Source organism: Cyclobacterium xiamenense, assembly GCF_900109255.1.
In the GTDB taxonomy this organism is placed as follows: Bacteria; Bacteroidota; Bacteroidia; order Cytophagales; family Cyclobacteriaceae; genus Cyclobacterium; species Cyclobacterium xiamenense.
In genome coordinates this window covers 57672-115342 of record NZ_FNZH01000009.1, presented here as the reverse complement: position 1 = coordinate 115342, position 57671 = coordinate 57672, and the positions used below count along the sequence as shown (strand labels likewise).

The following is a 57671-nucleotide window of genomic DNA, read 5'->3' as shown; positions in this document are numbered from 1 at the left end:
AAATCACCCAAAAGGGATTTAGCGGTGCCCGTTGAGATTCCAGCGATTGATTTGCAGGAAATTCACTGATCGGGTTGCCCGTCTTGGGTGTTATCGTCGTACCTGTACTCTTCGTCCATCATTCGCTGCCGGGGCCATTGAGGGGCCAGTTCTTTTTCTTCCAGACTCACCAATTCCCCATTTTCAAATGTCGCAAGTATATAAAAGCGATCGTCGTTGGTGAGACGGTATACTTTTTTGTTCTCGTTCAACTGACTTATGACCGCTTCTTTATTTTGCCGAAGAAATTTGCTTTCCGACATGCCCAATTGGTAGGGAATGCGTGGCTGAAATACGGCGCAAGCGCCCAACAGAAAAACTACACTCAGGGTAGCCAATGTTTTTATCATCATATCAAAACAGATTTTAGTGAGAATAGGTAGTTATCCTCGGGGACAACCAATAACTCGGCAATAATTCGGCCAAAAAATTAAGATTTGATAGCGAAGCAATTAGCTGCTTGCTGGTAAAATAGTTTTGTTTGAGATGAAAATTTACCTACCTTTGTACTGAGCGGCACGACCAGCTCCCGCTAAATCCCCCAGGTCCGGAAGGAAGCAAGGGTAGGTGGTTGTAGCGGTGCGATGCCGCTTATTTTTTTCCTTTTTATTTTACGCTCCCCATCTTTTTGATACTTTTGACGTAAATTTATCGGCATATACACTCAAACTTACTATTCGCACATGAAATTCTTTATCGATACCGCAAACCTAACCGAAATAAAAGAAGCCTACGACCTGGGTGTTTTGGACGGTGTGACCACCAACCCTTCTCTGATGGCCAAAGAAGGCATAAGAGGGGACGAGAACGTTCGAAACCACTACAAAGCTATTTGCGACATCGTGGATGACAAGGTAAGTGCGGAAGTGATTGCTACCGATTTTGAAGGGATTGTGAAGGAAGGTAAGGAGCTGGCTAAAATAGATGACAAGATCGTCGTAAAAGTTCCCATGATTAAAGACGGCATCAAGGCCATTAAGTATTTTTCCAGCGAAGGTATCCGTACCAATTGCACGCTCGTATTCTCGGCCGGTCAGGCCATTTTGGCAGCGAAAGCGGGTGCCAGCTACCTGTCTCCGTTTATTGGCCGCTTGGATGACATCGCCTTTGACGGGCTGGATCTCATCGGGCAAATCGTACACATTTACCAAAACTACGGGTTTGAAACCGAGGTATTGGCGGCCTCTATCCGGCATACCATGCACCTGATCAAATGTGCGGAACTGGGAGCCGATGTGGTCACCTGTCCACTTAAGGTGATCACGGGCCTGTTAAATCACCCGCTTACCGATAAGGGATTGGCTCAGTTTCTGGCAGATCATGCCAAAGCAAATTCCTGATCGGCTGGTTTTTCGCCAATCGTTCTCCGCAAATGAACGGCACCTGACACGAACCAAAACATACCGGCTATGTACATCATCAAAGTAAAAGGGAAAGCAAAAATCCCGGATTACATACAGATCCGGGACGAAAACTTTGTTTTGGTAGCCTATTTCCGGGCAGACCGCCCGCTAAAGAACATTGAAAAATTCGGACTGCAAGGAAAGGAAGCGGAACTGGAACAATTAATTCGGGAATTGCCATTTGGCAAACTCAAAAAACTCAGTATTTAATATGGTCTTTTCGAACGAGCCGGTGGTGTCGGTGCAGCAGGCCTGTATCTTTCAGGGTATCAACACCATATTGAAGGACGTGACTTTTACGATCGAAAAGGACGAATTTGTATTTCTAATCGGAAGAACGGGAAGCGGAAAAAGTTCGCTGCTAAAAACCCTGTATGCGGACCTCCCCCTTATCATGGGCCAGGCAAGGGTGGCCGGTTATTCGATCGACAAGCTGAAAAAAAAGGAAATCCCGTATTTGCGCCGCAAATTGGGAATTGTGTTCCAGGATTTTCAACTTTTTCCGGATCGAACGGTGGCCGAAAACCTGTATTTTGTCCTCCGAGCTACCGGCTGGAAGGATAAAATCAAGATGAAAAACCGGATGATCGAAGTGCTGATGGGCGTGGGTCTGGGCGGCGCAGCATCCAAGATGCCGCACCAACTTTCCGGTGGAGAACAACAGCGGGTTGTCGTTGCACGGGCTTTGCTAAACGAACCCTCCATCCTTCTGGCGGACGAACCCACCGGTAACCTGGACCCGGAGGTGGCGGATGGCATCTTCCATTTGTTCCAGGAAATCAATAAAAAGGGCACCGCCATCTTGATGGCTACCCACAATTACGAGCTGCTCAAGAAGCATCCCTACCGCATACTAAAATGCGAAAACGCCAGGGTGTTGGATAGCAAAACTACCACCATCTCCCTGGGTAACACCGGTATCTAATCGGTCCTGTCTATCGTTGCTCACTCTTGTTCCAGATTTCTACTACCGCACCGGAGTCAGTACCGGGAACAGCCTGCCTTGGCGCTGTAATTGCTTCTTCCTACCGACACCATACCTTTGCGCGCTTCTATTATTGATAGAAGCTACGGTTTTTTGGAAACTCGTTGCCAAAATCCTGACAAGCCTTGGCCCCAAAAGCCCATGCTTTGGGTCCCCCGGAACAATCCGCTGCCGTCCGGTGTTTGCTACGTGTTGAGTCTGTCCAATCATCCGCTACCATGGAAATCGAACATTTTTTTCAATGCCCGTTTTGCTTCTCCGAAATCTCCATGCTGCTCGACCCCAGCGTAACCGAACAGGAATACATTGAGGATTGCGAAGTCTGCTGCAACCCCATTCAGATCAGTTATGGAATGGAAAATGGAGATCTTAGCTGGTTTAATGCAACTGGTGTGGATCAGTGAAATTTTATAATTTTTTGCCTTGAATATCCTTTTCAAAAGCCTATTTTAGAAGGCGAATAAAGGTACAGCTATGGTAAAAAAACTACTGCTTGGTATTATTTTCTGGGGAACGACGCTATCGCTGCACGCACAAAACCAGATTAGGGAAGAGATAAAAACTGCCGGACAAATTTATGCCTATGCCCAGTTGCACGGAGACCACGAGATTCTTTTGGATTTTACCTACCCCGCACTGATCGAAAAAGCCGGAGGTAGGGATGCCATGAAAAAGCTGTTGAAACAAATACAGGAAACCAAGCAAGCACGCGGTCAGCGCTTGGCTTCCCTTGAGTTTGGGGAGGAAATCGAGGCCGTGCAAGTAGCGGATGAGGTTCATGCGATTGTACCCGTCACCCTGGTTACCAAAGTTCCGGGAGGGACCCTGATTTCGGACAGCAACCTAATTGCCGTAGGTACGGAAGACCGTGCCAACTGGTACTTTATCGAAACCACCTCTCTGGAGGAGAAAAACATACAGAAAGTACTCCCAACCTGGGATTTCAGGCTGGCGCTTCCGTTTAAAAAGCCCCCGGTATTCAAAGAAGACAAGCGTTAAGACCGGCGGGTAGTATTATTCGCCGGATTAACCGCCCTTTTTTCTTGCCGCGGCAAGCGCATCCCATTCTTCTGCTTTCACTTGGCCAAAGCCGTTAAATTGACCGGCTCCTTGCAGCCATTCCCCCCCGTCAATGGTGATCACTTCTCCATTGATATAAGCGGAATACGGAGAAATCAGGTAGGCAGCCAGATTGGCCAGTTCCTGGTGCTCCCCTACCCTACCCAAAGGAATGCGCCGAACGGGGTCAAACTTCTCCGCCAGATGCCCCGGCAAAAGCCGCTCCCAGGCGCCTTCCGTCGGGAAAGGACCCGGTGCAATGGCATTGGAGCGGATTCCGTGTGGCGCCCATTCCACTGCCAGTGAACGGGTCAGGGCAAGAACGCCCGCCTTCGCGGCTGCACTGGGTACCACGTAGGCGGAACCGGTAAAGGCGTAGGTCGTCACAATGTTTAAAAAAACGCCAGGTTTGCCATCCTGTATCCAATCCTTCCCTGCGATCAGGGTCATGTTTGAGGTCCCTTTAAGGACGATGTCCAAAATGGTGTGAAAGGCATTTGGTGAGAGCCGGTTGGTAGGACTGATAAAATTCGCCGCCGCATTGTTTATCACCCCATCAATTTTCCCAAAATGCGCCTTCGCTTCCTGATACATCTCGGAAAGCGCCGCATAGTCGCGTATGTCACAGGCAAGCGGCACTACCTGTCCCCCGGTCACCGCCTCCAGTTCCGAGGCCGTGGCTTTCAAGGTTTCGATTTTCCGGCTACAAATTACCAGCTTGGCACCAAGCTCCAAAAAATAACGGGCCATTGCTGCCCCCAATCCGGTACCGCCACCGGTCACCAGTAGCACTTGCCCTTCCAGGGCTCCGGCTACCAGCATTCCTTTCTGATAGTGCATCTTATGTCCTTTAACTGTTACATAGCTCAAAATACATAATTTTCCATGCTTTGGGACGCGGGGATGGAAATTAATTAAACTTTCAGTAATTTCACCTCGGGGGAAGATCCGGATAACTCGGAGGATTCATGAAAAGAATAATCACATACGTTTCGTTACTCGTGCTGTTTGCCTGTCAACCGGATGTCAACAGGGACCTGCAGATCAATCAATCGTTTGAGGGCGAAGAAGCCTATTGGGCATCCAAGAGCCTGGATGAACACCTGTACCTGGTTTTTCAGCCATGGGCATTATTCGACGAGGAGTCCTTTTCGGATTCACTGCCCGGATGTCCGGAAATTTCCCGGGATACGGCTGCTTTCACCGTGACACTGAATTACGATCGGCCCGGTTGCACGGAGGTGCCGGTCGGCAGAAAAGGATCCATCACGCTGGAATACGGCAGGGAGTCGCCCACCGAAGGGGATACGCTTCGGCTGACATTTACCGATTACGAACGGGAAGGAACAGCTGTAGTGGGCCAGCGGGTTTTTCGATTTACCGAGCTGCTGTCCGGAGAGATTACGGTAGCTGAACTAACAGATTCTTTGCGCTTGCTTCATCCAGAGGGTTCTTCCACCCGGTTGAAACCCGCTTACCTACACCGGGCAACAATGGAATCAAATAAATTGATCGAACTCAGTAGCCAGGGACAGATGCAAGGCAGGAATTGGAGCGGTAATGCATTTGAGGTACTCGTGGACCCACAGAAACTACAATCCAGTGCCTGTCTGTCAGAATCGCTGCCCCGGCCCGCCTCTGGTACCGAAACCTGGACCATACACCGTACTGGCGGCAATCCGGTAACCCACGAATTGGTATACACTACCTCGGACGCTTGTGAATCAAAAACGACGATACGCCTGGATGAAGGGGTGGATATGGAAAAAACACCCTGATTTACAAACTCAAATAGCCCGAAATGCCTGAAAAAAGGCGTCTTTTTTGGAATATTTTTCTTCGCACAGGCAGTTTACCAGAGAGGTAGATGCCGGCATTGGCTTGGAATGCTCTCCAATGGAATACCTCACCTAATTCCCAAACACCTGCATCTGGCTACCTTAGGAACAGCGAATGTGGCAAGCCGGAGAAAAAGGGACAATATGACTTTGTGGAAATACTGAAAACCCGTTTTTTTAAATGAAAATCAGATGTTTCCGAATTTATTACCATTCTACGCTGCAACTATTTGATTCTCGGTCAAGTAGCGCTATGATGTCAATAGCCCGGTCCCGAGACGCCGAACTGGGTCCTTCCCACATGAACCAGGGCATCGCCTGCATTGACTACCGGTTGGTTGTTTATTCCAATCACGTGGCCGGAGGAAGGACTCTTGACAGGTACCTTCACCTGTCCATAAGGGTCAGATATTTTTGCCAATACCTGACCCTTTTTCACTTCATCTCCCGCAGAAACGGACGCATTGAAAATCCCGGATATTTTGGCTCTTACCCAGCTACTGTCTTGGATTTTAAGACTTCTCACCGGAGGATAGGTGCCGTCTATCATGCCCAGGTAACTCAATAAACGGCCGGTACCCATGATACCTTCCTGGATCACCTGCTCATCGAGGCGCATGGACTCCCCCCCTTCGAAAACAAGTATGTGCTTTTTATGCTTATACGCCTCCTTTCGAAAAGACCGATCAATATGCGGTGAGTTTACCGTAAAGTTGGCGCCGAATACTTCGGCAAGCTCTAATCCTTTTTTGTCTTTGAAATCCACGCGCACCTGGGGGAAATTGGAGAGCATGCGTCCCCCGGTGTGAAAATCGATGCCAAAATCGATTTGAGGGATTATTTCATGGGTCAAAATATACGCAATTTGCGAGGCAAGTGAGCCTTTACTGCTGCCTGGAAAGCTCCTGTTTAAGTCCCTACCGTCTGGAAATGTGCGGGAGTTACTCAAAAACCCGTACACATTTACGAGGGGAATAAAAATCAGGGTACCGCGTTTCGGCTCGAAAATCGCCTCTTCCAGCATCCGCTTTACCGTAACAATGCCATTAATCTCGTCTCCATGGACACCGCCGCTTATCAGCACCGTGGGGCCCGTGTTGCTGGAACTCCGAATAAATACCGGCAAATCAATCAAAGTATGCGTAGGAAGCCGGGCGATAGCTATTTCGATATTTAACGTTTGCCCCGGCCGAATCCGGATGCCATTGATCACCATTTCTTTCATATCACACCTTTTTTACCACATGCTTTACCCGCTCCAGAGAAATCCCGGCCCCGTGGAAAATACCAGAATCTTTTTCTATTTGATCAAATAATTCGTAATTCGTACATAAAATAAACAATGAAGATACGAGAAAATTTTTCTTTACGCGCCTACAATACCTTTGGGATAGACATAAAAGCGCGCCTCTTTTTCGAAGCCCATAATTCGGAAGATGTTTTGGAAGCAATCTCGCAGGCAGATTCGTTGGGAAAGCACCTGTTTGTATTGGGTGGGGGAAGTAACGTTCTTTTGGTAGGAGACATTGATGCATTGGTGCTGAAGATTGCCATTCAGGGAATCGAGAAAACGGAGGAAGATGAGGACACTGTTTTACTCAAGGCAGGAGCCGGGGTGATTTGGCAGGATCTCGTGCATTTCTCTTTAAATATGGGGCTGAGTGGTTTGGAAAATTTATCCCTTATCCCCGGTACGGTGGGTGCTGCACCCATGCAGAATATCGGTGCCTATGGCGTTGAGCTACAATCCACTTTTGACCATTTGGAAGCCATAGAAATTGCCACGAAAAACCGTAAAATAATAACCAAAGCTACCTGTGCTTTTGGGTACCGGGACAGCATTTTCAAAAACAAATGGAAAGGTCGGTACATCATCACCCGGGTAGCTTTTCGCTTGTCAAAAAAGCACCAGCCGATTACCAGCTATGGCGATATCGAACGTACACTAAAAGAAATGGGATCACTTCCCGCAACCCCTGAAAATATCAGCAGGGCGGTCATAAAAATCCGGCAACAGAAGCTACCGGACCCAAAAAAAATTGGAAATGCAGGGAGCTTCTTTAAAAACCCCAGCATTCCTCTTGGTGAATTTTCGTTACTGAAGGAACGCTTTCCAACCATCCCAGGCTTTCGATTAGGAGAACTGGTCAAAGTACCCGCAGCCTGGCTGATCGAGCAAGCCGGCTGGAAGGGAAAACGATTCGGGGCGATCGGCGTCCACGAAAAACAACCTTTGGTCTTGGTGAACTATGGAGGTGGAGAAGGATCGGAAATTGTGGCGCTAAGCGAAAAAATTCAGGCAGATATCCGGGAAAAATTTGGCATCACGCTCGAAAGAGAGGTCAACCTAATCGGTCCCGATGAATGGGCCAAAACCTAGGTTTTCCGCGGGGTACCCACGGGCTGCCACATTTAGATCAGTTGGTCCGGGATACGAAGTGTTTTCTTGTACTGCTCCGCTTGTACGCCAAATTTTTCAAGAAATTGAATCCCCTCATCAATGCCAATGCCCTTATAGGCAGCATAGGAATACAAGTAAACCACCTTTTGAATTCCCATGGAATAGATAATCCTGGCGCAGGGCAAACAGGGCGCTAATGTTACATAAAGGGTAGATCCCTCCACAGATGCTTTGTTTTTAACCGCGTACAGGATGGCATTCTGTTCGGCATGCAGGGCGAGGGAGCAACTGCCTTTGCTATCCCGACTGCATCCCTCCTCGGGAAACTCCTCGTCGCAGTTATGGGTACCGGACGGGGGGCCATTGTATCCAATCGAAATAATCCGGGTATCTTTGGTCAATACTGCCCCCACGTGCTTTTTGATGCAATGGGACCGTTGGGCAAGGCTCACTGCCAATTCCATAAAAATATCATCAAAATCTGGTTTGTTCATACGCATTCTTTTTTATGGCTGCGGACCGATTGCGCCCCCCGTCTTGCGTGGAATAAAACCGGCCCCTTTTTCGTTTACGAAAAGCTGGCATAAAATTAGTTATTTATCTATTTATAAATCAGGGATTCTGCAGGATAAAGAAAAAAAGGGTAAATAAAAGTTTAATGTGAAATTATTTAATTACTTTTGTCCCTGGTATTTTGCTTTTCAAAAACAGGTTTATGTATTTTAATGATTAAGATAGTTCTTATAGACGATGATCCCATCAGCATTTTCGTGACCGAAAAACTGATTCAGAGAAACCTCATGCAGCCTTGCAAGGTATTTTCTTTCGATAATGCGATGGATGCGTTGCGGGACATCTATCATATTGGCCCGCACTATCTTTTCCTGGATCTGAATATGCCAGAAATGACCGGATGGGACTTTTTGGAGGTGTTCAAACCTGCGCAATCCGAACCAGAAATTTACATTTTAAGCAGTTCAATAGACGAACGGGACATCATCAAAGCCAATCAATACCAGCAGGTAAAGAAATACCTTTCCAAACCCTTGATCAAGCAGTACATTAACCTCATTTTCGGTAAATACAGAAAAAATCTGTCCTGAAAATTCATGGATTTATTCGTGTCTTTAAGCACCTATATGCCCGCCGGGATAACGCCTATCGGACGGGAATCCATGCCTACTGTCGGCAGGTCGCCCGTTTGATAATCGTCCCTCCCCGTGCTGCTTGCGTCATGCCTGTCTGCTTCGGGCAGGCTCGATTTCCCATTAAATTCTTTTTTTTAAAAACTACTTTTGCCAAATTGAGTTTACATAGTAAAACCAAATGTACATGGCAACAGCAAATCCTAAATTAATTCTGGCCCTTAGAAAGACAATCTCGAAGCTAAAGAAAGGTGCTCCCTATCAGTGGGGCCACATGGGAGCCTGCAATTGCGGGAACCTGGCACAGGAAATTACCCGGATCAGCAAATCGGACATTCACCGGTTTGCCATGCAACGCAGTGGGGACTGGAGCGAGCAATTGAACGATTATTGCCCAAGCAGTGGCTTGCCCATGGATCTGATGATTTCGGAGTTGCTGGGAATCGGGCTGAGCAGGGAGGACCTTATCCATCTGGAACGATTATCCGACCCCGAAATTCTTGCGCTGATACCGATGGACCAGCGCATGCATCTGGTAAAAAATAAGAAAGAAGACCTGCTGCTTTACCTGGAAACCTGGGTTCGTCAACTTGAAAACGAATGGGCTGAAAACCAACGAACTACCCTTCCCTCAGGTGGTAAAAAAATAATTCCCACAGAGGTGTTGAGTTAGTTATAATAATTTCATTAATTAGCGCAAAAAAACAGCCTTTCTTAACACTTGACGCTTATGAATGAAGATTTTGAAGACGAGTTCGACGAAGAAGACGAATTCAGCAGTGAATTTGACGATCAGATTTACGACGAAGACGAAGATCATGGTCTGGAAGATGATGTTTTTATGGATTTTGAAGACGATGGGTTTGACGACACGGGAGACGACTTTTCGGACCGATTTCCCTTTGATGAGGACGAAGAGGAGGAGGAAGATGATTTTATCTAGTTTGGGTTGACGATCGATTAAGTTACCAGTCGCTTTTCAATCCTCCACACCTGATTAGATTCCTTTTTGTTTTTATGCTTTGTTATCCTCGTTTTCGATGCTAACTTGCAACCACAAAAGCTTTCATAACCATTAGCGTATGTTATTAGAAATATTTAATTCCCCCATTGCTTCAGGAGCACAAACCTTTTGGCTGATCGTTGCGATTTTAGTGGGCTTGGGAGCAGGACTCTCCGCCATTGATTTTAGAAGCACGGTCTTTAAAAAGGAAAACAAAGAAGATTAAAAAAAGGCCGGTTTCGCAAAACCGGCCTTTTTTTATGTATTTTTTTCGATGTAGGCTAGTGGATTTTTCCCATCAGGCTCCGTATAGGTTTGGAGACGAGCATCAGCACAATACCCGCACCCGCTACTGTGTACACGATCAACAGGTACTGCTGGGGCATGTTGGCCAATGCCTCTTCCGTCCCTCCACTCGTACTTCCGGCAATCCGTCCGGCCACCAGATTCCCCATGGCAATGGACAAAAACCACATCCCCATCATTTGCCCGGCAAACCTTTTGGGAGCCAGTTTGGTCGTAAGACTCAGACCCACCGGACTCAGGCTGAGTTCACCAAAGGTGTGGAACAGGTAGGTAATGACCAGCCAGGAAGGAGCAGCCAGATTTCCGGATGCTGCTATTTTTGCTGCAAAGTACATCACCAAAAATCCAATTCCCAGAAATAACAGTCCAATGGCGAATTTCAGGGGAGAAGAGGGCTCCAGGTTTTTCCTGGCCAGGGCCACCCACATGGCCCCAAAAAATGGTGCAAATAGAATGATAAAGATACTGTTTACCGATTGAAAATAACCGGCTGGAATCTCCCAACCCATGGCCATCCTATCCGTAAATCGCTCTGCAAATAGATTCAACGAAGACCCGGCTTGTTCAAACCCGGACCAGAATACCGCTGAAAAGACGAAGAGAATCATGATCACCAGTACTTTCTTTTTCTGTGCCGTATCCAGTCCGCCAAAGAGCAATACGTATCCAAAAAACAGCAAGGCTACAATTGCTATCATTGTATTAGAAACCCCAGCAATGGCTACAGGATCCACTGGGATGACCTGCAAGAAAAACAACAGGACCAGCACCACCACCAATCCCAGTACCAGCCAAACGCGTTTCTGCAGGCGCCCCAGGGCGTCTCGCTGGGCAGGCGATTCCGCAACCACGGCCTCCCCCACTCCATTTAGGTACTTTCCGGTCCATTTGTATTGGACCAATCCCATCAGCATCCCAAAACCGGCAAGCCCGAACCCCAGGTGCCAGTCGTAAACGGCCAGGGTACTGCAGGCAATGGGCGCCAGAAATGCCCCCAGGTTGATCCCCATATAGAATATTGAAAATCCGGCATCTCTTTTGGGACTATTTTCTGGATACAGCTGACCTACAATGGAGCTGATGTTTGGCTTCAGCAGACCCGTTCCGAAGACGATCAATACCAGGCCCAGAAAAAAGGAGGGTAGATCCCAGGCAGCTAGCTGTCCGGGAGCAGCAGGATTTTCTGCCAGTAGCGAAAAAACGCCGGGCAGTGCCATCGTAAAATGACCAATCGTAATAATAATTCCCCCGTACCAAACGGATTTCTTCAGGCCAATCAACCGATCCGCTACCCAGCCGCCGGGGAGTGCCAGCAGGTATACGGCCATGGAATACAACCCATAAATGGCCCCGGATGTCTGATCATTAAACCCCAGTCCTCCGGAAGCGATCGGAGCAGTCATAAACAGAATCAGCAAGGCGCGCATGCCATAGTAGCTAAACCGCTCCCACATTTCCGTAAAAAAGAGGGTCATCAGTCCTTTGGGATGTCCAAACAACTGGGGGCCTTCGAATTCCAGAATATCTTCCGGAGCGTTGTGTTTCCCTACAAACTGGTCTTCTTTTCTCAAGTTACATTAGTTTAGATGGAATTTTCAAAAAAGCAAGGGGCACGAATTACAAGTATAGCATGATACTAGCATAAAATCAGTATTATTGCAAAAAAAACAAACGATACGTTCATGAAAACCGGAGAAATTCAAACCGAGAAGGGCACCCTGAAAATTACCTTTTACGAAGAAGACGCCCCAAAGACGGTGGCAAATTTTGTCGAACTCGCCCAAAAAGGCTTTTACGATGGGCTCACCTTTCACCGGGTCATACCCGATTTTATGATTCAGGGAGGATGCCCCAACGGCACTGGAACAGGAGGACCTGGGTACCATATCGATTGCGAGTTGGATGGGGAGCTTCAGTATCATGACCGGGGGGTATTGTCCATGGCGCATGCGGGCAGAAATACCGGTGGCTCCCAGTTTTTTATCTGCCATAACCGAAAAAACACCCAACACCTGGATCGAAACCATACTTGTTTTGGTAAAGTTACCGAGGGATTGGACGTCATTGATCAGATCCGGGGAGGAGATACGATCACCAAGATTGTAATTCACGACTGAACCAGCCTCTCACAGTACGTTAAAATAGCGCCCCGGCCACAGTTGCCGTCATCAGACAAGCAATGGTAGCGGCCAATAGTGCACGCATGCCCAGTCTGGAGAGGTTTCCCTGCTGTCCGGGCGCTATACTTCCGATTCCACCAACCTGAATGGCGATGGAGCTGAAATTGGAAAACCCACACAGCGCATAGGTGGCAATAACAATAGACTTTGGTGACAGCGTCCCCGCAGTTTTCATCTCGGCTAACCCCAGGTAGGCTACAAACTCGTTAATTACCGTTTTTTGCCCCAAAAGAGAGCCAACGGCAAGGGTATCTTTCCATTCCACGCCGATGATCCAGGCAAATAATCGAAAAATCTGCCCCAGCAAATACTCCAGCGAAAGTCCCTCAAACGTACCGTTGGTAGAAGCCGCCACCAGGGCATTCAGGCCGGAATATTCCCCGATAATCCCGGAAAGAAAATAATTCAAAGCGGCGATGACGGCAATAAATACCAACAGCATGGCGCCCACATTCAATGCGAGTTTAAGTCCCTCCGAGGCACCTCGGGACATCGCATCGATCAAGTTTACATCCGTCACCTGCCCGCTGATGTGTAAGCGGTCATTGATACCATCTTTGGTGTCCTCGGGTAGTATGATCTTGGAAATAACAATCGCCGCCGGCGCGTTCATGATACTGGCTCCCAATAAATACGTGGCAAATCGGGTCTTTTCTACCGGATCATCTCCCCCCAGAAAAGCCACGTATCCGGCAAGCACGCCTCCCGCAATGGTGGCCATGCCACCGGTCATCAGGCACATGAGCTCCGATCGGGACATGGTGGGAATAAACGGCCGCACCAGCAAAGGCGCTTCGGTCTGGCCCAGAAAAATGTTTCCCGCAGCAGAGAGGCTCTCCGGTCCAGACAGGCGCATGGTGCGTGCCATTACCCAGGCAATGCCAAACACCACTTTTTGGAGAATACCCAGGTAATACAGCCCGGCAGAAACCGTGGAAAAGAAAATAATCGTGGGTAATACCTGAAAGGCGAAAATAAATCCAAACGAGTCACTGGCCAACTCCCCAAATAGAAACGTGGCCCCTTGCTCCGAAAAACTAAGAAATGTAACAAATCCCGCACTGACCTTCGTGAAAACGGCCGCTACAACGGAAACTTTGGTGATCAAAATACCGAAAACAGCCTGCAACCCAATGCCAATACCTACCAATCGCCAATCGATTTTTTTCGAATTCGCGGAAAAAAGGCTGGCAATAAAGACCAGGGCCACAATTCCCAAAGCACCTCTTACATAATCCATTTTAGGCAAATTTTAGCAGTATAACTAGCCCATGTTGGACCCGGTCTTCTTCGGTGACTTAGCGCTGCTTGTTTCGGGAAAACAAACTAGCCAACAGCATCCTATCCCCTGCACTTAATTTCTCCGGTTGATCTCATCCCGCAAACGCGCCGCTTTTTCGTAATCCTCGTTCGTTATGGCTTTCTCTAATAATTGATTCAATTTGTCCAGACTAAAATCCTTGAGGGAAGCTTCTTCCCGGGATTTGCTCTTTTCTTTGGGGCCACCCTTTCCGGTAGCACTACCGGAAGCCGCTTCTTGTTCTCTTTTTTCGTCTTCCTCCGTAAACTCGATCGCTGCTTCCGCCATTACCGTGCTGGCACAGTATATTGGCGCATCAAACCTGACCGCAATGGCAATGGCATCCGAGGGACGCGCATCAATTTCTACTTTTTTGAACGAACTCTGGCACATGATTTTTGCATAAAAAACCCCCTCCCTCATGTCGGAGATCAATATGTGATCCACGGAAAATTGAAAATTGGATGCAAAGGATTTGAATAAATCATGGGTCATCGGCCGGTTGGGAATGATTTTTTCGATTTCTATCGCGATGGCCTGGGCCTCAAACATGCCGATCACGATCGGCAACTTCCGCCTTCCCTCAGATTCTCCCAAAACCAGTGTAAATGACCCTGATTGGGTGCTATTGGATGATAAACCCAAAATTTCTAACTCAACAGTATTATCCACGGTCAATTAGTTTAGTGCCTTAATCGCTTCTGTCAATTTTGGGACGATTTCAAATGCATCCCCAACTATGCCATAATCCGCAGTCTTAAAGAAGGGAGCCTCCGGATCTTTGTTGATAACAACAATATTTCGCGAAGCATTTACCCCGGCCAGGTGCTGTATCGCTCCGGAGATGGCCACTGCCACATACAGGGAAGGGGCTACTTTCACCCCGGTCTGCCCCACGTGCTCGTGGTGCGGCCTCCACCCAGAGTCGGACACTGGCTTCGAACACCCCTTTGCCGCGCCCAGGGCAGCGGCAAGATCTTCAATTAGCCCCCAGTTTTCCGGTCCATTAAGACCCCGTCCTCCGGAGACGACGATATCCGCTTCCGGTAATAACACCTCACCGGTAGCCTTTTCTGAGCCAGTAATCGTTGCGGCAAAAACCTCGGGTGGAAGATCCACCGTCAGTTGTTTTACCGCTACGGCTGCTCCGCCGGTTTTTACCGGTTGAATGTTTTTCTTGATCGCAAGAATCTTGTTTTCGGTATCAACACGGGTGGCCACAAAGGCCTTGCCCGTAAAAATACTTCGTCTTACGACAAAACCTGCTGTCAAATCGGGTTGATCCACCACGTTGGTGACCAATCCTGCGTCCAATTTTACTGCCAGTCGGGCGGCTACCGCATCTCCCAGGGATGACTTCGCCAGCACCAGGGTTTTCGCACCAACGATACGGAATACCTCCGCTATCACGGAGGCATGGGCCTGTATTACCCCGGCATCAAGTCGCTCATCCGCTACCTGATAAACCGCCGAGGCACCCGACTGCCCGAGGCGATCCCACTCGGTGCCTTCCAGGCTACCCAGGCCTACAGCACTTACTGCTGCCCCAGTCTTCTCACCCAGCACAGCAGCATAGGAAACTGCTTCCAAGGAGGAGCTTTTGATTTTACCCTGATCTTTTTCTATATATACTAATATTGACATTTCTTTCGGTTATTTAAAGTATTTTAGCCTCGTTTTTTAACAGGTCAACCAATTCTTCCACCGTATTCACCAGCTTTACAGCTTCCTTCGCAGGAGGCAGGCTGTAGGATTCGACAGCTGTGCTGCTCGTTGCTTCTACAGGCGCCACAGCATTCAGCGGCTTGCTTCTTGCTGACATAATGCCGCGCATGTTTGGTATTTTCCATTCGGCGATGGGCTCCTGACAGCCAGCGATAACGGGCAAATCAACGCTTATAAACTCTTTCCCTCCCTCAATTTCACGAGACATTTTTGCCGTTCTTCCATCAATTTCCAATTTCATCACCGGCGATATCGAAGGTATCCCCAGCAACTCACCCACCATGCCGTGTACCATGCCTCCGTTGAAGTCAATGGATTCCCTGCCCATAAGAATCAGGTCGTACGCCCCTTCTTTGGCAAGGTGCGCAATTTGCCGGGCCACAAATACCGCATCCTGGGGAAAAGCATCCACTCGGATGGCCTCGTCCGCGCCAATAGCCAACGCTTTTCGTAAGGTGGGTTCCGTCTCTTTTTCACCAACATTGATCACCGTGATCGACCCTCCGGTCTGCTCTTTCAACTCCACCGCTCTGGCAAGTGCGTAATCATCGTAGGGACCAATAATGAACTGCACCCCCGCTTTGTCAAGTTGCTTGTTGTCATCGGTAAATCTAATCTTTGACGTGGTATCAGGCACATGCGTGATACATACCAATATTTTCATCTGTTTCTAACTGTTTTAGAGTTGCTACCTAGCCTCTCCCGATACAAAATCGGGATAATCTTTGACGATTAAAATAATCATTGCCCGGTGTGCTTACTGATGATTTTAATCGCATCGATTTCATCTATTTTTTAATTAAATTTGTCATTGCAGAAACCAAACGCAACACCATGGAAAAACATGACCGGGTCAAGGAACTTGTCACCTATATGGAAGAAGAACCTGACAACCCTTTCAATATTTACGCGTTGGCTTTGGAATACCAAAATCAAGACAAAGAAAAGGCTTCTTTTTATTTTAACAAACTATTACGCGAACATAAAAGCTATCTTCCCTGCTATTACCACGCCGCTAAGTTATTCGCAGAGCTGGGGCTACCCGAGCAGGCGGAATCCACCTTTGTGGCAGGGATACAGCTCGCAAAAACACAAAACAATACCCACGCCCAGCGGGAATTGGAAAATGCCTATTTCAATTTTCAGGTCGAAAACGATTGATGCAACAACCTCCGGGGAAACCGGCAGCTCCGTCTATTTTCTTCGCTACCCTGAACCTGGAGCCGCTTGCTACCATTTCGTACCCTAGATTTGCAGGACGAGCTTTCCCAATTGTTCGGTTTTTTCCATTTTATCGAAGGCACGTGTGGCCTCCGATAGGGAAAAAACCCGGTCTATGGTTGGCTGAATGCTGTCATGACTCACCAAATCGAGCATTTGCTCGAAATCCCGATCCGAGCCCATGGTAGATCCCTGCAACCGTACTTGCTTCCAAAACAAATTTCGGGCATTCACTTCCTTCATGGTACCTAGGGTAGCCCCGTATACCACGATGGACCCTCCCGGACGGACCAGCTCCAAAAGGTCATTGATCGTCGAGCCCATCGCGCTATCGATGATCAGGTCAAAACCGTCGCTGTTACCTTTTGCTTCCTCCACCCAGGACTCGGAATGGTAGAAGTACCCGGCTTCGACGCCCATTTCAAGCGCCTTTTCCAGCTTCCATCCAGAGCCACTGCTGACAGCGACCCTTGCGCCACTGGCGAGGGCAAATTGAACCGCTAGCTGGGCTACGCCACCGCCGAATCCGGTTACCAACAACCGATCCCCCTTTTTTATTTGTCCCTGATAGAACAGCGCCCGGTAGGCAGTGAGTCCAGCGAGGGGAAGGGCCGCTGCATGAACGCTATCCAAATGAGCTGGAATCTGATGCACACGGTCTGCTGGAACGCAACAGTATTCGGCAAAGGTACCGTGATCCGGCATTCCTAAAATCCGGAAGTCGGGCTGCTGGGCAGATTGATTGTCTCCCCAATTAAGCGCCGGATTGATTAGCACCTGCTTTCCAATCCAGGATTTGTCTACTTTTGACCCGATATCGACTACTTCACCTGCGCCGTCTGAACCCAGGATTACGCCGTCTTTCAAATTGGGATACTTTTGTTCCCGGCACCATTGGTCCCGATGATTCAGGGCCGCGGCGTGTATTCGCACCTTCACCTCCTTCGGTCCCGGTTCCGGTTCCCGAAGTTCGGTGTAGGCGATTCCATCGCTATGGGTACTGTCTAAAACAATGCACTTCATTCCGTTATGATTAGGGTTAAAGAAAATACTCGCCCGGACGCGAAAACCGCGCCAGAACTCGGTGGAAAATGCGGAGTTTGCCGGCATACATACCGGCCTCAGCTATAGGGGATTTTGAATTCGCTCATTTTCCGCAACGCCGGCAACTGACTGCTAAAACCGAATCAAAAGGGTGCCTTGTCGTCACCAGCGGGAAAGGGGTTTTCTCCAGGACTGTCGCCATTCGCCTTGCTTCCCATGCGCACCATTCCCGAATCGTCAAACCCTTGTCCCCCGGCACTGCTGGGAAATCGGCTACCGTACAACGCATCTTGTGCCTGATAAGGTACATTTATGTCAAGATCCGTAAACTTGGTATATTTTCCAATAAATCGAAGCTTCACACTTTCCAGAGACCCATTTCTATGCTTGGCAATGATCACCTCTCCGACTCCAGACGTGCTATTGCCATCTTCGTCTTCGGTAATGCCGTAGTATTCGGGCCGGTATAAAAACATGACAATATCCGCATCCTGCTCAATCGCACCCGACTCCCGGAGGTCGGAAAGCTGCGGGCGCTTGTCGCCTCCCCGGGTCTCAACGGCCCGGGATAGCTGAGATAGGGCAATGACAGGTACATTGAGTTCCTTGGCGATTTTTTTCAATGCCCGGGAAATACTTGAAATCTCTTGCTCCCGATTGCCCCCGTGATTTCCTTTGCTGTCTCCCGACATCAATTGCAAATAATCGACCACGATGAGTTGCACGTCGTTTTGCGCCTTTAAGCGCCGGCATTTTGCACGGAGCTCTAAAATCGACAGGGCCGGCGTGTCGTCAACAAACAAGGGTGCTGCGGTAAGCTTTCCTGTTTTATGAATCAATTGTTGCCATTCGTAATCTGCCAGATTTCCTTTTTTTATTTTTTCGGAATCCAGCTCTGCCTCTGAACTGATCAATCGATTGACCAGCTGCAGGGAAGACATCTCCAGGGAAAAAATGGCAACCGGTCGGTTGTGGTCTACCGCAGCATTTCGCAGAACCGACAGGACAAAGGCAGTCTTCCCCATAGCTGGTCGGGCGGCAATGATGACCAGGTCCGATTTCTGCCACCCGGAGGTGACCCGGTCCAAGGCAGTAAAACCCGAGGGTACTCCGGTGAGCCCGTCCTTCTGCCCTTTTTTACTTTCCAACTCCACGATGGCTTCCCGCATGATGGACCGCATGTCCATGTAATTCTTTTTGATGTTATTTTCAGAAATCTCAAAAAGGGATTGCTCCATTTTATCCAATAGTTCAAAGACATCCGTGGTATCTTCAAATGCTTCCTTCTGTATTTCGGAAGATATCCGAATCATGTCCCGCTTCATGGCCTGTTCCGTTATAATCCGGGCATGGTACTCGATGTTTGACGCAGAAGAGACCTTAGAAGTGAGTTCGGTGATGAAATAAGCCCCTCCCACCAACTCCAGTTTTCCATTTTTCCGTAGTTGATTCGTCACGGTGAGCAGGTCAATGGGTTCGCCTGCGTTGAAAAGATCCAAAATGGCTTCGTAGACCATTTTGTGCGCGTCTTTGTAAAAGCTATCGGCCGAAAGTATGTCCACCACCGCTGTCAAGGCATCCTTTTCCAGCATCAACGCACCCAGTACGGCTTCTTCCAAATCAATGGCCTGAGGGGGCAATTTACCCAGGGCGGTATGAGGCTCTGCCGGCCTCCTCCTCAATCCCGCACTTCGCTCCATTTTACTACTGTTTTTTTCCGCCATAGTCACAAAAGTACCCCTTTCGGGCTAAAGTTTTTGAACAACTTATACACGTTGTTATCCACAAAACGACAAACCCTACCTGAACAACCAATTGCCACCAAAATATATTCCCCAATGGTCGACAATTTTTTACTCATTTCCGTTTTGCTGGAGCTAAAAGGAAAGTGCCGTAAGTAAAGCGATAAAAATCCCTATCTTTGCACAAAGGATTGCCGGCAAACTTGTCTTTTTTTGGCAGGAAATGCGATTTGGAGTGGGTTACTCCCCTGTAGTCCGCAATCCTTTTCATGCTACTACTTGTATAAAAAATGAAATTGAATTTAACGACTCCCATTGCTTTTTTTGACCTTGAAGCTACTGGAATCAACATTTCTACCGATCGAATCGTCGAAATTTCCATCTTGAAATTGTTTCCCGACGGGCAAAAGGAGCTTAAGACCATGAAACTAAATCCGACAGTGCCCATTCCCCTGGAATCCTCACTGATCCACGGAATTTACGACAAGGACGTGGCCGATGCACCGACCTTTAAAGACGTAGCCCGGGACCTGTTCCGTTTTTTCGAAGGAGCCGATCTGGCAGGATTCAATGTATTGAAATACGATATACCGCTGCTGGTTGAAGAATTTTTACGGGCGGGCATTGATTTTGACATTGAGAGGCGAAATCTGCTGGATGCGCAAAAAATATTCTTTATGATGGAAAAGCGAAACCTGGCATCCGCCTATAAATTCTACTGCGGCAAAGTATTGGAAAACGCACACAGTGCGGAAGCAGACACCTTGGCTACGTACGAGGTGTTTAAAGCCCAAATTGCCCGGTATGCGGGAGAGGAAATGGAAGACCTGCAAGGAAACCGGGTGGGAATCATGGAAAACGACATGAAGAAAATCCACAACATGATCAACGAAAAAATGGTCGACCTGGCGGGAAGGTTCGTGTTTAACGATAAAGGTGAGGAATGCTTCAATTTCGGCAAACAAAAAGGAAAACCCATTGCGCAGGTGCTGAAGGAAGAACCGGGGTATTACGACTGGATGATGAAAGGAGACTTTCCGCTTGATACAAAGCGAAAACTCACGCAGGTTAAGCTCCGGGGATTTAATAGTTGAACGGTAGCCCGGCCTTTTCGCTACTGTCCCAATAAATCTTCAAATGGCGAGGGGTAAAGCGATCGCAGGTACTGGCGGTCCTCTTCGTCCAGGTACCGGAATCCGCTGGTGTTTTCCACGGCCTGTCGGGGTGTTTTTATCCCGGGGATCACCGAAGATACCCCCTCGAAACTCAGAATAAAACTCATGGCCAGCTCGGTTTTTGTAAGGCCGTACTTGGCACACAGGGGCCATACCTTTTGCTCAAGTACATCGAGGGCGCGGGCCAGTAGCTCGGGTGGCAACCGAAAAACCCGGTGATCATCCTTTGAAAATTGCGTCGATCTGGAAAATTTACCGGTCAAAAGCCCGAACTGCAAGGGCATTCTCGCAAGGATACCATACCCCATCTCTCGGGATTTTTCTACAATGGGCAGGGCTTCCTGATTCATCAGATTCAATACCAGCTGCATGCCGTCGGCAATCCGGTGGGTATACAGGTAGCTGGCTTCGGGTGCTGGTTCAAAGGTATTCAGGGATAGTCCCCAGTACCGGATTTTCCCCTGCTTTTTGAGCTGTTCCATCGCTTCCACACAGTCTCCCTTTTCCAAATCCGCCACCTTGGCCGTATGCAGCTGATAATAATCAATCACGTCCCGGTTTAGTCGGCGGAGACTCTCCTGACAGGAATGAACGATGTGTTGCCTGGAATAATCCGTATAAATACCACCATTCGGGTCCAGGCGGTGCCCCACTTTACTTGCGAGAACCACATCTTTTCTATTGCCCAGCACCTTTCCGAGCAAGTGCTCGGAATGACCCAAACCGTAGAAATCAGCCGTGTCAAAAAAATTAACTCCTACATCGAGCGCCGTTTTTATCGCTTCCAGTGAGGTTTGATCGTCTACATTTCCCCAGCCGATCGGAACCTTTCCTGCCATAGCGGGTCCACCGATCCCCCATGCGCCAAATCCGACTTCGCTCAACCGAAGCGAGGTATTTCCAAATTTACGGTAGTTCATTTTTCCGGCGTCCAGTAGTGTTTGTGAATGGCTAGTCGGGTCTTTCCAACGAAAGCCTAAAGCGAAGAAAACAAATATTTGGGCGAAAAAAAAACCACACAGGGTAGTTTTTTGGAAGATGGCTCCGGTTTGCGTGTGGTATTGCATCGACTGGCAAAACTGATTACCTTGCGCAGGGGTTGTTTGAGGAACTTCCACACTATCCGCATGAACAAGATTCGACTATCACCGGCTGGCCCGCTTCAGATTCCCCTGGTGCAGGAGATTGCGCGCAAAACCTGGCCTTCGACTTTTGGGGCAATTCTGAGCAGAGAGCAATTGGCCTACATGATGGAACGCATGTACAGCAACGCTTCCCTGACACAACAGATGGCGGCCGGGCATCGTTTTTTGCTTGCTTACGAAAGAGAAACGGCCTGCGGGTTTACTTCCTTTGAAGTCAATTACCAACAAACGACAAACTTAAAAATACATAAATTATACATTTTGCCGGAAGCCCAGGGGAAAGGTGTGGGAAAAAGAATTCTAGAAAAGTTAGAGCGAATCGCTCGGGAGGAATCCCAGAACGCACTGGAACTAAACGTTAATAAATACAATCAGTTGGCCATTGATTTTTATTTCAGGAGGGGTTTTGTGACCGTTAAAGAAGAAGTGATTCCCATCGGAGAAGGATTTGTCATGGATGATTTTTGCCTCAAAAAAGCGCTTCCTGCCGGTTAATTGTTCTTCTCTGGCATATCGATGTTTTGCGACTTTTCGTTGATATCCTTTATTACGTCATCCAATTCATCTGCAGAAAACACAATGTGGTTCAATAATTCTTTTTTCTCTGCTGGCAAATCAGACAGTTCAATTTCCAGCAAATTCACCAGCCCCATAAGGCGTGCAAGCGGAGCCCGTACCACATGCGACTGCACCCAGGCAATGTCTCGCAGCCGCCTATTTTGCTGCTCCACGGTTCTTATGTAGGCTTTTTTCTGTGTGACATCATTGGCAAGAACCAATTTTGCGGGTACCCCGTCAAAACTTATCCTATTGGAGCTAATTTCCACGGTAATCAGCTGTCCGTTTTTTTTGGTATGTAGAAAGGTGCCTGCGCTTCGTAGCCCAGGAATTGCTTTGCCTTCTTCCACCGCTTCGTACATCTTTTTCCGCTCCTGTTCGGGACGTATATCCGCGATGGTCATGGACAGAAACTCGCTGCGGGAATAGCCGTACGATTGAATTGCCGCTTCGTTAACGTCGAGGAATCGGAGTGAATCCTGATCGTACACCCACATCGGGAGCGGGCTCAAGTGAAACAGCTCCCGGTAGCGAAGTTCGGATTGTTCGAGGCGATTAAAAACTTTTTTCCGTTCGATGCTGTACACGATGCTTCGGGAAAGGATATCCGGATGAATTTCGTCTTTGACGAGGTAATCCGACATGCCAAGTGCAATGGACTTGATAGCAAAATTTCGGTCTACGTACCCGGTCAGCACCACCACGGGAACTTTACCGGCAAGGCGGAGAATTTCCTTGATCAACTCTTCTCCGCTTTTATCCGGCAAGGTCAAATCAAGTAATACCAGGTGGTAGTCCTGTATTCGCTTGGTGGAAGCACTTTCGAAAGTAGGCGCCCGGTCAATGCTGCACGAAGGGAAAATTTCTTCAATCGCTTCCGATACCAGCACAAAGTCTCCTTCGTTGTCTTCGATTACTAAAAGATTTAGGTAGTCGTATCCGGGTGACATGGAATCAGTTTTTTGACGGAAGCTGAACCAGAGAAAACCAGAATGCTTCGACTTTCTGAAGTATTTCCTGATAACTTTCAGCCCCCACGGGTTTGGTAATATAACTGTTGGCGTGGTTTCGGTACGATTCCAAAACGTCCCGGTGACTGGAAGAAGTGGTCAGCATAATTACCGGCAGTTGCTTCAGGTCGTTTGAGGTCTTAATAAAACGCAAAACCTCCTGTCCGTTCTTCTTGGGAAGATTGATATCAAGTAAAACCAGGTCCGGTACCTCATTTCCGGACGCGTTGATGCAGGCAGTTAGAAGCCTAACGGCCTCTTCCCCGTCTTTGGCGTAGGTTACGTGCAAGGGAATGCGCAGGTCTTCCAGCGCTTCGGAGATCAACAAAATGTCCCCTTCATTGTCTTCAATTAAAAAAAGCTTCAACATGGCTATCCATCAAAATTTTCGGAATCAATTGGTTCCTCGTTAATTTTTACCGGCAATTTAATTAAAAAAAATAGATTTCTTTTTTAAATACAACTAAAACCCTACATGTTTTTATACAGCGGAAAGGTTTGATTTATTCTCGGGACCAACTCCTGTATTTTTGAACCCAAATGCATTCCTATGCCGGCCCCTCGGGGATCGAAAAGTAAAATTTACTGCCCTTGTCCGGTGCTGATTCCAACCAGATGGTGCCTCCGTGATTTTCGATGATTTTTTTGCAAATGGGCAAACCCGTGCCTGTTCCGGAAAATTCGTCCCGACCATGAAGCCGTTGAAAGAGCAAGAATATTTTTTCGTGGTACGCTTTGTCGATCCCCAATCCATTATCCTGCACGCAGAAAACAACCTTTCCCTTTTTGGTAAAACTGCTGAGTTCGACTTCTGCCGTCCGCATGGGCGCTTGGTACGTAATCCCGTTGAGAATCAGGTGTTGAAAAACCTGGAACAACCGCTTTTTATTTCCCCAGATTCGAGGCAATTCTCCGACGCGTACCCGAGCAGCGGTTTGTTCCAAATAGGCCTGATTTTCCACTAGTATGTCGTTTACCAGTTCAGCGCTTTCCAACCATTGGGCTTGAAGTTTCTGTTCCTCTCTTCCAATTGTAGAATACTCGAGCAAATCAAGAATCTGCTTGCGCATGTGTTCGGCTCCGCTTCGGGCAAATAAGAGGTACTTTCGGGACTTTTCATCCAACTGATGGTGTTGGGAGCGATCGAGTTTATCCATAAAGCCAATAACCATCCGAAGCGGTTCTTGCAGGTGATGCGAGGCGATGTATGCGTACCGTTCCAACTCGGCATTGGTAGCTTCCAGGTCCCGGGTGCTGGCTGCGAGAATCTTGTTTAACTCTTCCAGCGAGCTTCGGTATTCGTATTGGGCAGATACGTCTCGCATGGCTCCTACCATCCGCAGCGGCACGCCTTTCTGATCCCTTATTACCAGCCCTTTATCCTCGACCCGAAGGTAATTTCCGTCCGCTTTACGGAAACGATATTCCATGGTCCAGGTTTTTTTCCGACCGTCGATGATTTTCTGAATGCTGCTCGTGACTTCCTCGAAATCATCGGGGTGGATAAAGTCGGACCAGGAACTACCGGGCATTTCCTCTTCCTGATGGGGGTGACCAAAGAGGGTATGGTAGCCTTGACTCCAAACGACAGTGCCCTTTGGCAAATCCGCATCCCATATAGCTTCGGAAGTAGCTTCTCGTACATACTGAAACCGCTGATCACTTTGCTTCAGGGATTTAATGTTTTCGTGATTTTCCAGAATTATAGCCAGAATTTTGCTGGACCTGTCAATGAAATCCAGTTCCATCGGTTCGGGCGATTTTTTCTTTTTGTAGTAAATGGCAAAGGTTGCCAATACCTTGTCAGATGCTGAGATGATCGGATGGGACCAACAGGCTTGCAACCCGTAAGTTAGCGCCAATGATTTGTAGTCCTCCCACCGAAAATCTGTGGAAATATCAGAAACTAGTACGGCGGTCTTCAAGAAGGCGGCGGTACCACAAGAACCTGCTTTAGGGCCAATAGGGGCCCCGTTTATTGCATTTAAGTAGGCTTCCGGAAGCCGTCTAGATGCCCAACAATATACCTGCTGATCGACCACCCTCATCAGCGAGCAAATCATATCGGGAAAGATTTGCTCCAAGCCCAGGATAAACTCATCCAAAACCTCTTCCAGGGTATAATAGGAGAGCGCATTCTTTTCCAAGACATTTCGCTCCAACTGGTCGAGTTCCTTAAATATCACTTCCCGGCTAATATCTTCCGCTATGCATGCAAAGTGGCTGTTTTGTAATGGCATCAAAAACACATTCAACCAAACCTGCCTTTCATCAATTCGGATCACTTTTAGTTCAAAGGGAGAGAGCCGGGTTAACGAATTCGCCTTGATCGCATTAAATCCGGAATTAGCATCTTTTTTCTCAAAAATATCGTCCCAATTACGCCCGGTTAATTCCTTTTCGGTATAACCCGTCACCCGCAAAAAATTGGCATTTCCTCGTTCCCATTTGCCCTCGGAATCGACAAATGCAATTCCGACTTTCGCATTTTCAAAGACCGACAATAGATCGATCGAATATCCGGTACTGTTCTTCATGGCTGAAAAAATTCGTGGGCTTTGAATGAGATGAAAAATGTACTACCCTCACCCGGTACGGAGGTGGCCCAGATTTTACCTCCTACATCTTCTACAATTTTTTTACAGATGGCCAATCCCATACCGGTACCCCGCTTGATAAATCCATCGTCGTAGCGTTGCAAAACGTAAAATATCCGCGGTAGGTATTCGGGCGCAATCCCCTTTCCGTTGTCCTGTACGGCAAGGGTGTGGATATCTCCCGCTCGGGTAGCACTCACCGATACGCGTAAAATTCGCTCCGGATTTCTGAATTTGACCGCATTGTTCAATAAATGATCAAACAGCTGGGTAAACCGCTGAAAATCACCCTTTACAATTGGAAGCACCTCCTTGCGTAAATGTATGTTGTGCTCCCGTATCTTTTTTGAATTCAAGTGAATCACTTTCTCCAGCACTTCGTTTAGATCCACCTTCTCATGCGTCGTTTCTTTTTCCGAAAGCTGAGAAAACGTCACCAAATCCTGAATCACTCCCTTAATTCGAATAAAATTATCCAACGTAAGCCGTAAAAAAGACATGGATTTATCCGGTAGGTTGGCTTCGTTTTTCCGAATAAATAGTTCCAAAAACCCCTGACTTTGTCTGACGGGGCCCGCCAGATCATTTGCCGCAACCAAAATAAATTGATCCAGTTGGTTTTTGGCATGTTCTGATTTCAACCGCTCTTCTTCCAATTTGGAATTGGTGAGTTCCAACTCTTTGACTTTTCGGTCCAGGTAGCGATACTGCTTCTTTATCAACATATACAAGAGAAGCCCTGTCAGTAGCACAAAAAACACACCCTTTGCCAGCTGCAACTGCGCCAGCTGCGTTTCATCCAGCTGATCGCCCACCAAAAGCATCAATTTATCGCTGCCAAAAATCCAAAGAATACCTATCACCACATAAATAATGGAAATCTTTTTACTCGCTGCCATTTTCCTGAACGGTTAGCTCCAACCGGAACTTCTCTCTCACACTTTTTGAACCTGTGGTTGAAAATACAAAACTAAATTGACTACAAAAGAAAACTACACCAAATTTAATCCAAAGGTAACAGGTATTTTTTCATTTCTCCTTTTATCAGAACGGAAAATTCCAGTAACTTGCTACAGAAAATCGAGCACTTAATCGAATCTTCATACCATGTCTATTCCGGTTTCTTGTACGTGTATCTTCGCGTTATTGGCCATGCTATCCTGCGGCAGCACTGTCGAAACAGCCGTACCGGAGCGTCAGGATATTACCTTGTCGGTATACGCCTCGGGGAAAGTGGTGAGTAAAAATCAATACGAAGTAAAACCAACTGCCAGTGGCACCATTCAGGAAGTTTACGTCCAGGAAGGCGATCTTGTAGAACCGGGTGCCGTATTGTTTTCCGTGCGAAACGAAACCGCCCTACTCAACCGGGAAATTGCTTCCCTTACCAAGGCCTTTGCCGATAAAAAAAACAATCTGGAAAAAATTCAGGACCTAGAAGTCCGGATCGAGCTTGCAGAAGCCCGGCTGGTACAGGATTCGGTTATGGTGGAAAGGCAAAATCGCCTCAAAAAACAAGGTATCGGCACCGACCTGGAGTTGGAACAACGTACGCTGAGCTACGAGCAAACCAAAACGGAGTTGGCAGGACTCCGGCTACAAAAAGAGACCCTCCGTCGGGAGTTGGCCCATAATGAAACCACCGCCACAAAAAACTTCGAAATTGCCGCCGCTGCCGCAGAGGACCTGGATGTGAAAAGCGACATACAAGGCAAGGTATATGCGCTCTACGTTGAACGCGGGGAATTGGTGAATTCGCAGACGCCGGTTGCCGTCCTGGGAGATGAAAAGGAATTTTTGTTGGAGTTGCTCGTGGACGAGTACGACATCTCCCAAGTACAGATGGGGCAAGAGGTAAAAGTAAGCCTGGATAGCTACAGGGGCGAGGTATTTGATGCCCGGATCTCAAAAATTCATCCCATGATGGACTCGGGAAACAAAAGTTTTGTGGTGGAAGCCAGCTTTGTGAACCAGCCACCAACCCTCTACCCGAACCTTAGTCTGGAGGCTAATATCGTCATCGAGGTGAAGGAAAATGCGCTACTGGTTCCCAGTTCCTTTGTATTTAAAAACAATCAGGTGATTACCGCCGATGGGGACACCATCGAGGTACAAACCGGAATAAAAAATTACCGCCATACAGAAATAATCGGTGGTATCGATGAAAACGCAGCGCTAATCAAGCCATGAAATACGGCTTGTTGATACAAATCGCCCGGTCCCTGATGCTGGCAAGACTCAAGCAAACGATGGTCGCCGCAGTGGGGGTCACCTTTAGCATCACGATGTTTGTGGCGCTTTTGGGTTTTATGAATGGGCTGAATCAACTGCTGGACGGGTTGGTATTGAATCGTACGCCGCATATCCGTTTTTACAACGAAATCAAACCGAATCCGGATCAACCCATCGACCTTTCGGAAAGCTACCGGGATTTCGAAAATACCATCCGAACGATCAAACCCAACAGCAGCCGGCTACGCATCTACAACAGTGCCGCCATCATCGAAACCCTACAGGCAGACAATCGGGTACTCGGAGTCGCACCAAAGGTCTCCACTCAGGTCTTTTTTAATGTTGGTACAAGCGATATCAGCGGTACCATCAACGGGATTGACGTTCAGGCAGAGAACGCGCTTTTTTCCTTTGCCGATTACGTCACGGAAGGAAATGGTAGCGACCTGGACCAAACCAATAATGGCATCATTCTGGGAAAAGGTGCAGCCGACCGCATGCTGGCAACGATAGGAGACGTGATTCAGGCCACCACCGCTCGGGGAGATCGGGTACAGCTAAAGGTAGTAGGCTATTACCAGTCGGGCCTGGGTGACCTTGACAACGTACAAAGCTACGCTTCCCTACAAACGGTCCAAAAAATGCTCGGCGAACCCCCTTCCTACATTACCGATATACAGGTGAAGCTGCACGAACTGGACCTCGCTCCCCCCATGGCGAAGGACTACGAGGCACTTTTCCGGGTGACGGCGGATGATATTCAGACGGTAAACGCCCAATTTGAAACCGGTACGGAAATCCGAAACCTGATCAGTTATGCGGTAGGAATTACCTTGCTCATTGTTTCCGGCTTTGGGATTTACAATATATTGAACATGATGATTTACGAAAAGATGGACACCATCGCCATACTGAAGGCGATCGGCTTTTCTGGAAGGGATGTAAACATTATTTTTATTATCATTGCCCTGATCATCGGAGTCGTTGGTGGCACCGTTGGGTTGATGCTGGGATACCTGGCAGGCCTTGGTATTGACCGGCTGCCTTTTGAAACCGAAGCGCTACCTACCATCAAAACCTTTCCCGTGGACTTTAATCCCCGGTATTACATCATTGGGGGGATATTTAGTTTAATTACCACCTACCTGGCGGGGTATTTTCCCGCCAGAAAAGCAAGTGCCGTGGATCCGGTAGAAATCATCAGAGGAAAATAGGATGGCGAAACAACTGGTATTGGAGGCCAGGAATATCGATAAGTATTTCTACAGCCCTCAAAAAACACAAGTACTCAAAAAAATCTCTTTTACCATCAATCGGGGAGAATTTGTCTCGGTTATGGGTAAGTCCGGCTGCGGCAAATCAACCCTGCTGTACATTTTATCCACCATGGATACCAGCTATCAGGGACAGCTCCTAATTGATCAGGAGATGATCACCGGCAAACCTCCGGAATACCTTTCCAAAATCAGGAACGAAAAAATCGGGTTTGTTTTTCAGTTCCACTACCTATTGAATGAATTTTCGGTGTTGGAAAATGTCTTGATACCCGGGCTCAAACTGGGTAAACTGGGCCGGGAAGCGCTGGAGGTAAACGCCATGGAAAAACTGCGAATTTTCGGCATGGAAGAGCATGCCCTGAAAAAAGCATACCAACTCTCCGGTGGCCAAAAACAACGCGTAGCCATCGCACGAGCACTTATCAACGATCCCCTAATCATCATGGGAGACGAACCCTCTGGCAATCTGGACAAAAAAAACAGCGACATTGTTTTTGGGATTTTTAAAGAATTGGCAACCGAGTTCAATCAAACCTTGCTGATTGTTACGCACGACCCGGAATTTGCCGAAAAGACCGATCGCACCATCGAAATGGAAGACGGAAACATCATTGCCCAATAAATCCCTAAATTTTTGATAAACATCAGCGCTTTCTGTGACTTTTGTCATAGAGGAAAGGGCACTGATTTCTTACATTAGTTGTGTAAAAAATGCATTTCCAGTATCTAAAAAAGCGAATGATGAAAAGTCCAGTCAAATTTAGAGACAACTTCTGGCCCCGCACTTTTTCTGACTTTTTTGAGTCAGAGAATCTGCCAGAATGGAGCAAGCGGTTTTACGATGGGGAATCAAAATTTGAAATCCCCTCAGTAAATATTAAAGAAAATGAAAGTGACTTTCAGGTGGAAGTCGCAGCACCCGGTTTCGAAAAAAAAGATTTCAAGATCGATTGCAGCGATGGCATGCTGACACTGCAAGCAGAAAGGGAAGAAAAAAAAGAGGCAGCGGAAAAAGGAGAAATGAAGCGAAGGGAATTCTCGTATTCCTCTATTAAGCGGTCGTTTAATTTGCCCGCCAACATTGACGAAGAAGGAATCAGTGCCAGGTACGAAAACGGCATCTTGCACCTTCAGCTTCCAAAGGTGAAATCGGCAGAAGCACCGCCTGCAAAGACTATTAAAGTTGGTTAGGTCTAGTGAAAAGGCTTCGACCGTTTGGTCGGGGCTTTTTTTTATACGGTTAACCTGAGTAAGATTTTAATAGATGGCAAGTGGGTTCGTTTGAACGGTTTTGTAGTTGATTCCGGGTATTTTTGGAAAAAAATATTCAACCCTCTCCCGGGCTGCAGGAAGGGTCGATTGGCTCATAAGCCCCGGATTATTGTTGTTGAAGCCCCACTAGCTACGGAGTCGAATAGGAGCTTTTTTTGGGAGAAGTGATAGCGGACTTCACTTCATCGGGTTGGGCTAAAGAAAAGTTATTTTCTTTATATGCGGTTTCTGCCTGTTGATACTTCACTCTGCAAATGCAGGCCTGAAGGGCCTGAACAAAAATAACCGTGGGAGCAACCCACGGCTCGTTGACCTCCAATTAGCTCCAACCCTGGAAGGGGTTGAACCGGAATTGCATGCCATGCAAGAAAAACGCTTCCGGAGATAGAGTCATTCGATCGATCCTATATCGACAGAGGAGAACCTGCTGGCTCTAGTATTCGCTACACCCTTTTACTTGAGAATCTACACTAATTGAGTAGCGCAATCCCCAAAAGGCCATTTGCGATGGCAAAAGACAAAGCTATTAATCCGAGATCGGGGTGGAAATTTGTCAAAAAGCCGTCGTTACAAGGCATTGGTTTGAATCGAGAAAGCCGTGGGAACTTCCAACTTAGCGAGACTGCCAAACCTTTCCCCTCCTCGCTACCCAGCTAAATGAGTCTGGATTGACGATTTAGACAGTTTTTTATGAAAAACAGCTCGAAATCAGGTGTTTAGATCTTACCGAAATGCCATCGTACTGGAAACATACGGGACATTTTGGGTATAAAACGTACCTTTCCCTTTACACCGTGTACGGATACTTTCAATTGCTAGTCAAAAAACCTGGTATTACGGCAGCCTAAAGTGCGTCGCTGCCCTTCTTGAGGTAAAAATAGGAAATGGCGGCAGCTCCGGTATCTGCCAGGGGGAAGGAGTACCAAATCCCCTCCAATCCGAAAAATATCGGCAATACAATCACCAGGGGAACAAGAAAGATACCTTGCTTGCTCAACGCCAGCAATAAGGCAGACTTTGGCTTTCCAATGGCTTGAAAATACGCACTACCAATCAGACTAAACGCCAGCAAGGGGGTCGCTAAAAATGCTTTTCGCATCGCGGGTATCGTTTCTAGAATCAGGGTTTCGTCCGAAGTAAATATCTGGACCAGGGAGCCCGTAAAGCTCATGATCAGCACAAAAATAAGCAGAGCGATCAGACTGGAAGCACGAAGTGCCAGACGAATGGCTTTGTGAACACGTTCGTTCAGCTTTGCTCCATAGTTGTATCCCGCGATGGGCACAAATCCCTGCGTGATCCCCAATACAGGGAAATTGGCGAACATCATGACCCGGTTGATAACCCCATAAACCGACAGTCCCATCTCACCTCCATAGTTGAAAAGTTCGTTGTTTAGTACAATCGCTAAAACACTCACCATTCCCTGCCTTGCCAGCGTTACTGCCCCTAGTGCTGCAATCTCTTTGGCCAGACCAAGATCCGGTGTAAACCAGGAAGCCTTCACCTTCATGATGGATTTTCCAAACAAAAAGAACCACAAGGTATAGGCGGCGCTGGCGATGTAAGAGATGGTCGTAGCCCAGGCAGCTCCCTCTAAGCCCATATCCAGCCACACGATGAATATCGGATCCAAGATTATGTTAAAAACCGCCGGAACAATTAAGGTATACATGGCCACCTTCGGGTACCCTTCAGCGCGAATCACGTTATTGCTCATCATGGCCCAGGCAAGGAAGGGAATACCAATCAGAATGATGTTGAAATACGATTTGGCAGGCTCAAGTACCTCGCCTTTCCCTCCAAAAAGCTGTAAAATCTCATCTGCAAATAGAAATCCCAGCCCAACAAATAGAATCGCCAGGGTTAGGGTCATGCCAATTTGGTTTCCAAAGGTAGAGAATGCCCTCGCTTCGTTTCCATCGCCAAAAGCCCTGGAAATGACAGAGGCTCCCCCTACCCCGATGGACATGCCAATACTAGAAATCAAAAAGGTAATCGGCAGGACCACAGTAATGGTGGCGATGCCGATGGAACCCACAAAACGTCCGACAAAAATCGTGTCAACTATCCCGTAAATAGACAAAACCAAAATGCCGACAGCGGCCGGGACCGCTTGTTGCAGCAGTAATTTACCAATGGGCGAATGACCAAAAGTATGGTTGTTTTTTTCCATAAGATGAGAATTTCACAAAAAAGGAAATCCCTGAAATGATTTATCCGGGCAAATTACCGATTTTATCTCAATGGATGAACCTCAATTACAGGAACACCTAAAAAGTTTTGGTAAATTGAATTTTCACTTTCAGCTGCAGATCCCTGATCACCTTGAATATTTCCTTGATGGTGACGGCCTGAACTTTAGTCAAACTACTGATCTTAATGTAATTCACCGGGTCTTTTCGCTCGCGGATAACGGCTATTGCTTGTTTTTCCAAACGAAGGCCCATTAAGTAATAGTAGCCCTGGTAAAGCTCTTCGGCCTCCTTTGCAGAAAAGACGCCTTTTTTCGTCAGAATTTTCAGGCGTTTACCCGTATTGGTTTCAAAAACCCGGTTGGCTAAGGCGTACAAACGGATGGCATCGACCATGGGTGTCATGGCTTTTTTTATATCAAATACCTGCTCCTTTTCTACCTTGAACGTGCGAATGTTACGCAGCCAGGTCAACTGTGGATCGTATTGCAAGGTATTTTGAGCCATATTGAAGAAAAACCGCTCCAAGGGGTGCTGCAGCTGCTCGTCCATAAAATTCTTTAACCCCTGAAGCAGTGAAAAATCACCGTAAATAGGCCTGCAATCAAAAAACGTTCCGTAGGTCATTACGGTTTCCATCGAGGACTCCTGAAACCAACCGGCATAATTGGCTTTCCAATGAGAAAGAGAATGAGTCCACTTGGGATTGCTGGCCATAAACCCTCCCTTGCAGTAGTTAAATCCAATCTCGTCCAATCGGTCGGAAACAGCCCGGGACATGTCCAAAAAATAGGAGCGCACCAATTCCCGTTGCTCGTTTGCTTTGTCTTCGTAAATGATCGCATTGTCCTGATCTGTTTTCAACGTTTGTTCCTTCCTCCCCTCACTTCCCAGCACAAAAAATACAAATTTCGCCGGCGGAGACCCTTTTTCCTTGATTACCTGCTCAATAACCCGCAACGCAATGGAATCGGCAATGGTCGAAATAATCTGATTGATGATCTCGGCCCGGACGCCGCGCTGAATCAGTTGGTCTACAATTCCCGGTACCTGCTTCCACTTATCGTGGAGCTCTTCCTTGCCCACCGCGAGTTTTACAGATTGGATAAAAACAAAGGGAGACTGGGATTGGATCGTCAGTATTTTATTCCGGCTCGTGACACCTACGTAGGCACCCTGCTCCGTCACGAGCAGGTACCTGCTCTTGGTCCGAAACATCAACAACAGGGCCTCGTACACAAATGCTTCCCGCTCGATCGAAACCAGCGTTGGGTCCATGATCTGATACACCGGGGTTTCCGATGACAAACCGGCTGCCAGAACGTTGTCGCGTAGCGTAATATCGGTAATCACCCCCTGAATATCCCCGCTCCCCGTACCTACAAAAAGACAGCTGGATTTTTCATCCCGCATCAGGCTAGCCGCTTTCGATACCGGTGTATCGGGCAGGCAAAATAGAATTTCCTTCAAAGGAATATCACCGACAGTCCTGACATAAAAGTCATCAATAGGGCTTAATGGCTCCTGCGTCATATCCACTTTTTTTGTAAAGATCCGTAATCCCTTTGAGTAATTAAAAAGTAATTGCCAATTACTATTTGTAATTAAAAAAAACCGCCTTACATTTGCACAAGCTTTTGAAAAAAGCACTCCCAGACAGGCTGAAAAGCCTGTTTCTGTTTACAGACAACGGTTCCATCGCTACCGCTGAGTAAGCCTCACCCCATTTTGAATGGGGCGTTTTGGAAGAAGCATTACCGGCTGGATGTGACCAAAAAAAGGTCCTGTAGCGCAACCGGATAGCGCATCCTCTGGGTCGGCAAGGGTTCAGGTCCAGGAGTAGACAGTAAGTAAACAGCAAAAAAGGTCCTGTAGCTCAACCGGATAGAGCAACTGCCTTCTAAGCAGTAGGTTTCAGGTTCGAGTCCTGACAGGATCACAGCCAGTTAGGAGTACCTGAAACGTAAAAAGACGTTGTGTACACTAATGCAAAGCAATTGATTCCGTAGCTCAGCTGGTAGAGCATAACACTTTTAATGTTAGGGTCCTGGGTTCGAACCCCAGCGGGATCACACCCATATAAAAATCCTGTGAGAATTCGCAGGATTTTTTATTTCCCCACCTCGTCTCGTCACTGCGAGAAGTGCATGGGGCACCCCGGCTGGGCTGAAATTAGCAGGGGACTCATATCCAGAAAAATTCCGGTGGTAGGATTCAGGGGTGCCTTTTTCGCTTACTGGAATCCGGAAAATAAAAAAGCAGCTACCAACAAATCGGTAGCTGCTTTTTTTAATTGCTTCGTGTCAGGATTTCAAAAATTGGCGTAAGACGTAATGCAAAATGCCGCCGTTTTTGTAATACTCAATTTCGACGGCCGAATCCAGTCTGGCAATGACATCAAAATTGATCAAACTTCCGTCGTCTTTGATTGCGGTCGCTTTTAGCACTTTTAAAGGACTCAGCCCGTCCTTTATCCCTTCGATAGAAATTTGTTCCTTTCCGGTCAGTCCCAGGCTTTCAGCGGTTTGCCCCTCCGCAAACTGCATGGGTAAGACCCCCATTCCGACAAGATTGGACCGGTGTATTCGCTCGTAACTTTCGGCAATGACCCCTTTGATCCCCAGAAGTGAGGTACCCTTGGCTGCCCAATCTCTGGAAGAACCGCTACCGTATTCTTTGCCCGCAAGTACCAAAAGGGGCACCTGTTCGCTTCGGTAGCGCTCAGATGCATCAAAAACTGTCATTTCCTCACCAGAAGGCATGTGAACCGTATAGCCTCCCTCCTTTGAGGTTAGCTGATTCTTGATCCGTACATTGGCAAAAGTTCCCCGAACCATGACCTCATCGTTCCCTCTTCTGGAACCATACGAATTAAACATACTTTGGTCCACACCTTTTGCGATGAGGTACTTGCCGGCGGGCGATGAAGGTGAAAACGATCCTGCTGGAGAAATATGGTCGGTGGTGATGGAGTCTCCCAATTTTAGTAGAACCCTTCCGTCGACAATGTCAGCTGCCGCAGCTATCTCCTCAGCGATACCGTTAAAGAAGGGTGCCTCTTTGATGTAGGTAGAAGAATCCGACCATTGGTACACCTTGTCTTCGGGCGCTTTGAGGCTGCGCCACTGTTCGTTTCCTTCAAAGATTTCCCCGTAATTTTTCTTGTAATCGTTTGGAGAAAGCACCCTATTGGCTACTTCGAATATTTCTTCGTTGGACGGCCAGATGTCTTTTAGGTAAACGGGTTCCAGATTGGGATCGTACCCAAGGGGTTCGTTATTGAGGTCCACATCCACCCTGCCGGCCAATGCGTACGCCACCACCAACATGGGCGACATGAGGTAGTTCATTTTTACCTGCGGGTGTACTCGTGCTTCAAAATTTCTGTTTCCGGAAAGGACCGAAGCGACGACCAGATCATTTTCCTCAACTGCTTTGGCGATATGGACCGGTAAGGGTCCCGAATTGCCGATACAACTGGTACAGCCGTAGCCAACCACGTGGAAGCGCAGGGCTTCCAAATCATCGAGTAATTCGGAATGCCTCAGGTAATCGGTCACTACCTTGGAGCCAGGAGCGAGAGAGGTTTTGACCCATGGTTTTACGTCCAAGCCCCGTTCTCTTGCTTTTCGCGCCACAAGTCCCGCGCCGATCATCACACTGGGGTTTGAGGTATTGGTACAGGAAGTGATGGCAGCAATTACCACCGAACCGTCATGAAGCGCAAATTCTTCGTTATTCAATTGCACCATAACGGTTTTTAAACCGTTTTTAACCTTTGTTTCAATCTCTACCTCCTTCTCTCCACTCGGATCGGGTGTTTCCACTGGCTGATTGCCTCCCCCTTCTGTGTACCATCTTCCAACATCTCGTTTGTTGATAGGAATGTAATCCCTGCCATGTACCTCCTTTAGCAACGCGCCAAATTTGTCCTTAAATTCGCGCATGAGGATCTTATCTTGCGGACGCTTCGGCCCAGAGACGGTGGGTTCGACGGTACCCAGATCCAACTCAACCACGGTGGAATAGTTGATGTCGTCTTCATTAGCCCGCCACAGCATGTTGGCTTTTGCATAGGTTTCCACGAGTTCGATTTGCTCCCGTGAACGGTTCGTACGGGACATGTAGTCCAATGTGCGGTCATCGATGGGAAAATAGGTCACCGTACACCCAAATTCCGGAGACATATTGGCGATCGTGGCCCTGTCCGGAACGGATAACCCATCCAACCCGGGTCCAAATACCTCCACAAACTTTCCCACGACACGCTGTCGGCGGAGTAATTCCGTAATGGTTAGCACCATATCGGTGGCAGTAGTACCCAGGGGAAGGGCACCTGTAAGTCGCAGACCCACTACTTCCGGCATGATGAAATAAATGGGCTGGCCCAATAGGGCGGCTTCCGCTTCAATCCCGCCTACTCCCCATCCGACTACACCTATCCCGTTGACCATGGGGGTGTGGGAATCGGTACCTACCAGCGTGTCTGGGAAAACGTTTCCGTCCCTGGCGATGACCCCCTGGGCCAGGTATTCGAGATTGACCTGATGGCAAATACCCATTCCGGGCGGAACCACGGAAAAATTATGAAACGATTTTTGCGCCCACTTTAGAAATTCGTACCGCTCACCGTTGCGTTCGTATTCTACATCTACGTTTCTCTTGTACGAATAATTGGTACCGAAAAAATCCACTTGTACGGAATGATCCACCACCAAATCTACCGGAATCAAAGGGTTGATTTTTTCCGGATCTTTTCCCTTTCGAACGGCTTCCGCCCGAAGTGAGGCAATGTCCACCACCGCGGGCACGCCGGTAAAATCCTGCATCAATACCCTGGCTGGCTTGTAGGGAATGTCTTTATCCGAAGCCTGCGGCTTCCAATTCAGCAGGGTTTCTATGTTTTCTTGGGTAATAGCAAAATCATCAAAATTCCTAAGCGCATTTTCGAGAAGAATGCGAATGGAGAAAGGTAGTTTGTTAATCGGGTATCCCTTTTGCTGTAAGGCTTCCAGACTCCAGTAAGTCAGGTCACCTTTGGGAGATGGTAATTTCTTCTTTATTTGATATGGATCATTAGCCATGCGTTGTATTGGTTAAATGATAAAAAAGAGTTTACGTAATCTGGAACCGCTTTCGGTTTCCAATACCACTAATATAGGTTATTTTTGGCGAATTTCGAAGCAAATCTGCGCCTGTAAGCCGGGAACATCCCCCCACTATTCGGCTTTGTCTTTTGCCTTTTCCATCTTTCGGAAAGATCCCCGAAACAGCCAGTTGTAGCGCAATGCCTCGAGGGTCTCGTTTAAGCGCACCGTTCCGGTATCGAGATTGACCATGGTGTTTTTGAGGTAGGCGGCAAATTGTTCGTCATTCAGCAACATCCCCAGGGCATTGTCTGAATCCTGAAGGTTTTCGCTCACCGATTTAAAGTTTTCCGAGACATCGCTTACCTGCCTGCCGGTCGCTTCCAAATCGAGAACGGTGGACTTTAAGCTGGCAAAAACGGTTGTATCGGTCAATAATTCATCGATGAGTCCGCCTTTTTGATTGAGCTGCCTGGAAAAATCAGCCAACTCGGCCGTCATCCGGGTGCTATTCGCAGCCGTACGCTCGAGATTGACCATGATCTGCTTGAAGTTTTGCACAAGCAGGCTATCGGTAAGCACTGCACCCACAATTCCTTCCCCGCTAGCTATCTTATGAGTCAACACCTTCAAATCCTCTGTAATGGAAACCAGGTTATTGTTATTTACCTGAAGGGTCTCCATCATCTTGTCGGTATCCAGGGGCATCTCGGCATCCAACCGGTCTCCTTCTTCGATGGAGGGGCCTTGCCCCGTCCCGCCGTAGATGACGATTATTTTATTACCGATCAAGCCATCCGAACTGATGGTTGCTTTGGAGTTTTTCTTTATGTACTCTTTGGACGAGGATTCGATGTTCATTTCGATCTCTACCTGAGATTCTCCGTAAAAGTTAATTTTCTTGACGGTCCCGATTTTTACACCAGAAAACCACACATTATTTCCTGGCTGCAATCCTCCCACATCATCGAAAACCGAAAATACCCGAATGCTACTCACGAATGCTTTCTGTTGCGCACCCAATGTAAGTATCCCGGTCACCAAAATTATTATTCCAATCAGCACAAATATGCCGACGGTAACCGATTTTTTGTTATCGTTTCTCATTGCTTGATGAAATTATAGTCATAAAATGATTTTACTCTGTCGTCTTCGGCATACTCAAATACCTCTTCGAACTTTCCAGTCGCACCAAAAACCCCATCCAACAGTACCGCCATGCGGTCTCCGGTCACCTTCGCACAGGTAAGGTCATGGGTAATGATGATGGATGTTGTTTTGTACATTTCGTTTACCTGATTGATTAAATTGTTTATGTCCATGCAGGTAATGGGATCCAACCCTGCCGTAGGCTCGTCGTACAACATGATCTCGGGTTTCAAGATAAGTGTCCTGGCGATTCCTATTCGCTTCCGCTGTCCGCCGGAAAGCTCGGAAGGCATTTGATTAATCGTTTGCAGCAAACCCACACTGTCGAGCACCTCCTCCACCTTTTTATCTTTTTCTTCCTTACTCAGGTTCTTTACGTTTCGAACCAGCGGAAATTCCAGGTTTTCCCGCACGGTCATGCTATCGTACAAGGCACTCGCCTGAAACGAAAAGCCTATCTTCAGGCGAAGTTCGTTGAGCTTTCTGGAGTTCAGGTCTTTTACTTCCTTCCCCAGTACCTTGACCGAACCTTCGTCCTGCGTCAGCAGGCCGACCATGATTTTGATCAAAACCGATTTGCCGCTGCCCGACTTACCGAGAACTACCAGGTTTTCTCCTCGATATAGATCCAAATCGACCCCCTTAAGAACGTGAAGGTCTCCGAATGATTTGATCAGGTTTCGAACTTGTACTACTGATTCTCTCATGGTCAAAGTTGTCTAAAGAAATTGGTTACCTGCAAGGAGAGCAACTCCTCAATGAAAATCAAAAACATGGCCATCACCACCGCGGAATTGGCCGCCTTGCCCACTCCTTCGGTTCCCTTGGTAGAATTGTATCCCTTGTAACAGCCCACGATCCCGATGGTAAAGCCAAAAAACAGGGACTTTACCATCGATGAAGTAACGTCCAGAAAGGAAATCGCATCAAACACCTGTACAAAAAACGTGCTTAGACTTACCAACTCGTTGAAATGAACATTTACGAATGCTCCCAATAACGCTACAAAATCCGTGTACAATACCAAAACAGGAATCATAAAGGTACTGGCAAGGACGCGGGTTACGACCAGGAATTTAAAGGGGTTGGTTGCCGAAACCTCCATGGCATCAATTTGCTCGGTTACTTTCATCGAACCGATTTCGGCACCAATGCTGGAGCCGACCTTACCCGCGGCTATAAGGGCCGTAACCAGCGGGCCCATGGCCCGAACCACCGCGATGGATATCAGGGCCGGCAGCCAGGACGTGGCTCCAAACTCCGAAAGCGATGGTCTGGATTGATTCGTGAATACAACCCCTACGATAAATCCAGTTAACGAAATCAGGGGTAGGGAGTTGTAGCCAATTTGGTAACATTGCCGAATTACCTCTTTAAACTCGTAGGGCGGAAACCAAACTTCCTTAAAAAACCTTTTGACAAAATCGTAGGCACGTTCCAAACCGATAAAAAACCGATCGATCCGTTTGCTGATTACTTTGTCTTTTTTTGTGGGCTCTCCCGACATATCATGGTGATTTTAGTTGGAACTATAATTCGAATACAAAAATCAAGCTATACTTCTAATTGGCCAAAAATTCGGCGATATTTTCATCTTTTAGGGGTTTTACTAAAAAGCCAGTCACTTGTTTATAGCCCTTACTTTTTTCCAGATCATCCGGGTCCAGGGAGGAAGTAAGCATTTTCACTTCCCGCTTGATGCCTTTTTGCTCCATCAGATTCAAGAAATACCAGCCGTCCATTTCCGGCATGTTGATATCGAGTAATACCACGTCTGCCGCATTTTTCTCCAGCCAATCCAGCGCCTCGTAGGGGTTTTCAAAAAAAACCAACTTCAGCTTTTCGTTGACCTTTAATAAAATCCGCTTATTGATCATGTGCTGCACTTTGTCGTCGTCAACAAATACGATCGTTTGCTCTTTTTGCTCCACCTCTTTTGTTTTTAGGTCCTTATCCATCAATAATTCATTCATGTGGTGAATCTCGGTGTCCAAACGGACCGCCGCATCCTTCAACATCGCCAGGGCATCGCCAGAAATACCCTGCTCCTCTACCTGTAGTAAGCCCAGTATATTGGTCAAATGCGAACGGATGGTATGAGAATTGATAAAGGAGAATTCTTTTAATTGTTGATTCTGTTGTTGTAAAGAATCCGACAATTTTCGAATCTTATCCAACGAACGGTGGACTTCCGAGTGGTCCACTGCCATTACCAATACCATGCGCTTCGGCACACTTGTAAATGGAATACTGAAAAGATCGACATACCGGGGTTCGTAAAACTTATCAATCATCACGACATTTCGAAAGGTGTGGTACTCTCCATCGACTACCTTTGCCCCTATTTTGGACGTGAAAAATAGGGACTGAAAACTTTGGAAAGGGTCCGGACGGCTGGCAAGTGCATAAATTGAATCTGCCATTTCATTGGAAAGTTCCACCTTTCGGTTCGCTAATGAAAATACCCACACACAATTTGGTAATTTATTGAAAATCTGGTGGGAAATCCCTCCTGCCAGATCGTTTTTTTTTACTTGTGAGGTTAGGAAAATCCAGGAAAATACCACTAGCAAGCCTCCCGAAAAAAGACCATAAAACTGCACGAACTGCCAGCTGTCTTCCTGAGAGGAAATCCATTGAAAATCTCGGATCAGAAAAGGAGATGCAAGTAACGCCAGTCCACCTGTCAACCCAACTAGCCAAACCGAATGAATTGTTGGTTTCATCTTCTATGTCAAAGAGCTAAAGGTAAACATTTTCGCCCAATATCGAAAGTACCTGCCTATCTGGAACATATTTCTGAAAACGGGCAATAGGTACATTTTGTCAGGTCCCCGGTCTGATCAAAGGGCTGACCGGGATCAAAAATCTCCGCGAGCAATTCCGTGAGTCCGGCAATAAATTCCTCCCGGTAATCCGCATAATTGGTGACTTCTCTTTTTTGGCTACGTGGTACTTTTTCCAGCAAATACGGAGAAAAATCCTCCTTAAAAATTTCCCGCAGGTTAAACAGTGCCGGCTTCAGCGGCAACTCATTCTCCGGATGCCTGGATTCGTAAAGCAATCCATAAAACAAGGTTTGCATCACCGCTTTGTTTCGGGAGGTGTCCTCCCTGTCAAAAAGGCTTGAAATACCGGAAAACTCCTTTTTATCGGCCCCAGACTTGTAGTCGATCAGGCGGATGGTTGACCCTACGCGGTCCACCCGGTCAATGATTCCTCCCAAATTGACCCAAACGCTACCCGAAGGGGTGTCGACCAGCAATTTTGCCTGGTATTTTTTATTCCCTTCCAGCGAAATAATGGTAAAAGGGGCCGTAATGCGGTCCTGTTCCAGAACTCCCGCGAGGTATTTTTGCAGCACATCCCGAGCAATGGTCAATTGACCGTTCAGTTTCATAGCCGCCCCTTCTTCCACAAAATACTGCGATCGGATGGCTTTCTCCACAGCAGGCCCGATGTATTTTGTTAACGAGTCGATATCGGATGCTTCCACCCGGCTTCGGTCTTTCCTGCCGATAAACCCGGTATACAGGTTTTCCAGCGACTGATGAACCAGGTTTCCAAAAACTGCAGGATCTACCGCTTCCTGTACCTCCTCTGGTTCATCCAGCCCAGCAATGTAGGTAAGGTAAAACTTAAGCCTACAATCCAGGTATCGATTGAGCGCCGAAGGGGAAAAGGCCGTTCCTACCTTATCGCTTTCGCTGCGATCGGTGTACCGTTCCAGAACCTTCAAAATGTGGGGATCTTTCTCAATGGTGATGGGGCTTGCTTTTGTTAAACTGACCGGTACGTGCACCAGGCGGTCCTTTTTTTGTACACCCGCTTGATCCATTTCGATCTGCAGTTGCTGAATGTACCGGCTTTTTTCGCCCACCTGTCCCTGGGCAGCTGCGGTGGAATAAATCAGATGTACCTCCTCCGCCCGGTGTAGCAGCCGGTAAAACGTGTAGGCATAGATCGCATCGTTTTGTTCCTGCACCGGCATCTGAAACGCGCGCCTTAGATTATACGGGATTAGGGTATCCATGGACCTGGAAGGCGGAAAACTCCCCTCATTCATCGAACAAATGATAACCCGCTTAAAGTCAAGGTTCCGCGTTTCCAGCACGCCCATCACTTGAAGACCTTCCAGGGGTTCGCCCTCAAACGGCAGCCGGGTTTCCGCAAATACCTGGCGGAAAAGTTTGATAAAAAAACCAACACTTACCTCCTCTTTGACCTCGTTTTCAAATAGCTCCCGGAGTCGATTCATCTGTTTATAGCACTGAAACAGATAGGTGCGCTCCATGCTGTTTTCGTCCATAGAAACAGCCAATTCACGAATCCAGTCCATGACCACCTCCAGGATCGTATCCGGGCGAAGCTGCTGAAAAATGTGCGCAAAGATACCTCCTCCCTTTCGGAGTGCTTCGGCCGGGTAATAAATGGAATTTGTCCGTACCAGTTCTTCGAGCAGGTGTTTGGTAAAATCAGGCGCCACCCCCCGGAGGTAAACGTTATTGAGGAGTTCTTTTACCGGCTTGTGATAAAAGACCAACACGCCCTCCTCCATTTTGGCGTACCGCTGAAGCTCCAGCGCCGCTTCCAGGAAGGTATACACCGGCGTTTGCTTGACCGGATAGCCCATTGTAACATTTACGCGATTTATTTGATCTGGAAGCACGTTCAATAGCGGGAATAATAGCTGCTCCTCCGGCAAGATCACCACCGTTTCTTCCCAACGCTCTTCCCCCTCAAGCGTCTCCAATAGCCCGGCCACCAGGTTGGCTTGGTTAATCTTCAGCGGAACGGTGTAGGTCTGGATGCTAGCATTTTGTTGTTGAATGTGCCGGGGAATGGGATTGGGAAACGTGGGACCAAAAACCGGATCTTTTAGGTATTGCCGAAAAAAAAGACCCACCTCCTGTTCAGGTTGGTCCAGGTAGTACGCGTCTACGTCCCAAAAAATCTCGGCCCCAAAATACTTCACTGCATGCTTAATGAGTGTTTCTTCCGCCGCTGTAAATGCATTGAATCCTACAAATACCAGCTGCTCGGCAGGTTTCTGAATACTTTCCAGACCCGACGCCACCTCCCGGTAGATTTTTCCGCTATAAGCCAGGCCCTGACGTTCGATCGAAGCGTTAAATCGGGTATACAAGGGATGGAGCATGTCCCAGAATCGTAAAAATTTCTCCTGATGATGCCGGTCCCTACCCTCAAATGAGGCCCAAAATTCCTGTATCAATTTCACTTGCTCGGGACTCAGAAAACTCCAGTCACTCTCGAGTATTTTTTGTTCCTTCAGGTTGGTAAATAGTTTTTGTGGATCAACTAAAAACTGGTCCAGGTCATTGAAATCCTTTAGGATCATTTCTCCCCAAAAATAGAACCGGTCAAAACTCTCCTCCCGCTGGGTCAAGCTGCGAAACTGCTGGTACAATTCGTAAATCAAGGTCAACTTGTCCGCCGGCTTTTTTCCTGCCCACTGGTAAAACAAGGATTCAATGGTGATTATTTCCGGCATCCATACGGGTGTATCGACCAATTGGCTAAGGTACCGGGTAAAGAACAGGCCTGCTCTGCGGTTTGGTAAAATTACTTGTACCCCTTTCAAATCGCCTTTGCTGTCTAACAAACGGGCGGCTGTCTCTTTTAAAAAACTATTCATCTATGTTAATTTGATTATGGAGCCGGACTCTAAGTAACAGATATATCCAATGACCGTATTGCCGGGTTCAAGTCTCCGGATTAAGTCCATGTACCCCTGCACCTGATCCCTGTAGCGGTCTACTTCCTTTCCCGTTTTGAAATCCACAACTTCCACAAGGTCCTTCTTAAATACCAAGCGATCGGGCCGTTTGCTGCCACCACCTGGAAGCAAAATTCCCTGCTCCGTCAAAATTTGGTAATTTTCATCAAACCAACCATTAAATTCGGGAACTTGACAGAGGTGGTTGAACTGTGCCTGTAACGTCTCCCGTTCGGCTGCATCCACCGATCCATCAAAATACAACGCATCCAATTCCAGGAAAAAATCCGGTTTGGTTTTCGATTTTTCGATCAATGCATGCACCAGCTGACCAAAATTACGCCGGCTGAAAACCCCCGACTCATCAAAACTACCCACAACCTGCCGGACCTGCAGGCTGTCTTCCCAGGGACGGTAGTTCCAGGCCATCTTCTCCTGCGGTGGTGCTACCAAACCGGATGTACCTCCTGCATCGGGCCATTTACCCAGTTCAAAGGTCATTTTTTCGTCGTCGAAATAATCTGGAAAATCCACTGCCTCTCCTCCTCCCCGAAGGGCCATCGCCTGCAATAGCAAGTCCGCTACCGTTGTGAGATTGCTGGATGGCTGGTTTTTCTGGGGAGCCAGTCCCCATATCACCTCCTCTGCCCGCGTAAATGCCACGTAAAGCATGTTTAGGTTATCCAAATGACTCAACAAGGATTCCAGTCGGTACACTCCTGCAAATTCAGAATTGAGTAAACCCTTCCGAATGGTCAATGGCATGACTACCGGCGGCATCCCCTGCTCCCACAGATACTGCGTCCACACAATGGAGTCCTTTACCGTATCGAAAAGCTTCCAGTCCAAAAAAGGCAACACGACGACTTTAAACTGGAGGCCTTTTGATTTGTGGATGGTGAGAATCCGGATGGCATTGTGTGTATCCGGCAACTTTACCGTGCGTTTGTGTCCATGAAGCGCCCACCATTCTAAAAAATTACCCAAATCGGCCCTGTTTTTGGCGACAAAATCATAAACGGATTCTTTTAAACCCGACAAGTAGGCCCGTTCTTCCAGCGCTTCGTTAAAACCCAGCAAGTCAATCAATGCCTCCAGCAAATCCAATAAGGGAAGCCGTTTAAATCCCTCCATTTTCGCATAAAACGCTGTTTCATGACCGGCAAATGGTGCAGGCAAGGCACCCGTTAGGAAGAAGTCCGGAGACAATGCCTGCTGTTTGGCACGCGCCCATTGCACCCAAAGGTTGGTTTTGGCCAGGTCCTCGCTTGGATCACTGACAAGTTTTAAAGCCGCCAGCAAACACCTAACCACAGCGGATTTATTCAAAAACAAGGCCTCATCCGAAATGACATCGTATTTTTTATCCGGATGTTGGTGGCCATGAGCCATCAAGATATCCGCGATTTGCGCTGCCTGCCCGTTTTTTCGCACCAGTAAGGCAATGTCTTTCAACTGGTACCCCTTCGCCAATAACTCGTCGATCATTCCCGGTAGGGCTTCCAGGGCGGTGTCCGCAAAATTCCGATCGTTTTCCGGCACTAAAAATTCGAGCTTCACTTTTCCAGACTTACCCTTGGCTAGTTGCCGGGGCGACACCTTTTGGTGAATTTCCGCGTAGGCCTTGGCGATCAAAATACCCATGTCCTCTCCGAGGTCTTCCGACAACGCTGCCTCGAGCAGTCCGGAAAGCCCCGAAAACAGGCTGTTGTTAAATGCAACCACCTGCGGCAAACTACGAAAATTGGTGTCCAATTGGTTAATTTCCAATCCAAAATGCCCGGTATCGCGTTCCACCTGCTCCATCAGCAGACGCATCTCCCCTCCCCGCCAGCGGTAGATCGACTGCTTTACGTCTCCTACGATGAGGTTGGTATTTCCCATGGAAAGGGAATTGAGAAGCAGCGGCCGGAAGCTTTCCCATTGAAATCCGGAGGTGTCCTGAAACTCATCCAGTAAAAAATGCCGAAAACGGTTCCCTACTTTCTCGTAAATAAACGGGGCATCGTTTTCTGCCGTGATAGAACGGAGAAAATCGCTTGCTTCTGATATTAGTAGAATATTTTCCTCCTCCTTTAAAGCATTCAGCTCTTCCAATAAATAGCCAAACAGACCGAAGACGTAGAGGTTTTTACTCATAGCATCCAGGGTATTCCATTTACCTCTCAGGGGCTCAAATCGGGCAAAAATTGCCGCAAGCCCCTCCCGGTTTGCCGCGATAATCGCGGCTTTCTTCGTACTGGTCTTCGTATACCAGGTATCGGGGTCGGGAATATTATCTTTTTGGGAGTCGGAGAGCTCCGGTACCGGATTGGAGGGAATGCCCAGTTTTTCTAGCTGATGGGCAAACGACCGCTGCCCCCCCCTAAAATCCGTCCATTCCAAACCGTGACGTTCGCGTATTCGCTGTGCTTCGGCTTTCAATTCCACTGCCTCCGATACGACCAATCGTTTTTGGCGATGCAGGTATTCGCCAAACTTTTTCAGGTTTTCGGGGCCCTCCAGAAACGTTTTGATCTCCGGCTGTGCACGCTTAAAATCTTCCTGAAAAATCTTCTTTCCAAGGTCAAAGATTGCCTTTTTTGTATCCCAGGTTTTCCCTTCCTGTATTTTGTGAAGGGAAAATGCCACCAACCAGCGGTGCAAATCCGGCTCGTCTACCACGCGTGTCATGAGTCGGTCCACGATTCTTTCCATGACGCGGTCCAGGTCCAACTCCACGTCGTATTTTGCCTGCAAATCGATCTCGCGGGCGAAAGCCCGAATTACTTGCTGAAAAAAACTGTCAATGGTGCTTACTGAGAAAGCAGCGTAATCGTGCAGGATTGCCGTCAGCGTTGCAGCAGCCCGGGCGGACAATTCAGCCGGTGCCAATGCCCATTTTGCCATGAGGTCCTGATCCATTTGCTGGGTTTCGTCCACCTTCCCCCGTAGCCGAAGCAGTTCTTCCAGGATCCGTTCTTTCATTTCCTGCGTGGCTTTGTTGGTAAAGGTCACCGCAAGTATTTGCCGGAATGCCAGGGGATTTGCGAGTGCCAACTTGAGGTAAGCTGTCGTCAGCGTGTAGGTCTTTCCAGAACCTGCCGATGATTTGTAGAGCTGAAAGGGAGTAGGAATTGCCATAAAAAAGCCGGAAGTAGTTGCACCAACAGGCCACACGCAGGGGCAGCCAGACCAAGCGTTGAAGTTAAAAAGAAAAACAACCGGTGGCAGCTTATTTTAGGATATTTTTATTAATTAGTGTCCCCTAAGACATGTGAATCACCAATAACTCCCTGCTGGTATGTTTTTTTTTATTTCTCAAGTGGCCAGTTTTCTAATCATGCCATTCTCTATCTGCCTGGGGATGCTAGTGTCAGGCCTTGTATTTATTCGCAGAGACTGGGGAAAGCAACTGATTATGGGCGGAACCGCACTCTTGCTGTTTTTCTCCAATAGCTACGTTTCCAACCGGCTGATGCATGCCTGGGAACCCGAGCCCAGGCAATTTGAAGGGCTTCCCGAATACGATGTGGGCATCGTGCTGACGGGCGTAACGCTTATCGACAAACTGCCGAAGGATAGGACATTTTTCAACAAGGGGGCGGACCGTGTGACACATACGATCCAGCTATACAAAATGGGGAAACTGAAGAAAATTTTGATCAGCGGAGGACTTGGATTTTCTCCCATTCACCCCAAATCAGAGGCAGCATCTCTGGCGGAATTCATGATTTGGGCGGGGGTCAAAAAATCCGATCTGATTTTGGAAACCGAAGCCAAAAACACCCGGGAAAATGCCCTTTTCAGCCACCGTACCCTGCAAGAAAACGGATATGAGGACTTCCCTTCTACCAAAATCTTGCTAATTACCTCTGCCTTTCACATGAAACGAGCAAAGGCCTGTTTTGTGAAAACAGGCCTTTGTCCGGATACATTTCCTACCGATTACTACAGTTCGTCACCAAATCTGACCAGCAAATCCTTGATAGAGCCAAGTATTCACTCCATTTCGATCTGGCATGTTCTGGTGAAAGAATGGGTGGGACTGTTGGCTTACCAAATGGCCGGGTACATCTGAAAGGTCACCACCCCGCTGCTTCGTCTTACCAGGTGGAAGCCTTCAACTTGGGTATGGCCCGTACGATATCGCTGACACTGATTTGCCCGATGAGGTTCCCATCTTTGACCACCGGAAACCGGCGAATTTTGAGCGTCAGGAACCGATCTGCTGCATCGAATATGGAAATGTCTGGAGGCAAGGTTCGCACGTCCTTCGTCATGTGTTCGGCCACTGCTGCCGGAAACTTCGGGGTATTCGTGTATTGCCCCTTGATGATTTCTTTCAGGCAATCCCCTTCTGAAATCATCCCAACCAGCTTACCTGTCTCGTCTACCACAGGAGCGCCTGAAATTCGCTTTCTCGTCAGCATACGGATCACAAAATCGATGGAATCTTCGGGACGAAATGTGACCAAATTGGTTGACATGTAGTCGCTTACCAATATGGGCTGATTACTCGGTTTGATAGGGGCTTCCCGCACCCCCTGAAAACTCTTTACCATACGTTATAGGGTTTATTGAATACATAATATACCACTACAAACGGGTATTCACAAATTTTTCAGGATAAATCCCTCGTAAGGTCGTCCAATGCTTCCCGAAACGAACGGACGAGTGCGGGGTCAACGGTTAGAATTTTTCTTTCCATTTCATCCAAAAGAGACAGCCTGACCAGGGGATCCGGTGGCACGCTATCCGACGGCCGCAGCATCTTGCAGGAGCGGTGCACCTCCCGAAGCTGACCGGTGCGGGCCAGGGGAGCAAGGTTTTTCGTAGCCAGGCCTCCTCCCGGCATGACAGTGATTCGTTCTCCAGCGTGAGTCAATACCTCCGCTAAAACCGATAAACCTTCCGAGACGGTGTTGCTTCCGCCCGAAGTGAGGATCCGTTTAAAACCCAGGGAAATGATGCGATCCAGAGCGGTCAGCTTATCTGGAATTAGGTCAAAGGCACGATGAAAGGTGCAGGGCTTGCCTTCGGCCGCATCAATCAGGGCGGCACAGGCCGTTTCGTTTACCGCTCCGGAAGGGTGCAACACACCCAATACAAAGCCATCGGCGCCCAATCGCCCCAGGATCCGGATGTCCTCCCGCATGGCCTGTAGCTCGTACCGGGAATAAACGAAATCTCCGCCCCGAGGCCGAATCATGACAAATACGGGAACTGCTACATGCGCTTTGACGACCTTCAGCAAACCGGCACTCGGACTGGTCCCCCCTTCTCCAAAATCCGCACACAATTCCAGCCGATCCACACCGTTGGATGCCGCCAGAATGGCTGCTTCCAGGGTGTACACAGGCGCTTCGAAAACGATTCGTTTGTCCATCAATTTCTAGTTAAACCAACTCCCTGCATCGATCAGCGACCTGCCGTTCGCATGGTGTTGGGCAAAATTAAATCCGGGACGGATGGCATAGCCTCCAAAACTCCCCTCTTTGTTCAACGCAAGAAAGCCAATCTGTGTGGAATCCAGGTTTTTACTTTTTGCAACCGCTCGTCTGACGGCCTCTTCACAGGCTTCCTGAGGGGTTCTTCCCTGTCGCATCAGTTCCACGATCAAAAACGCCCCACAGATTCGGATGACTTCTTCTCCCAAACCGGTCGCAGTGGCGGCGCCGACTTGGTCGTCCACGAAAAGGCCGGCACCGATAATCGGACTGTCGCCAACCCTTCCGTGCATTTTGTAGGCCAGACCACTGGTGGTGCAAGAGCCGGCAAGGGATCCCGTTTCGTCGAGGCCAATCATCCCAATGGTATCGTGGTTTTCAATATTGATAATGGGTTGGTATTTTGCGTTTTCTTTCCACCGTTCATAGGCCTTTTCCGCATTGGGGCTGAGCACTTCCTCTTCCAGGGGCATCCCTTCTGCGATCGCAAACTGCCGGGCTCCCTCTCCCGCGAGTAATACGTGCGGCGTATTCTCCATCACTTTTCTTGCCAGGGAAATGGGATGTTTGACTTGCCTGACAAACGCCACGGCGCCACAGGACCCGTCTCCTTTCATGATAGAAGCATCCAGCGTGACAATCCCCTCCCTATCCGGTAGGCCTTGTAAGCCCACCGATAAATTACTCAGATCGTTTTCGGTGACCATCACACCTTGCTCTACCGCATCCAGGATGGATCCACCAGTCTCCAACACCTCCCAGGCTTTGTCATTTGCCGGCATGCCGTGATTCCAGGTGGATAAAATGTGGGGCTTATATGCAATAGTTTCCGCTGTTTTCCCCGACAGGTTTCTGGCAATTCCCGCCAATGGAACCGTTGCAAGGGTTGACATTACCGAATGTTTGATAAATTTTCTTCTGCCTTTCATGATTGTTCACAGAGTTGATTCGTCTATAGGTTACAGTTCAGAACAAACATGATAAAATATTTTCAAAAAATAGCTTGGCTTTATATATTTTTATAAATAACTTAACTTTACTTTAGCTGATTCATCCATGCCTAATAGGTAAGTTTGCATGGATTACTAAAATACATAAATCTGAACCCGACAAAACTCCCGATTGAAGGTTAAATAATTTTTTACATGAAGTTGTGGTTGTTTGGTAAAATTTTTTATTAATTTGCATTAAAATCATTTCAATGAATCTGATAGACCCAAAAATAGTACTGGAGAAAAAAGAAGGAGTCGTAGAAATAAAAAACTACATCAATAAGCTAAAAATCGTTAAGGAACTGTACACCTTGGGCAACAATACTGCCAGCAATATTTGCCAGCTAGTAGGGATCAGTTTGCCCACAGTCAACCTGTTACTTACCGACCTGTTGGAGGAAAATATCGTTGTAAAAGAGGGTCGGGGGCAATCGCAAGGAGGGCGAAAACCGGATTTATACGGTTTGGCTCCGGATTCGTTTTTTATTTTAGGAATGGACCTCAGCCGGTACGGCGCCAAAGCGGCGGTTTACAACACCAAAAATGAAAAAGTTACCAAAGTAAAAACCGTAAAGCTGCCTTTGAACAACGAGCCGGATACCTTGGATAGGATTCACGAGTTTGCCCGGGACGTCATTCAATCTTCGGGAATACCGGATGAAAAAGTCATAGCGGTAGGCATTAGTATGCCCGGTCTGGTAGACAGCGTAGCCGGTGTCAACCACACCTACCTCAAATCGGGAAAGAAATCATTAACGGCACAACTGGAAGCCAAGTTTGAACGCAAAGTCTTCATCGAAAACGACGCCCGGGCAAAAACCCTTGCCGAATTTAAGTTTGGCAACAAAAACACCCATAAAAACGTCCTGGGGATATTTGTAGACTGGGGCATCGGTCTTGGAATCATTATCGACGAAAAACTCTACCGGGGCTATTCTGGCTTTGCCGGTGAGTTTAGCCATTCGCCGCTTTTTGACGCAAAGGAGATCAGTTGTAGTTGCGGCAAGCGGGGTTGCCTGGAATCCGTCGCTTCCGGAGGTGCCGTGGTCCGCCTTGCCAAAGAAGCCATCGCTCTGGACAAAGATTCCATTCTGGCACGTCTATCGGAAGGAAAAGAAGAGAACCTGGAACCCGCCATTGTGGTAGAGGCAGCCATGGCCGGAGACCAGCGCGCCATTAGCATTCTGTCCGATGTAGGATTGGACCTGGGCCGGGGTATCGCTATTCTCATACAGTTGTTAAATCCAGAACTGATAATTTTAGGAGGGGCTATTGCGGAGGCCAATCAGTACATTACCACACCCATCCAGCAGGCTTTGAATATATACAGCATGGCAAAACTTCGGGAGAAGACGTCCATCGAGTTATCTAAACTAGGCAAAGAGGTGGGCTTACGCGGCGCCATTGCCATTGTCAACGAACACATCTTTGAGGACACCATCCAATCGCACTAAAAAAGAAAAAAGCATATGTTAGCAAATTACCCACTTTCCAAAACTGAACAGGCGTTTTTTAAGGATTCTGAAATAGAAACCATCACGACCAGAATCCCCTACCTGACCGTCGATAATTTTCCAAAATTGGGATTACTTACTGCTTGCCGGTTTTTAGAATGGGTTTCAACCAACCCAGAAGGTGTTATCAGCCTACCTACCGGCAAAACTCCCGAGTATTTCATCAAATGGACCCAGTTTTTGCTGGACAATTGGGACAAGAAAAAAGGGTTGGAAATTCGAGAAAAATACGGACTAAAAGACTGCAAGAAACCGGTATTAAAGGATTTGCAATTCGTACAAATAGACGAATTTTACCCTATTTCTTCCCAGCAAAAAAATAGTTTTTACCACTATGTAAATAAGTTTTACATCGAAGGATTTGGCCTGGACCCGAAAAAAGCCCTGTTGATCAATTCCGACGAAATACCATTGGCAGAAGGGAAATCTTACCGCGAGGTATTTCCGGATTCCAAGGTAGACTTGTCTCTCCGGGTTAGGGCGTACACCACGCCTCTAGAGAAATTGCAGCAGGAATCCATCTACCTTATCGACCAATGGTGCGGAGACTACGAAGCCCGAATCCGGGAAAAAGGAGGTATCGGTTTTTTTGTGGGAGGCATTGGTCCCGACGGGCACATCGCTTTTAACACCAGAGGCTCGGACATTTTTTCGACCACCCGGCTTACGGAAACGAATTTTGAGACACAGGCGGTAGCCGCAGGCGACCTGGGAGGAATCGAAATCTCTGCCAATCGTCTCGTAATCACCATCGGTTTGGACACGATAGTGCACAACCCCGAGGCCGTAGCAATCATCATTGCGGCAGGGGAAGCCAAAGCTCCCATTGTAAAGGAATCGCTGGAACGCTCCATGACAAACGTGTACCCCGCCACGGTGCTTCAAAAACTAAAGAATGGACGGTTTTACATAACGAAAGGGGCTGCTTCCAAGCTTACGGACAGCACCGATCAGTACTATTTTACCGGAAAGTGGACCGATACCAAAACGGAACGGGCCGTTCTGGATCTGTGCAAAAAAATTCAAAAATACGGACACCGCATTACCCTGGAGGATTTAAAAAACGACAAATACACCAGTCAAATACCAGACTTGAACGAAAACACCGTCAAAGAGGTCATCGAGCGCATTAGCGGGAAAATCGACAAAGGAATGGAGGAAGAAAAAAACGAGGTCTTCCTACATACCGGTCCGCACCACGACGATATCTCCCTCGGTATTCTGCCGCAAATCACCAAACAACTGCACGAAAACACCAATCAGGCGCATTTCGCCGTGCTTACGTCGGGATTTACGGCGGTGACCAATTCCTTTGTTATCGACACCCTGAAAAGCACCAAGAAATTTCTGGACGAAGGCCGCATACAGATGGTGAAATTCGACGACTTCTACGAGTCCGGATACAAGCTGAAAATGGATAAGGATGTCTACCACTACCTGACCAACGTGGCTTCCGAAAATGCGGAGGAGCGCTTGAGGGGTTTGTGCCACCGGGTAGTGCGCGCCATTGTGTTTACGTTTGGTATCAAGACTACCATGCAGCTACGGGAACAAATCAATGAAATCATCACGGTGCTGAAAAATTCCTACGATGGGGAGAAAAACCCAAAAAATATCCAAACGCTCAAAGGCATGATACGGGAGTTTGAAGAGGAACTGGTCTGGGCTCATTTTGGTGTTCAGGTCAAAAATGTCCATCACCTACGTCTTGGATTTTATACCGGGGATATCTTTACCGAACAGCCGGATAAAAAACGGGATGTGGAACCCATACTGAACATGCTTCGGGAAATCAAGCCCACCAAACTCAGCCTCACCCTGGATCCAGAAGGAAGTGGACCAGATACCCATTACAAGGTATTGCAAGCCACGGCGGAGGCCGTTCGGCAATGGAGTCTGGAAGAGGATTTAAGTGGTTTCAAGATTATTGGATACCGAAATGTTTGGTTTAAATTTGACGCGGCAGAATCAAACGTGATCGTACCCGTTTCCCTGGGAGACATGTCGGTCATGGAAGATTCCTTTTCCAATTGTTACCTGAGCCAGGTAAACGCATCCTTCCCAAGCTATGCCCACAATGGCAAATTCAGTACTTTGGCCCGCAGAACCTGGGTCAATCAATTAAGCGATGTGCAACTGCTATTGGGTAAAAATTATTTCTACCAGCACCATACCGCAAAAGTAAGGTCCAGCCATGGACTGATCTTTTTCAGGGAAATGGGCGTAGAAGAATTTCTGGTGGAAGCCCGTGAATTGGAAAAATCCACCGAGGGAATGCTTTGATCCTTCCCCCAACACGGCTTACTCCGCAGGTAGGTGTAACACCTGCGGTCATTTTTCCCCTTTGTGGTTCCCGCGGATGATCCGGGGGAATCCGTAGGGGAAGAATACCGGGAACTCCGGGCTTCTCTAACAATTAAAATCGGGAAAAACCCGAAAACCATTCGTACAATGAAAGCAAATAACATGGTTCTTGGATTGGATATCGGGGGTACCAAGATTAGCTCCGGAATGATCCGGGATGGAAAACTATCGGAAAGAAAAGAAACCCGCACACCGGCCAGTTTGCCACAGGAAGAAATACTGGATGCTATATCTACCCAAATTGAGCATTATACCCCATTCGGTTTCAAATCCATTGGCATTGGGATCCCGGGATTGGTAGATCCGATCGAAGGAATCGTGTACAACCTGGCCAACATCCCGTCTTTTCAAAAAGTTAACCTAAAGGCCTATTTGGAAAAAAAATTCAATGTACCGGTGGTGATCAACAACGATGCCAACTGTTTTGCTCTCGGCGAATACAAATTTGGCCCGGCGCGTGATCACCGGCACGTGATCGGCATCACGCTGGGCACCGGCATCGGTACGGGAATCGTTGCAAATGGCCATCTGTACACCGGAAGGCTTTGCGGCGCCGGAGAATGGGGAGGCGTCCCCTACCTGGAACATACATTTGAAGACTATTGTAGTAGCAAATTTTTTAAAAGGGAGTTTAAGCAAAGTGCCAAAAAACTGGCAATAAGTGCCGAAAACGGCGCGCAGGAAGCCCTGGATATTTTTAAGGCGTATGGAAATCACCTGGGACAACTGATTTATCGATTGCTTTTGGCTTATGCACCCGAAGCAATCGTGATCGGAGGGTCCATCCGAAAGGCATATCCCTTTTTTGAAAAAGGAATTCAGGATGTTATCGATCAATTTCCCTACAAACCCATCTCTGAAAATCTTAAAATTTACGTTTCCGAATTGGACGATTCGGCTATTTTGGGCGCCATTTCATTGGTGAAAGAAAATGAATTTCTGATAAAAGGAGAAGCCCCGGTAAGCAGCAGCACCTTTATCGCCTGATACGTTCCGGGTTTCGGGCTGGCTTCGTACACCCAATCCTCGTGTATAGATAGGTTCGTGAAGTTGGGTATTCCCCGATATTTCAATAAATTTGGGGGTATTGTATAGCGACTGGCATGACAAAACTCCTGTATACCGCTTTTCTGTTTTTCTTTGTGGGATACCTGCACCCATTGTATGCAGTGGGCACCAACCCACCCGATTCGGAGCGGGAAAAACAAGAACTGGACTGGATGATTGATCACCTGTTTTCGATCACCGAAGTGATGGTCAACGACGTGGCCAGCCCTCCAGGTGCGGCACGTTTCTACAGCTATAGTTTATTGGCGGCGCATTTGGCTTTCCAACAAGGGCAGGATTTCGCCGCCGATCCATTGCTTAGTCAATTAAAAGGCCCCTTTCCTAATTCCCTGCCAACGCTTCCTTCGGAAAAGGAGCCAAGCAATACTTCTTTTTCTGCCCAATATGCCATGTTGGAAGTGGGCAAGCGGCTTATGCCTTCTGGGAAAAAATTGCAGGAAGCCCAGGAAAAACTACAAAAACAATACCTAAGCAACCGATACCTCAAAAAAAGGGACATGGCCGAATTAGTCGTCTATGGGGAGCAGCTGGCCCAGTGGGTAATTGACTACGCCGCCGAAGATGGCTACCGTTTTCTCAGCACCCTGAAGCGCTACAGTCCTTCCGGAGAGGAAGGAAAGTGGTACCCTACCCCGCCGGCCTACATGGCTGCCATCGATCCGGAGTGGCGGACTATTCGCCCTTTCTTCCTGGATAAAGCCAGTGACTTTGCTCCACCTCCTCCTGCCCCTTTTTCCTTGGACCCCGGAAGCAGTTTTTACGAACAATTGCATGAGATTTATCGGGTCACCGGGGACTTGGACGAAGAACAGCAATTGATTGCGAACTTCTGGGACTGCAACCCTTTCAATGTAACCTACAGTGGCCACATGGCAATTGGCCTAAAAAAAATAACCCCCGGCGGCCATTGGATCGGCATTACGGGAATCGCCTGTAAGGATGCCGGATTGAACGTAAAACAAAGTATCTACATTCACTCCCTCGTTGCCATGAGCCTGCACGATGCATTTATTAGTTGCTGGGATGAGAAGTACCGCAGTGATCGGATTCGGCCCCTTACGGCCATTAACGAACACATTGACGACACCTGGCGACCACAGCTGCAGACACCTCCTTTTCCTGAATACACCAGCGGGCACAGCGTTATTTCCCGAACAAGCGCGATCATTCTTACGGATTTTTTTGGCGAGGGGTTCGAATTCATCGATACTTCCGAAGTGTTTTTTGGACTACCTGAACGCGCCTTTGACTCCTTCCTTCAGGCATCAGACGAAGCGGCGATTTCCAGACTCTACGGGGGGATACACTTTCGGGATGCCATCGAGGAAGGTACAAAGCAAGGCGATGCAATTGCCCAATATATTCTGAAAAAAGTCAATTCCCCCAAAGAAATGTTGCTATCCAACGAATAGTGAAAATTTTCAAACATATTTTTTCGTCTTTTGTAAGAGAAATTTGATTTTTTTCTATATTCATGAA

52 protein-coding genes, 2 tRNA genes and 1 other RNA gene are annotated in these 57671 nt (G+C 47.8%); 27 read left to right on the top strand and 28 right to left on the bottom strand.

The features are described from left to right. Positions 1 to 62: 62 nt before the first annotated feature. Positions 63 to 392 carry a hypothetical protein gene (locus tag BMW71_RS20320; RefSeq protein WP_241685036.1) on the bottom strand — a complete coding sequence of 110 codons (330 nt, stop codon included), beginning with the start codon at positions 390 to 392 and terminating at the stop codon, positions 63 to 65. 154 nt (positions 393 to 546) lie between these two features. Here BMW71_RS20320 and ffs point away from each other — a divergent pair. The 6 genes from ffs to BMW71_RS20290 all read left to right on the top strand — a co-directional run bounded on the left by ffs (position 547) and on the right by BMW71_RS20290 (position 3426). Continuing rightward, positions 547 to 639: signal recognition particle sRNA small type (gene ffs / locus BMW71_RS20315), an RNA gene on the top strand. 83 nt (positions 640 to 722) lie between these two features. Continuing rightward, a complete protein-coding gene (gene fsa, locus BMW71_RS20310) occupies positions 723 to 1379 on the top strand; it encodes a fructose-6-phosphate aldolase (protein ID WP_092178133.1) in 657 nt (218 codons plus the stop codon). A gap of 69 nt (positions 1380 to 1448) precedes the next feature. Beyond that, positions 1449 to 1652, top strand: coding sequence for a fructose-6-phosphate aldolase (locus BMW71_RS20305; protein ID WP_092178131.1), 204 nt, complete (start codon positions 1449 to 1451; stop codon positions 1650 to 1652). 1 nt (position 1653) lies between these two features. Beyond that, a complete protein-coding gene (locus BMW71_RS20300) occupies positions 1654 to 2367 on the top strand; it encodes a cell division ATP-binding protein FtsE (RefSeq protein ID WP_092178129.1) in 714 nt (237 codons plus the stop codon). Positions 2368 to 2645: 278 nt separating this feature from the next. Beyond that, the gene (locus tag BMW71_RS20295; protein WP_092178127.1) at positions 2646 to 2831 is read left to right on the top strand and encodes a CPXCG motif-containing cysteine-rich protein; all 186 of its coding nucleotides are present in this window, start codon (positions 2646 to 2648) and stop codon (positions 2829 to 2831) included. A 70-nt stretch (positions 2832 to 2901) separates the two neighbouring features. Next, the gene (locus tag BMW71_RS20290; RefSeq protein ID WP_092178125.1) at positions 2902 to 3426 is read left to right on the top strand and encodes a hypothetical protein; all 525 of its coding nucleotides are present in this window, start codon (positions 2902 to 2904) and stop codon (positions 3424 to 3426) included. A 27-nt stretch (positions 3427 to 3453) separates the two neighbouring features. Here BMW71_RS20290 and BMW71_RS20285 read toward each other — a convergent pair whose 3' ends face one another. After that, positions 3454 to 4326, bottom strand: coding sequence for an SDR family oxidoreductase (locus BMW71_RS20285; protein WP_092178123.1), 873 nt, complete (start codon positions 4324 to 4326; stop codon positions 3454 to 3456). A 128-nt stretch (positions 4327 to 4454) separates the two neighbouring features. Here BMW71_RS20285 and BMW71_RS20280 point away from each other — a divergent pair, with 128 nt between their 5' ends. Next, on the top strand, positions 4455 to 5264 hold the full coding sequence (locus tag BMW71_RS20280) for a hypothetical protein (protein ID WP_092178121.1): 810 nt from the start codon (positions 4455 to 4457) through the stop codon (positions 5262 to 5264). 319 nt (positions 5265 to 5583) lie between these two features. Here BMW71_RS20280 and BMW71_RS20275 read toward each other — a convergent pair whose 3' ends face one another. Further along, on the bottom strand, positions 5584 to 6549 hold the full coding sequence (locus tag BMW71_RS20275) for a succinylglutamate desuccinylase/aspartoacylase family protein (protein ID WP_092178119.1): 966 nt from the start codon (positions 6547 to 6549) through the stop codon (positions 5584 to 5586). Between the two features lie 117 nt (positions 6550 to 6666). Here BMW71_RS20275 and murB point away from each other — a divergent pair, with 117 nt between their 5' ends. Next, on the top strand, positions 6667 to 7704 hold the full coding sequence (gene murB / locus BMW71_RS20270) for a UDP-N-acetylmuramate dehydrogenase (RefSeq protein ID WP_092178117.1): 1038 nt from the start codon (positions 6667 to 6669) through the stop codon (positions 7702 to 7704). 32 nt (positions 7705 to 7736) lie between these two features. Here murB and BMW71_RS20265 read toward each other — a convergent pair whose 3' ends face one another. Then, entirely contained in the window at positions 7737 to 8219 is a 483-nt protein-coding gene (locus tag BMW71_RS20265) for a deoxycytidylate deaminase (RefSeq protein WP_092178115.1), read from the bottom strand. A 231-nt stretch (positions 8220 to 8450) separates the two neighbouring features. Here BMW71_RS20265 and BMW71_RS20260 point away from each other — a divergent pair, with 231 nt between their 5' ends. The 4 genes from BMW71_RS20260 (at position 8451) to BMW71_RS23785 (ending at position 10099) form a co-directional block, all read left to right on the top strand. Further along, positions 8451 to 8828, top strand: a complete 378-nt coding sequence (locus tag BMW71_RS20260; protein WP_092178113.1) for a response regulator — start codon at positions 8451 to 8453, stop codon at positions 8826 to 8828. Between the two features lie 229 nt (positions 8829 to 9057). Next, positions 9058 to 9543 (top strand): hypothetical protein, encoded by a 486-nt coding sequence (locus BMW71_RS20255; protein ID WP_092178216.1) that lies wholly within the window; start codon positions 9058 to 9060, stop codon positions 9541 to 9543. A gap of 57 nt (positions 9544 to 9600) precedes the next feature. After that, the gene (locus tag BMW71_RS20250) at positions 9601 to 9813 is read left to right on the top strand and encodes a hypothetical protein (RefSeq protein WP_092178111.1); all 213 of its coding nucleotides are present in this window, start codon (positions 9601 to 9603) and stop codon (positions 9811 to 9813) included. A gap of 139 nt (positions 9814 to 9952) precedes the next feature. After that, on the top strand, positions 9953 to 10099 hold the full coding sequence (locus BMW71_RS23785) for a hypothetical protein (RefSeq protein WP_174238275.1): 147 nt from the start codon (positions 9953 to 9955) through the stop codon (positions 10097 to 10099). A gap of 55 nt (positions 10100 to 10154) precedes the next feature. Here the strand turns inward: BMW71_RS23785 and BMW71_RS20245 are convergent, their stop codons facing one another. Further along, entirely contained in the window at positions 10155 to 11654 is a 1500-nt protein-coding gene (locus tag BMW71_RS20245; protein WP_394333704.1) for a peptide MFS transporter, read from the bottom strand. A 207-nt stretch (positions 11655 to 11861) separates the two neighbouring features. On the opposite strand from BMW71_RS20245, the gene BMW71_RS20240 reads away from it, so the two are divergent. Continuing rightward, entirely contained in the window at positions 11862 to 12296 is a 435-nt protein-coding gene (locus BMW71_RS20240; RefSeq protein ID WP_092178107.1) for a peptidylprolyl isomerase, read from the top strand. Positions 12297 to 12315: 19 nt separating this feature from the next. Here BMW71_RS20240 and BMW71_RS20235 read toward each other — a convergent pair whose 3' ends face one another. From BMW71_RS20235 to BMW71_RS20220, 4 genes are all read right to left on the bottom strand, one after another. Beyond that, complete coding sequence (locus BMW71_RS20235; RefSeq protein WP_092178105.1) at positions 12316 to 13599, bottom strand: NupC/NupG family nucleoside CNT transporter; 1284 nt, start codon at positions 13597 to 13599, stop codon at positions 12316 to 12318. Positions 13600 to 13713: 114 nt separating this feature from the next. Further along, a complete protein-coding gene (locus BMW71_RS20230) occupies positions 13714 to 14331 on the bottom strand; it encodes a bifunctional nuclease family protein (RefSeq protein ID WP_092178214.1) in 618 nt (205 codons plus the stop codon). A gap of 6 nt (positions 14332 to 14337) precedes the next feature. Next, positions 14338 to 15303 (bottom strand): electron transfer flavoprotein subunit alpha/FixB family protein, encoded by a 966-nt coding sequence (locus tag BMW71_RS20225; RefSeq protein ID WP_092178103.1) that lies wholly within the window; start codon positions 15301 to 15303, stop codon positions 14338 to 14340. A 13-nt stretch (positions 15304 to 15316) separates the two neighbouring features. Further along, complete coding sequence (locus tag BMW71_RS20220) at positions 15317 to 16048, bottom strand: electron transfer flavoprotein subunit beta/FixA family protein (RefSeq protein WP_092178101.1); 732 nt, start codon at positions 16046 to 16048, stop codon at positions 15317 to 15319. A gap of 170 nt (positions 16049 to 16218) precedes the next feature. On the opposite strand from BMW71_RS20220, the gene BMW71_RS20215 reads away from it, so the two are divergent. Then, on the top strand, positions 16219 to 16545 hold the full coding sequence (locus tag BMW71_RS20215; protein ID WP_092178212.1) for an enzyme of heme biosynthesis: 327 nt from the start codon (positions 16219 to 16221) through the stop codon (positions 16543 to 16545). 84 nt (positions 16546 to 16629) lie between these two features. Here BMW71_RS20215 and BMW71_RS20210 read toward each other — a convergent pair whose 3' ends face one another. After that, entirely contained in the window at positions 16630 to 17628 is a 999-nt protein-coding gene (locus BMW71_RS20210; protein WP_092178099.1) for a quinone oxidoreductase family protein, read from the bottom strand. Between the two features lie 164 nt (positions 17629 to 17792). After that, the gene (gene dnaB, locus BMW71_RS20205) at positions 17793 to 19349 is read right to left on the bottom strand and encodes a replicative DNA helicase (protein WP_244891244.1); all 1557 of its coding nucleotides are present in this window, start codon (positions 19347 to 19349) and stop codon (positions 17793 to 17795) included. A 332-nt stretch (positions 19350 to 19681) separates the two neighbouring features. Between dnaB and BMW71_RS20200 the strand changes: the two genes are divergently transcribed. Next, positions 19682 to 20485 (top strand): 3'-5' exonuclease, encoded by an 804-nt coding sequence (locus BMW71_RS20200; protein ID WP_092178095.1) that lies wholly within the window; start codon positions 19682 to 19684, stop codon positions 20483 to 20485. Positions 20486 to 20505: 20 nt separating this feature from the next. Here the strand turns inward: BMW71_RS20200 and BMW71_RS20195 are convergent, their stop codons facing one another. Next, the gene (locus BMW71_RS20195) at positions 20506 to 21486 is read right to left on the bottom strand and encodes an aldo/keto reductase (protein WP_177179716.1); all 981 of its coding nucleotides are present in this window, start codon (positions 21484 to 21486) and stop codon (positions 20506 to 20508) included. A 207-nt stretch (positions 21487 to 21693) separates the two neighbouring features. Between BMW71_RS20195 and BMW71_RS20190 the strand changes: the two genes are divergently transcribed. Beyond that, the gene (locus BMW71_RS20190) at positions 21694 to 22206 is read left to right on the top strand and encodes a GNAT family N-acetyltransferase (protein WP_092178091.1); all 513 of its coding nucleotides are present in this window, start codon (positions 21694 to 21696) and stop codon (positions 22204 to 22206) included. Here the strand turns inward: BMW71_RS20190 and BMW71_RS20185 are convergent. From BMW71_RS20185 to BMW71_RS20170, 4 genes are all read right to left on the bottom strand, one after another. Further along, positions 22203 to 23219, bottom strand: a complete 1017-nt coding sequence (locus BMW71_RS20185; protein ID WP_092178089.1) for an ATP-binding response regulator — start codon at positions 23217 to 23219, stop codon at positions 22203 to 22205. The two genes, BMW71_RS20190 and BMW71_RS20185, sit on opposite strands and share 4 nt — an antisense overlap. 4 nt (positions 23220 to 23223) lie before the next feature. Next, positions 23224 to 23649, bottom strand: coding sequence for a response regulator (locus tag BMW71_RS20180; RefSeq protein WP_244891243.1), 426 nt, complete (start codon positions 23647 to 23649; stop codon positions 23224 to 23226). Between the two features lie 178 nt (positions 23650 to 23827). Next, positions 23828 to 25816 carry a PAS domain S-box protein gene (locus BMW71_RS20175; protein ID WP_092178085.1) on the bottom strand — a complete coding sequence of 663 codons (1989 nt, stop codon included), beginning with the start codon at positions 25814 to 25816 and terminating at the stop codon, positions 23828 to 23830. Beyond that, positions 25813 to 26775 (bottom strand): sensor histidine kinase, encoded by a 963-nt coding sequence (locus tag BMW71_RS20170; protein WP_092178083.1) that lies wholly within the window; start codon positions 26773 to 26775, stop codon positions 25813 to 25815. The genes BMW71_RS20175 and BMW71_RS20170 overlap by 4 nt, the downstream gene beginning before the upstream one ends. 208 nt (positions 26776 to 26983) lie before the next feature. Between BMW71_RS20170 and BMW71_RS20165 the strand changes: the two genes are divergently transcribed. The 4 genes from BMW71_RS20165 to BMW71_RS20150 all read left to right on the top strand — a co-directional run bounded on the left by BMW71_RS20165 (position 26984) and on the right by BMW71_RS20150 (position 30576). After that, positions 26984 to 28066 carry an efflux RND transporter periplasmic adaptor subunit gene (locus BMW71_RS20165; RefSeq protein ID WP_092178081.1) on the top strand — a complete coding sequence of 361 codons (1083 nt, stop codon included), beginning with the start codon at positions 26984 to 26986 and terminating at the stop codon, positions 28064 to 28066. Continuing rightward, the gene (locus tag BMW71_RS20160; RefSeq protein ID WP_092178079.1) at positions 28063 to 29322 is read left to right on the top strand and encodes an ABC transporter permease; all 1260 of its coding nucleotides are present in this window, start codon (positions 28063 to 28065) and stop codon (positions 29320 to 29322) included. The genes BMW71_RS20165 and BMW71_RS20160 overlap by 4 nt, the downstream gene beginning before the upstream one ends. Position 29323: 1 nt before the next feature. After that, positions 29324 to 30007 carry an ABC transporter ATP-binding protein gene (locus BMW71_RS20155; RefSeq protein ID WP_092178077.1) on the top strand — a complete coding sequence of 228 codons (684 nt, stop codon included), beginning with the start codon at positions 29324 to 29326 and terminating at the stop codon, positions 30005 to 30007. A 116-nt stretch (positions 30008 to 30123) separates the two neighbouring features. Then, on the top strand, positions 30124 to 30576 hold the full coding sequence (locus BMW71_RS20150) for an Hsp20/alpha crystallin family protein (RefSeq protein WP_244891242.1): 453 nt from the start codon (positions 30124 to 30126) through the stop codon (positions 30574 to 30576). A 925-nt stretch (positions 30577 to 31501) separates the two neighbouring features. Here the strand turns inward: BMW71_RS20150 and BMW71_RS20145 are convergent. Together BMW71_RS20145 and BMW71_RS20140 are read right to left on the bottom strand one after the other, a co-directional pair. Next, on the bottom strand, positions 31502 to 32833 hold the full coding sequence (locus BMW71_RS20145; RefSeq protein WP_092178075.1) for an MATE family efflux transporter: 1332 nt from the start codon (positions 32831 to 32833) through the stop codon (positions 31502 to 31504). Positions 32834 to 32930: 97 nt separating this feature from the next. Continuing rightward, a complete protein-coding gene (locus BMW71_RS20140; RefSeq protein ID WP_092178208.1) occupies positions 32931 to 34385 on the bottom strand; it encodes a DUF294 nucleotidyltransferase-like domain-containing protein in 1455 nt (484 codons plus the stop codon). A 332-nt stretch (positions 34386 to 34717) separates the two neighbouring features. Between BMW71_RS20140 and BMW71_RS20135 the strand changes: the two genes are divergently transcribed. Beyond that, positions 34718 to 34791: transfer RNA gene (locus BMW71_RS20135), tRNA-Arg, on the top strand. Between the two features lie 60 nt (positions 34792 to 34851). After that, positions 34852 to 34924: transfer RNA gene (locus BMW71_RS20130), tRNA-Lys, on the top strand. 231 nt (positions 34925 to 35155) lie between these two features. On the opposite strand, the gene acnA is transcribed toward BMW71_RS20130, so the two are convergent. The 7 genes from acnA to BMW71_RS20090 all read right to left on the bottom strand — a co-directional run bounded on the left by acnA (position 35156) and on the right by BMW71_RS20090 (position 47948). Further along, entirely contained in the window at positions 35156 to 37936 is a 2781-nt protein-coding gene (gene acnA / locus BMW71_RS20120; RefSeq protein ID WP_092178071.1) for an aconitate hydratase AcnA, read from the bottom strand. A 135-nt stretch (positions 37937 to 38071) separates the two neighbouring features. Then, on the bottom strand, positions 38072 to 39046 hold the full coding sequence (locus tag BMW71_RS20115) for an MlaD family protein (protein ID WP_092178069.1): 975 nt from the start codon (positions 39044 to 39046) through the stop codon (positions 38072 to 38074). Beyond that, positions 39043 to 39795 carry an ABC transporter ATP-binding protein gene (locus BMW71_RS20110; protein ID WP_092178067.1) on the bottom strand — a complete coding sequence of 251 codons (753 nt, stop codon included), beginning with the start codon at positions 39793 to 39795 and terminating at the stop codon, positions 39043 to 39045. Before BMW71_RS20110 ends, BMW71_RS20115 begins: the two co-directional genes overlap by 4 nt. A 2-nt stretch (positions 39796 to 39797) precedes the next feature. Next, positions 39798 to 40595 carry an MlaE family ABC transporter permease gene (locus BMW71_RS20105; protein WP_092178065.1) on the bottom strand — a complete coding sequence of 266 codons (798 nt, stop codon included), beginning with the start codon at positions 40593 to 40595 and terminating at the stop codon, positions 39798 to 39800. 55 nt (positions 40596 to 40650) lie between these two features. After that, positions 40651 to 41814, bottom strand: a complete 1164-nt coding sequence (locus BMW71_RS23970) for a response regulator (RefSeq protein ID WP_244891241.1) — start codon at positions 41812 to 41814, stop codon at positions 40651 to 40653. Positions 41815 to 41870: 56 nt separating this feature from the next. Beyond that, complete coding sequence (locus BMW71_RS20095; RefSeq protein WP_092178063.1) at positions 41871 to 44744, bottom strand: PD-(D/E)XK nuclease family protein; 2874 nt, start codon at positions 44742 to 44744, stop codon at positions 41871 to 41873. Continuing rightward, positions 44745 to 47948, bottom strand: coding sequence for a UvrD-helicase domain-containing protein (locus tag BMW71_RS20090; protein ID WP_092178061.1), 3204 nt, complete (start codon positions 47946 to 47948; stop codon positions 44745 to 44747). A 160-nt stretch (positions 47949 to 48108) separates the two neighbouring features. Here BMW71_RS20090 and BMW71_RS20085 point away from each other — a divergent pair, with 160 nt between their 5' ends. Continuing rightward, complete coding sequence (locus BMW71_RS20085; RefSeq protein WP_092178059.1) at positions 48109 to 48885, top strand: YdcF family protein; 777 nt, start codon at positions 48109 to 48111, stop codon at positions 48883 to 48885. A 25-nt stretch (positions 48886 to 48910) separates the two neighbouring features. Here the strand turns inward: BMW71_RS20085 and BMW71_RS20080 are convergent, their stop codons facing one another. From BMW71_RS20080 to BMW71_RS20070, 3 genes are read right to left on the bottom strand one after another with little or no spacing between them, the layout of a single operon-like run. Next, the gene (locus BMW71_RS20080) at positions 48911 to 49369 is read right to left on the bottom strand and encodes a CBS domain-containing protein (protein WP_092178057.1); all 459 of its coding nucleotides are present in this window, start codon (positions 49367 to 49369) and stop codon (positions 48911 to 48913) included. A gap of 59 nt (positions 49370 to 49428) precedes the next feature. Continuing rightward, positions 49429 to 50193, bottom strand: coding sequence for a copper homeostasis protein CutC (locus BMW71_RS20075; protein WP_092178055.1), 765 nt, complete (start codon positions 50191 to 50193; stop codon positions 49429 to 49431). A gap of 6 nt (positions 50194 to 50199) precedes the next feature. Continuing rightward, complete coding sequence (locus tag BMW71_RS20070) at positions 50200 to 51147, bottom strand: isoaspartyl peptidase/L-asparaginase family protein (RefSeq protein WP_394333703.1); 948 nt, start codon at positions 51145 to 51147, stop codon at positions 50200 to 50202. A 308-nt stretch (positions 51148 to 51455) separates the two neighbouring features. On the opposite strand from BMW71_RS20070, the gene BMW71_RS20065 reads away from it, so the two are divergent. The 4 genes from BMW71_RS20065 to BMW71_RS20050 all read left to right on the top strand — a co-directional run bounded on the left by BMW71_RS20065 (position 51456) and on the right by BMW71_RS20050 (position 57604). Further along, positions 51456 to 52700, top strand: coding sequence for an ROK family protein (locus BMW71_RS20065; RefSeq protein WP_092178051.1), 1245 nt, complete (start codon positions 51456 to 51458; stop codon positions 52698 to 52700). A gap of 15 nt (positions 52701 to 52715) precedes the next feature. Further along, complete coding sequence (locus BMW71_RS20060; protein ID WP_092178049.1) at positions 52716 to 55043, top strand: PIG-L family deacetylase; 2328 nt, start codon at positions 52716 to 52718, stop codon at positions 55041 to 55043. Between the two features lie 168 nt (positions 55044 to 55211). Further along, on the top strand, positions 55212 to 56111 hold the full coding sequence (locus BMW71_RS20055) for an ROK family protein (protein ID WP_092178204.1): 900 nt from the start codon (positions 55212 to 55214) through the stop codon (positions 56109 to 56111). 116 nt (positions 56112 to 56227) lie between these two features. Continuing rightward, entirely contained in the window at positions 56228 to 57604 is a 1377-nt protein-coding gene (locus BMW71_RS20050; protein ID WP_092178047.1) for a vanadium-dependent haloperoxidase, read from the top strand. Positions 57605 to 57671: the final 67 nt, after the last annotated feature.

Coding starts and splice junctions, on each gene's coding strand:
- BMW71_RS20320 (WP_241685036.1), bottom strand. CDS start 392: ATGATGATAAAAACATTGGCTACCCTGAGTGTAGTTTTTCTGTTGGGC.
- fsa (WP_092178133.1), top strand. CDS start 723: ATGAAATTCTTTATCGATACCGCAAACCTAACCGAAATAAAAGAAGCC.
- BMW71_RS20305 (WP_092178131.1), top strand. CDS start 1,449: ATGTACATCATCAAAGTAAAAGGGAAAGCAAAAATCCCGGATTACATA.
- BMW71_RS20300 (WP_092178129.1), top strand. CDS start 1,654: ATGGTCTTTTCGAACGAGCCGGTGGTGTCGGTGCAGCAGGCCTGTATC.
- BMW71_RS20295 (WP_092178127.1), top strand. CDS start 2,646: ATGGAAATCGAACATTTTTTTCAATGCCCGTTTTGCTTCTCCGAAATC.
- BMW71_RS20290 (WP_092178125.1), top strand. CDS start 2,902: ATGGTAAAAAAACTACTGCTTGGTATTATTTTCTGGGGAACGACGCTA.
- BMW71_RS20285 (WP_092178123.1), bottom strand. CDS start 4,326: ATGCACTATCAGAAAGGAATGCTGGTAGCCGGAGCCCTGGAAGGGCAA.
- BMW71_RS20280 (WP_092178121.1), top strand. CDS start 4,455: ATGAAAAGAATAATCACATACGTTTCGTTACTCGTGCTGTTTGCCTGT.
- BMW71_RS20275 (WP_092178119.1), bottom strand. CDS start 6,549: ATGAAAGAAATGGTGATCAATGGCATCCGGATTCGGCCGGGGCAAACG.
- murB (WP_092178117.1), top strand. CDS start 6,667: ATGAAGATACGAGAAAATTTTTCTTTACGCGCCTACAATACCTTTGGG.
- BMW71_RS20265 (WP_092178115.1), bottom strand. CDS start 8,219: ATGAACAAACCAGATTTTGATGATATTTTTATGGAATTGGCAGTGAGC.
- BMW71_RS20260 (WP_092178113.1), top strand. CDS start 8,451: ATGATTAAGATAGTTCTTATAGACGATGATCCCATCAGCATTTTCGTG.
- BMW71_RS20255 (WP_092178216.1), top strand. CDS start 9,058: ATGGCAACAGCAAATCCTAAATTAATTCTGGCCCTTAGAAAGACAATC.
- BMW71_RS20250 (WP_092178111.1), top strand. CDS start 9,601: ATGAATGAAGATTTTGAAGACGAGTTCGACGAAGAAGACGAATTCAGC.
- BMW71_RS23785 (WP_174238275.1), top strand. CDS start 9,953: ATGTTATTAGAAATATTTAATTCCCCCATTGCTTCAGGAGCACAAACC.
- BMW71_RS20245 (WP_394333704.1), bottom strand. CDS start 11,654: ATGACCCTCTTTTTTACGGAAATGTGGGAGCGGTTTAGCTACTATGGC.
- BMW71_RS20240 (WP_092178107.1), top strand. CDS start 11,862: ATGAAAACCGGAGAAATTCAAACCGAGAAGGGCACCCTGAAAATTACC.
- BMW71_RS20235 (WP_092178105.1), bottom strand. CDS start 13,599: ATGGATTATGTAAGAGGTGCTTTGGGAATTGTGGCCCTGGTCTTTATT.
- BMW71_RS20225 (WP_092178103.1), bottom strand. CDS start 15,303: ATGTCAATATTAGTATATATAGAAAAAGATCAGGGTAAAATCAAAAGC.
- BMW71_RS20220 (WP_092178101.1), bottom strand. CDS start 16,048: ATGAAAATATTGGTATGTATCACGCATGTGCCTGATACCACGTCAAAG.
- BMW71_RS20215 (WP_092178212.1), top strand. CDS start 16,219: ATGGAAAAACATGACCGGGTCAAGGAACTTGTCACCTATATGGAAGAA.
- BMW71_RS20210 (WP_092178099.1), bottom strand. CDS start 17,628: ATGAAGTGCATTGTTTTAGACAGTACCCATAGCGATGGAATCGCCTAC.
- dnaB (WP_244891244.1), bottom strand. CDS start 19,349: ATGGAGCGAAGTGCGGGATTGAGGAGGAGGCCGGCAGAGCCTCATACC.
- BMW71_RS20200 (WP_092178095.1), top strand. CDS start 19,682: ATGAAATTGAATTTAACGACTCCCATTGCTTTTTTTGACCTTGAAGCT.
- BMW71_RS20195 (WP_177179716.1), bottom strand. CDS start 21,486: ATGAACTACCGTAAATTTGGAAATACCTCGCTTCGGTTGAGCGAAGTC.
- BMW71_RS20190 (WP_092178091.1), top strand. CDS start 21,694: ATGAACAAGATTCGACTATCACCGGCTGGCCCGCTTCAGATTCCCCTG.
- BMW71_RS20185 (WP_092178089.1), bottom strand. CDS start 23,219: ATGTCACCCGGATACGACTACCTAAATCTTTTAGTAATCGAAGACAAC.
- BMW71_RS20180 (WP_244891243.1), bottom strand. CDS start 23,649: ATGTTGAAGCTTTTTTTAATTGAAGACAATGAAGGGGACATTTTGTTG.
- BMW71_RS20175 (WP_092178085.1), bottom strand. CDS start 25,816: ATGAAGAACAGTACCGGATATTCGATCGATCTATTGTCGGTCTTTGAA.
- BMW71_RS20170 (WP_092178083.1), bottom strand. CDS start 26,775: ATGGCAGCGAGTAAAAAGATTTCCATTATTTATGTGGTGATAGGTATT.
- BMW71_RS20165 (WP_092178081.1), top strand. CDS start 26,984: ATGTCTATTCCGGTTTCTTGTACGTGTATCTTCGCGTTATTGGCCATG.
- BMW71_RS20160 (WP_092178079.1), top strand. CDS start 28,063: ATGAAATACGGCTTGTTGATACAAATCGCCCGGTCCCTGATGCTGGCA.
- BMW71_RS20155 (WP_092178077.1), top strand. CDS start 29,324: ATGGCGAAACAACTGGTATTGGAGGCCAGGAATATCGATAAGTATTTC.
- BMW71_RS20150 (WP_244891242.1), top strand. CDS start 30,124: ATGATGAAAAGTCCAGTCAAATTTAGAGACAACTTCTGGCCCCGCACT.
- BMW71_RS20145 (WP_092178075.1), bottom strand. CDS start 32,833: ATGGAAAAAAACAACCATACTTTTGGTCATTCGCCCATTGGTAAATTA.
- BMW71_RS20140 (WP_092178208.1), bottom strand. CDS start 34,385: ATGACGCAGGAGCCATTAAGCCCTATTGATGACTTTTATGTCAGGACT.
- acnA (WP_092178071.1), bottom strand. CDS start 37,936: ATGGCTAATGATCCATATCAAATAAAGAAGAAATTACCATCTCCCAAA.
- BMW71_RS20115 (WP_092178069.1), bottom strand. CDS start 39,046: ATGAGAAACGATAACAAAAAATCGGTTACCGTCGGCATATTTGTGCTG.
- BMW71_RS20110 (WP_092178067.1), bottom strand. CDS start 39,795: ATGAGAGAATCAGTAGTACAAGTTCGAAACCTGATCAAATCATTCGGA.
- BMW71_RS20105 (WP_092178065.1), bottom strand. CDS start 40,595: ATGTCGGGAGAGCCCACAAAAAAAGACAAAGTAATCAGCAAACGGATC.
- BMW71_RS23970 (WP_244891241.1), bottom strand. CDS start 41,814: ATGAAACCAACAATTCATTCGGTTTGGCTAGTTGGGTTGACAGGTGGA.
- BMW71_RS20095 (WP_092178063.1), bottom strand. CDS start 44,744: ATGAATAGTTTTTTAAAAGAGACAGCCGCCCGTTTGTTAGACAGCAAA.
- BMW71_RS20090 (WP_092178061.1), bottom strand. CDS start 47,948: ATGGCAATTCCTACTCCCTTTCAGCTCTACAAATCATCGGCAGGTTCT.
- BMW71_RS20085 (WP_092178059.1), top strand. CDS start 48,109: ATGTTTTTTTTTATTTCTCAAGTGGCCAGTTTTCTAATCATGCCATTC.
- BMW71_RS20080 (WP_092178057.1), bottom strand. CDS start 49,369: ATGGTAAAGAGTTTTCAGGGGGTGCGGGAAGCCCCTATCAAACCGAGT.
- BMW71_RS20075 (WP_092178055.1), bottom strand. CDS start 50,193: ATGGACAAACGAATCGTTTTCGAAGCGCCTGTGTACACCCTGGAAGCA.
- BMW71_RS20070 (WP_394333703.1), bottom strand. CDS start 51,147: ATGTCAACCCTTGCAACGGTTCCATTGGCGGGAATTGCCAGAAACCTG.
- BMW71_RS20065 (WP_092178051.1), top strand. CDS start 51,456: ATGAATCTGATAGACCCAAAAATAGTACTGGAGAAAAAAGAAGGAGTC.
- BMW71_RS20060 (WP_092178049.1), top strand. CDS start 52,716: ATGTTAGCAAATTACCCACTTTCCAAAACTGAACAGGCGTTTTTTAAG.
- BMW71_RS20055 (WP_092178204.1), top strand. CDS start 55,212: ATGAAAGCAAATAACATGGTTCTTGGATTGGATATCGGGGGTACCAAG.
- BMW71_RS20050 (WP_092178047.1), top strand. CDS start 56,228: ATGACAAAACTCCTGTATACCGCTTTTCTGTTTTTCTTTGTGGGATAC.